At 35.3% G+C, this 57,671-nt stretch carries 52 protein-coding genes, 1 tRNA gene and 1 pseudogene (1 of these 54 cut by a window edge); 8 read left to right on the top strand and 46 right to left on the bottom strand.

Annotation, left to right across the window (positions count from 1 at the left end; genetic code table 11):
• Nucleotides 1-299 precede the first annotated feature (299 nt).
• The 20 genes from HMPREF1208_RS02835 to bshC all read right to left on the bottom strand — a co-directional run bounded on the left by HMPREF1208_RS02835 (nucleotide 300) and on the right by bshC (nucleotide 22,702).
• The gene (locus HMPREF1208_RS02835; protein WP_016424838.1) at nucleotides 300-1,412 is read right to left on the bottom strand and encodes a Gfo/Idh/MocA family protein; all 1,113 of its coding nucleotides are present in this window, start codon (nucleotides 1,410-1,412) and stop codon (nucleotides 300-302) included.
• Nucleotides 1,412-3,517, bottom strand: a complete 2,106-nt coding sequence (locus tag HMPREF1208_RS02830) for a sialidase family protein (RefSeq protein WP_016424837.1) — start codon at nucleotides 3,515-3,517, stop codon at nucleotides 1,412-1,414. Before HMPREF1208_RS02830 ends, HMPREF1208_RS02835 begins: the two co-directional genes overlap by 1 nt.
• 10 nt (nucleotides 3,518-3,527) lie before the next feature.
• Nucleotides 3,528-3,977, bottom strand: a complete 450-nt coding sequence (locus tag HMPREF1208_RS02825) for a YhcH/YjgK/YiaL family protein (protein ID WP_016424836.1) — start codon at nucleotides 3,975-3,977, stop codon at nucleotides 3,528-3,530.
• 20 nt (nucleotides 3,978-3,997) lie between these two features.
• The gene (locus HMPREF1208_RS02820; RefSeq protein ID WP_016424835.1) at nucleotides 3,998-5,539 is read right to left on the bottom strand and encodes a sodium:solute symporter; all 1,542 of its coding nucleotides are present in this window, start codon (nucleotides 5,537-5,539) and stop codon (nucleotides 3,998-4,000) included.
• Between the two features lie 41 nt (nucleotides 5,540-5,580).
• Nucleotides 5,581-6,498, bottom strand: coding sequence for a dihydrodipicolinate synthase family protein (locus HMPREF1208_RS02815; protein ID WP_016424834.1), 918 nt, complete (start codon nucleotides 6,496-6,498; stop codon nucleotides 5,581-5,583).
• 132 nt (nucleotides 6,499-6,630) lie between these two features.
• On the bottom strand, nucleotides 6,631-7,464 hold the full coding sequence (locus tag HMPREF1208_RS02810) for a MurR/RpiR family transcriptional regulator (RefSeq protein ID WP_016424833.1): 834 nt from the start codon (nucleotides 7,462-7,464) through the stop codon (nucleotides 6,631-6,633).
• Nucleotides 7,465-8,104: 640 nt separating this feature from the next.
• Nucleotides 8,105-8,395: a YggT family protein gene (locus HMPREF1208_RS02805; protein WP_016424832.1), complete on the bottom strand. Its 291-nt coding sequence runs from the start codon at nucleotides 8,393-8,395 to the stop codon at nucleotides 8,105-8,107.
• 11 nt (nucleotides 8,396-8,406) lie between these two features.
• Nucleotides 8,407-8,973, bottom strand: a complete 567-nt coding sequence (locus HMPREF1208_RS02800; protein WP_016424831.1) for a cell division protein SepF — start codon at nucleotides 8,971-8,973, stop codon at nucleotides 8,407-8,409.
• Nucleotides 8,974-8,978: 5 nt separating this feature from the next.
• Nucleotides 8,979-9,653 (bottom strand): YggS family pyridoxal phosphate-dependent enzyme, encoded by a 675-nt coding sequence (locus HMPREF1208_RS02795; RefSeq protein ID WP_016424830.1) that lies wholly within the window; start codon nucleotides 9,651-9,653, stop codon nucleotides 8,979-8,981.
• Nucleotides 9,654-10,466, bottom strand: a complete 813-nt coding sequence (pgeF, locus tag HMPREF1208_RS02790) for a peptidoglycan editing factor PgeF (RefSeq protein ID WP_016424829.1) — start codon at nucleotides 10,464-10,466, stop codon at nucleotides 9,654-9,656.
• A gap of 140 nt (nucleotides 10,467-10,606) precedes the next feature.
• Nucleotides 10,607-11,776, bottom strand: coding sequence for a cell division protein FtsZ (ftsZ, locus tag HMPREF1208_RS02785; RefSeq protein ID WP_016424828.1), 1,170 nt, complete (start codon nucleotides 11,774-11,776; stop codon nucleotides 10,607-10,609).
• Nucleotides 11,777-11,805: 29 nt separating this feature from the next.
• Nucleotides 11,806-13,206, bottom strand: coding sequence for a cell division protein FtsA (ftsA, locus tag HMPREF1208_RS02780; protein WP_016424827.1), 1,401 nt, complete (start codon nucleotides 13,204-13,206; stop codon nucleotides 11,806-11,808).
• A gap of 338 nt (nucleotides 13,207-13,544) precedes the next feature.
• Nucleotides 13,545-14,492, bottom strand: a complete 948-nt coding sequence (locus tag HMPREF1208_RS02775) for a cell division protein FtsQ/DivIB (RefSeq protein ID WP_016424826.1) — start codon at nucleotides 14,490-14,492, stop codon at nucleotides 13,545-13,547.
• Between the two features lie 15 nt (nucleotides 14,493-14,507).
• Complete coding sequence (murD, locus tag HMPREF1208_RS02770) at nucleotides 14,508-15,857, bottom strand: UDP-N-acetylmuramoyl-L-alanine--D-glutamate ligase (RefSeq protein ID WP_016424825.1); 1,350 nt, start codon at nucleotides 15,855-15,857, stop codon at nucleotides 14,508-14,510.
• Nucleotides 15,858-16,823, bottom strand: coding sequence for a phospho-N-acetylmuramoyl-pentapeptide-transferase (gene mraY, locus HMPREF1208_RS02765; RefSeq protein WP_016424824.1), 966 nt, complete (start codon nucleotides 16,821-16,823; stop codon nucleotides 15,858-15,860).
• Nucleotides 16,824-17,009: 186 nt separating this feature from the next.
• Nucleotides 17,010-19,160 carry a penicillin-binding protein gene (locus HMPREF1208_RS02760; protein ID WP_037559101.1) on the bottom strand — a complete coding sequence of 717 codons (2,151 nt, stop codon included), beginning with the start codon at nucleotides 19,158-19,160 and terminating at the stop codon, nucleotides 17,010-17,012.
• The gene (gene ftsL, locus HMPREF1208_RS02755) at nucleotides 19,141-19,545 is read right to left on the bottom strand and encodes a cell division protein FtsL (RefSeq protein WP_016424822.1); all 405 of its coding nucleotides are present in this window, start codon (nucleotides 19,543-19,545) and stop codon (nucleotides 19,141-19,143) included. The genes HMPREF1208_RS02760 and ftsL overlap by 20 nt, the downstream gene beginning before the upstream one ends.
• A gap of 15 nt (nucleotides 19,546-19,560) precedes the next feature.
• Nucleotides 19,561-20,496: a 16S rRNA (cytosine(1402)-N(4))-methyltransferase RsmH gene (gene rsmH / locus HMPREF1208_RS02750; protein WP_016424821.1), complete on the bottom strand. Its 936-nt coding sequence runs from the start codon at nucleotides 20,494-20,496 to the stop codon at nucleotides 19,561-19,563.
• Between the two features lie 15 nt (nucleotides 20,497-20,511).
• Nucleotides 20,512-20,943, bottom strand: coding sequence for a division/cell wall cluster transcriptional repressor MraZ (gene mraZ / locus HMPREF1208_RS02745; protein ID WP_016424820.1), 432 nt, complete (start codon nucleotides 20,941-20,943; stop codon nucleotides 20,512-20,514).
• 145 nt (nucleotides 20,944-21,088) lie between these two features.
• Nucleotides 21,089-22,702, bottom strand: a complete 1,614-nt coding sequence (gene bshC / locus HMPREF1208_RS02740) for a bacillithiol biosynthesis cysteine-adding enzyme BshC (RefSeq protein WP_016424819.1) — start codon at nucleotides 22,700-22,702, stop codon at nucleotides 21,089-21,091.
• A 133-nt stretch (nucleotides 22,703-22,835) separates the two neighbouring features.
• Here bshC and HMPREF1208_RS02735 point away from each other — a divergent pair, with 133 nt between their 5' ends.
• Nucleotides 22,836-23,291 carry an N-acetyltransferase gene (locus HMPREF1208_RS02735; protein ID WP_016424818.1) on the top strand — a complete coding sequence of 152 codons (456 nt, stop codon included), beginning with the start codon at nucleotides 22,836-22,838 and terminating at the stop codon, nucleotides 23,289-23,291.
• A gap of 255 nt (nucleotides 23,292-23,546) precedes the next feature.
• Here the strand turns inward: HMPREF1208_RS02735 and HMPREF1208_RS02730 are convergent, their stop codons facing one another.
• Nucleotides 23,547-24,233, bottom strand: coding sequence for a YjjG family noncanonical pyrimidine nucleotidase (locus HMPREF1208_RS02730; protein ID WP_016424817.1), 687 nt, complete (start codon nucleotides 24,231-24,233; stop codon nucleotides 23,547-23,549).
• 633 nt (nucleotides 24,234-24,866) lie between these two features.
• Between HMPREF1208_RS02730 and HMPREF1208_RS02725 the strand changes: the two genes are divergently transcribed.
• Together HMPREF1208_RS02725 and HMPREF1208_RS02720 are read left to right on the top strand one after the other, a co-directional pair.
• Nucleotides 24,867-26,171, top strand: coding sequence for a TrkH family potassium uptake protein (locus tag HMPREF1208_RS02725; RefSeq protein ID WP_016424816.1), 1,305 nt, complete (start codon nucleotides 24,867-24,869; stop codon nucleotides 26,169-26,171).
• Between the two features lie 297 nt (nucleotides 26,172-26,468).
• Nucleotides 26,469-26,542: transfer RNA gene (locus HMPREF1208_RS02720), tRNA-Arg, on the top strand.
• Nucleotides 26,543-26,781: 239 nt separating this feature from the next.
• Here the strand turns inward: HMPREF1208_RS02720 and HMPREF1208_RS02715 are convergent.
• The 5 genes from HMPREF1208_RS02715 to HMPREF1208_RS02695 form a co-directional block, all read right to left on the bottom strand.
• The gene (locus tag HMPREF1208_RS02715) at nucleotides 26,782-27,177 is read right to left on the bottom strand and encodes a type II toxin-antitoxin system HicB family antitoxin (RefSeq protein WP_016424815.1); all 396 of its coding nucleotides are present in this window, start codon (nucleotides 27,175-27,177) and stop codon (nucleotides 26,782-26,784) included.
• A 33-nt stretch (nucleotides 27,178-27,210) separates the two neighbouring features.
• The gene (locus HMPREF1208_RS02710) at nucleotides 27,211-27,396 is read right to left on the bottom strand and encodes a type II toxin-antitoxin system HicA family toxin (RefSeq protein ID WP_016424814.1); all 186 of its coding nucleotides are present in this window, start codon (nucleotides 27,394-27,396) and stop codon (nucleotides 27,211-27,213) included.
• A 424-nt stretch (nucleotides 27,397-27,820) separates the two neighbouring features.
• A complete protein-coding gene (locus HMPREF1208_RS02705) occupies nucleotides 27,821-28,318 on the bottom strand; it encodes a fibrinogen-binding protein (RefSeq protein WP_016424813.1) in 498 nt (165 codons plus the stop codon).
• Nucleotides 28,319-28,631: 313 nt separating this feature from the next.
• The gene (locus HMPREF1208_RS02700; protein ID WP_016424812.1) at nucleotides 28,632-29,951 is read right to left on the bottom strand and encodes an ISL3 family transposase; all 1,320 of its coding nucleotides are present in this window, start codon (nucleotides 29,949-29,951) and stop codon (nucleotides 28,632-28,634) included.
• A gap of 263 nt (nucleotides 29,952-30,214) precedes the next feature.
• Nucleotides 30,215-33,118, bottom strand: coding sequence for a YSIRK signal domain/LPXTG anchor domain surface protein (locus HMPREF1208_RS02695; protein ID WP_016424811.1), 2,904 nt, complete (start codon nucleotides 33,116-33,118; stop codon nucleotides 30,215-30,217).
• A 468-nt stretch (nucleotides 33,119-33,586) separates the two neighbouring features.
• On the opposite strand from HMPREF1208_RS02695, the gene HMPREF1208_RS12635 reads away from it, so the two are divergent.
• Nucleotides 33,587-33,658, top strand: a complete 72-nt coding sequence (locus HMPREF1208_RS12635) for an epsilon family phenol-soluble modulin (protein ID WP_095658923.1) — start codon at nucleotides 33,587-33,589, stop codon at nucleotides 33,656-33,658.
• A gap of 223 nt (nucleotides 33,659-33,881) precedes the next feature.
• On the opposite strand, the gene HMPREF1208_RS02690 is transcribed toward HMPREF1208_RS12635, so the two are convergent.
• The 12 genes and pseudogenes from HMPREF1208_RS02690 to zapA all read right to left on the bottom strand — a co-directional run bounded on the left by HMPREF1208_RS02690 (nucleotide 33,882) and on the right by zapA (nucleotide 46,660).
• The gene (locus HMPREF1208_RS02690) at nucleotides 33,882-34,385 is read right to left on the bottom strand and encodes a YfcE family phosphodiesterase (protein ID WP_016424810.1); all 504 of its coding nucleotides are present in this window, start codon (nucleotides 34,383-34,385) and stop codon (nucleotides 33,882-33,884) included.
• Nucleotides 34,382-34,966, bottom strand: a complete 585-nt coding sequence (locus HMPREF1208_RS02685; protein ID WP_016424809.1) for an XTP/dITP diphosphatase — start codon at nucleotides 34,964-34,966, stop codon at nucleotides 34,382-34,384. Before HMPREF1208_RS02685 ends, HMPREF1208_RS02690 begins: the two co-directional genes overlap by 4 nt.
• Before the next feature lie 2 nt (nucleotides 34,967-34,968).
• Nucleotides 34,969-35,775, bottom strand: a complete 807-nt coding sequence (gene racE, locus HMPREF1208_RS02680) for a glutamate racemase (protein WP_016424808.1) — start codon at nucleotides 35,773-35,775, stop codon at nucleotides 34,969-34,971.
• Between the two features lie 174 nt (nucleotides 35,776-35,949).
• Nucleotides 35,950-36,753, bottom strand: coding sequence for a succinate dehydrogenase iron-sulfur subunit (gene sdhB / locus HMPREF1208_RS02675; protein WP_016424807.1), 804 nt, complete (start codon nucleotides 36,751-36,753; stop codon nucleotides 35,950-35,952).
• Nucleotides 36,753-38,519, bottom strand: coding sequence for a succinate dehydrogenase flavoprotein subunit (gene sdhA / locus HMPREF1208_RS02670; protein WP_016424806.1), 1,767 nt, complete (start codon nucleotides 38,517-38,519; stop codon nucleotides 36,753-36,755). The genes sdhB and sdhA overlap by 1 nt, the downstream gene beginning before the upstream one ends.
• A gap of 31 nt (nucleotides 38,520-38,550) precedes the next feature.
• Nucleotides 38,551-39,162, bottom strand: coding sequence for a succinate dehydrogenase cytochrome b558 subunit (locus tag HMPREF1208_RS02665; protein WP_016424805.1), 612 nt, complete (start codon nucleotides 39,160-39,162; stop codon nucleotides 38,551-38,553).
• A 159-nt stretch (nucleotides 39,163-39,321) separates the two neighbouring features.
• Entirely contained in the window at nucleotides 39,322-41,112 is a 1,791-nt protein-coding gene (uvrC, locus tag HMPREF1208_RS02660) for an excinuclease ABC subunit UvrC (protein ID WP_016424804.1), read from the bottom strand.
• Nucleotides 41,113-41,333: 221 nt separating this feature from the next.
• Entirely contained in the window at nucleotides 41,334-41,648 is a 315-nt protein-coding gene (gene trxA / locus HMPREF1208_RS02655) for a thioredoxin (RefSeq protein ID WP_016424803.1), read from the bottom strand.
• A 77-nt stretch (nucleotides 41,649-41,725) separates the two neighbouring features.
• Nucleotides 41,726-44,074 (bottom strand): endonuclease MutS2, encoded by a 2,349-nt coding sequence (locus HMPREF1208_RS02650; RefSeq protein WP_016424802.1) that lies wholly within the window; start codon nucleotides 44,072-44,074, stop codon nucleotides 41,726-41,728.
• A gap of 15 nt (nucleotides 44,075-44,089) precedes the next feature.
• Nucleotides 44,090-45,752, bottom strand: a pseudogene (polX, locus tag HMPREF1208_RS02645) (DNA polymerase/3'-5' exonuclease PolX).
• Between the two features lie 118 nt (nucleotides 45,753-45,870).
• A complete protein-coding gene (locus HMPREF1208_RS02640) occupies nucleotides 45,871-46,392 on the bottom strand; it encodes a CvpA family protein (protein WP_016424800.1) in 522 nt (173 codons plus the stop codon).
• 1 nt (nucleotide 46,393) lies between these two features.
• The gene (gene zapA / locus HMPREF1208_RS02635) at nucleotides 46,394-46,660 is read right to left on the bottom strand and encodes a cell division protein ZapA (protein WP_016424799.1); all 267 of its coding nucleotides are present in this window, start codon (nucleotides 46,658-46,660) and stop codon (nucleotides 46,394-46,396) included.
• 335 nt (nucleotides 46,661-46,995) lie between these two features.
• Between zapA and rnhC the strand changes: the two genes are divergently transcribed.
• Nucleotides 46,996-47,931, top strand: coding sequence for a ribonuclease HIII (gene rnhC, locus HMPREF1208_RS02630; protein WP_016424798.1), 936 nt, complete (start codon nucleotides 46,996-46,998; stop codon nucleotides 47,929-47,931).
• A 164-nt stretch (nucleotides 47,932-48,095) separates the two neighbouring features.
• Here rnhC and pheT read toward each other — a convergent pair whose 3' ends face one another.
• The 5 genes from pheT to HMPREF1208_RS02605 all read right to left on the bottom strand — a co-directional run bounded on the left by pheT (nucleotide 48,096) and on the right by HMPREF1208_RS02605 (nucleotide 53,678).
• Complete coding sequence (gene pheT / locus HMPREF1208_RS02625; protein ID WP_016424797.1) at nucleotides 48,096-50,501, bottom strand: phenylalanine--tRNA ligase subunit beta; 2,406 nt, start codon at nucleotides 50,499-50,501, stop codon at nucleotides 48,096-48,098.
• Nucleotides 50,488-51,558 (bottom strand): phenylalanine--tRNA ligase subunit alpha, encoded by a 1,071-nt coding sequence (pheS, locus tag HMPREF1208_RS02620; RefSeq protein WP_016424796.1) that lies wholly within the window; start codon nucleotides 51,556-51,558, stop codon nucleotides 50,488-50,490. Before pheS ends, pheT begins: the two co-directional genes overlap by 14 nt.
• Before the next feature lie 461 nt (nucleotides 51,559-52,019).
• Entirely contained in the window at nucleotides 52,020-52,766 is a 747-nt protein-coding gene (locus HMPREF1208_RS02615) for a TrmH family RNA methyltransferase (RefSeq protein WP_016424795.1), read from the bottom strand.
• A gap of 151 nt (nucleotides 52,767-52,917) precedes the next feature.
• Nucleotides 52,918-53,091, bottom strand: coding sequence for a 50S ribosomal protein L32 (gene rpmF, locus HMPREF1208_RS02610; protein WP_016424794.1), 174 nt, complete (start codon nucleotides 53,089-53,091; stop codon nucleotides 52,918-52,920).
• A gap of 47 nt (nucleotides 53,092-53,138) precedes the next feature.
• The gene (locus HMPREF1208_RS02605) at nucleotides 53,139-53,678 is read right to left on the bottom strand and encodes a YceD family protein (protein WP_016424793.1); all 540 of its coding nucleotides are present in this window, start codon (nucleotides 53,676-53,678) and stop codon (nucleotides 53,139-53,141) included.
• A 126-nt stretch (nucleotides 53,679-53,804) separates the two neighbouring features.
• On the opposite strand from HMPREF1208_RS02605, the gene HMPREF1208_RS02600 reads away from it, so the two are divergent.
• Nucleotides 53,805-54,938, top strand: a complete 1,134-nt coding sequence (locus tag HMPREF1208_RS02600) for a nucleotidyltransferase (protein ID WP_016424792.1) — start codon at nucleotides 53,805-53,807, stop codon at nucleotides 54,936-54,938.
• A gap of 304 nt (nucleotides 54,939-55,242) precedes the next feature.
• On the opposite strand, the gene coaD is transcribed toward HMPREF1208_RS02600, so the two are convergent.
• Nucleotides 55,243-55,728, bottom strand: coding sequence for a pantetheine-phosphate adenylyltransferase (coaD, locus tag HMPREF1208_RS02595; protein WP_016424791.1), 486 nt, complete (start codon nucleotides 55,726-55,728; stop codon nucleotides 55,243-55,245).
• Nucleotides 55,721-56,275 carry a 16S rRNA (guanine(966)-N(2))-methyltransferase RsmD gene (gene rsmD / locus HMPREF1208_RS02590; RefSeq protein WP_016424790.1) on the bottom strand — a complete coding sequence of 185 codons (555 nt, stop codon included), beginning with the start codon at nucleotides 56,273-56,275 and terminating at the stop codon, nucleotides 55,721-55,723. The genes coaD and rsmD overlap by 8 nt, the downstream gene beginning before the upstream one ends.
• Before the next feature lie 63 nt (nucleotides 56,276-56,338).
• Between rsmD and HMPREF1208_RS02585 the strand changes: the two genes are divergently transcribed.
• Nucleotides 56,339-56,728, top strand: a complete 390-nt coding sequence (locus tag HMPREF1208_RS02585) for a DUF7147 family protein (protein ID WP_016424789.1) — start codon at nucleotides 56,339-56,341, stop codon at nucleotides 56,726-56,728.
• Between the two features lie 2 nt (nucleotides 56,729-56,730).
• On the opposite strand, the gene HMPREF1208_RS02580 is transcribed toward HMPREF1208_RS02585, so the two are convergent.
• A complete protein-coding gene (locus HMPREF1208_RS02580) occupies nucleotides 56,731-56,976 on the bottom strand; it encodes a YlbG family protein (protein WP_016424788.1) in 246 nt (81 codons plus the stop codon).
• Between the two features lie 96 nt (nucleotides 56,977-57,072).
• On the opposite strand from HMPREF1208_RS02580, the gene HMPREF1208_RS02575 reads away from it, so the two are divergent.
• Nucleotides 57,073-57,671, top strand: partial view of a glycerophosphodiester phosphodiesterase gene (locus HMPREF1208_RS02575; protein WP_016424787.1) — the 5' portion only. Its footprint extends 331 nt past the window's final position; 599 of the gene's 930 nt are visible here — the first part of the coding sequence; it begins with the start codon at nucleotides 57,073-57,075; its stop codon lies beyond the right edge, outside the window.

Below are 57,671 nucleotides of genomic sequence, written 5' to 3'. Positions count from 1 at the left end.
GCATTATCAGTAAAGCAAAGCTGATATAACGGATTGTCTTAGGTTATAAAAACTTTGATCATTTAGGCAGTCCTTTCATTTTATGTACAGATTTTTGTAAGCCACCCAAAAAAGAGATTAAGCAACGCTATGCTACTTAATCTCTAAATTTTACTTATTAGTCATACATAATAAAGAGTCGGGTTTTTAAGATGCTCACTTAGGAAAATGTACCCCTTTTGTCTTATCCCCCTCTAAAAGACCAACAATTATTTCTGACAATTTATAATAAGAAGTCTATTTCTTGATTCAATGTTTTACTACTTAGTATTTATAATTTCATTTAATGACACTTTTCGATCTTCATTTAAAGATATAGTACAAGCATCTGCGGTAGCAATAGATTCAAGTGCAGCAACACCATTTAAAAGCTTGATGAATTCATCGGAAACTGGCTCACCTTTTAAAACTTGATGAAGGTAGTTTACTTCTTTGTCTATACATGTTTGTAACCATAGGGGTGTTCTTATGCCTGGTTTACCATATGCAATTGCACCATCCATGCCACGGCCAGTATATATTTCGGTTCTCTCCTCATCTTCCTCTTGCGTTTCGTGTATTAGAAAATGCGATTCGCCTTCACCTTTGACACGTAATGTTCCACCTGTTTGATACAAGTCAAGTTTGATTGCACCCTCTGTTCCTTCAATCAAAACATAATGCTCTCCCCAACGAAAAGCATTTCCATACTCTAATAGCGCATATCGTTCATCGCTATATTCTAAATTGATAATAAGCATATCATCTTCATCACCAAACTGCTCGCCTTTATGATAAACATTACCTCCTACCATTGTGGCTTTTTCAGGAAGTCCACCCATTATAAATTGTATACAATCTAATTCATGAATATGATGATACAAATGTCCACCTGATTGCGAACGCAGTTTTTTCCAAGAAACAGTCGGTTGTGGTTCTTCCCATCCGGTTCTTGTAGCATGACAATATAATACTTTTCCAATTCTGCCTTCATTCACCAAAGACTTCGCATAATGGACACCATTAAAAAAGTTCATAATATGACCCGCCATAAAAATGACTCCATTTGCTTTACATGCATCTACCATTGCTTTACAATCTTGATAATTCAATGCGATAGGTTTTTCACAGAACACATGCTTCCCTTGTTCTGCTGCTTTAATCACCGGTTCACGATGAAGATGGCTAGGTGATGCTACAATCACACAATCAATATCCTGTCTTCTAACCAATGCGTCTAAACTATCGCATATCTCTGCATTTAGTTCAGCTGCAATAGCTTCAGCATGATGAGGATCAAAAACTGCAGTCACACTGGCATCCTCAATTTTATGAATTGCCCTAGCTAAATCAGCACCAAAATAACCCGTACCAACAATGCCATATTTAATCATTATTTTTCACTTTCTTTCTCAGTATTTTTTAGTTCTTCAATCTGATAAGAAACGAAAGGAACTACATTTTTAATATGTAATTCTTTCCTAGACCATGAATCATATTTTTCAAACATTAATCCAATATCATTGTTAGGTAATTCTGTTAATGAAGAATATGAGTAGCCATATTGACTATAATCAACATTATGATGGTAACGCCAATCAATATGATTATTTTCATCCACTAAACCAATCCAAATTTGACCATTTCTTCTGCCATATTTTGAATTTGGAGTACTTAAGATAACAGCATTTTTACCATCAATCTTTTGACTGTAATTGATTATAGAAAGTTCTGTTCCATAGTTTGGATTAGAAATGAAATCTAAATATTCTGGCTCACTCCATGTTTCACCAGCATCTTTACTTGTTATAAAAGCTATTTTTCCATTATTAGTTCTCATATAAGCTTGTAAAATTCCTGGTTTCAATTCAACTAATTGCGCCTCAGCAGACCAGTTTGATGGCAAAGATATAACTTTTGTCCCCCAGGATTTGCCATTATCGTCACTATAAATAAATACAGATTCCTTCCCAGTATATGATGGAATGAGTATTCTACCCTTACTATGTTCCACAATTCCTCTGCCTGGAGCTAAATATGGAGAATTATGATTTTCTCCAAGTAATCCAGGGATTAGTATTGGTTTTGACCAAGAACTTCTGAAATCATTACTTACACAATATGAAATATAATTAGTCTGTACAACCTTAAATAATGAATCTTTGTAAAATATATTCATATCTACTAGTTTTCCGTTTTTATACTCTTTTTTCTTACCGTTAATTATTTGTGCAGAATATTGCTCAACTTTTAACTTTTCACCATTTTTGCTAATTGAATAATTGTCATCCACAGTGTATTCGGTAGATTGATTATTTCGATCATCATAGATTATTCCATTATCTCTAATTGAATATTGATATTCACTATCTCCACTTTTTTTCAATTTTAAATAATACTTCTTACCAATTTTTTTAAAACCTGAATCGTTTCGAACGGAATCACGAAAACTAACACCAGCAGGCATTATATCTGCAAAAAGCATAGTTTGGTGATTGTTTTTCTCTAATATTACCGAATCTATAAATGTTGCTCCCCCACTTATTTGCATGTCACGTTTACTAGCATCTCTAGGCCACTCTAATGGCACCGATGCAAAATCATTAAACGACAAAGCAATATTAGGTTTTGACCAGGAACTACCATTATTATCTGTATAACTCGTTGCTATATTAATTTTATTTAAAAAATCATGTGTGCCACCATAGCGAGCATCAATACTTGATAATACTCTACCATTGCTCAAAGTATACAAAACAGGAATTCTAAAATAATTTGAACCTGTAGCATCATTAGCCTTATAGACCAAATGATTTGAAATATTATTTTGAGTTTTATTTTCCAAGTTTTTTTCATTCAATGGATAATTATAAATTTTAATATTTTCAATTGTTCCGTTAAACCCAAATTTATTTGTTCCTTCTCTGTTAACTCCACCAATAACAATGGAATCTAATCCTTTTATATCATTAAGTTTTAAGAATTTATCCAGCTTTTTTTCTTCTATTTTATATCCATTTGAATAAAGAGCGTATGTGTTAGAATTATTATTTGACACTAAAGCAACAGTATTAGATACTGGTTTATTTTTGTATTTTCCCCAAACAGAAGCCGGTCTACTTACTACATTATTTGTTTGAGATCCTGAATCACGGGCCTCCATTCCCAATTCACCTTTTTCATTAATATATAAATCTAAATAACTATTTGCATTTCCTTTTTTAGAATTTGATATTCCAAATAAGGCTTGAACACCATCGGGCTTGGATTGACTATATTTAATAATTACTGTAAAACCAGGACCATTAAGTTTATCTAGAATATCTTCAGTTACATTAATACCACCACCCTTTAACTCAATATTATTTTTTTCAAATAATAAAGAATTATCTTCATTCTTATCAGTTTGAGCATTTACTTGAACATTAGTGTTTAATTCATAACAACCCATCACTAAAAATATAATCACGGCACAAATTAGAATCTTTAATTTTTTCATTTTAGCCTCCTTATATTTTTACTTTAATTACTAACTTTTTAACAAGTTGATTATTCTTATTCAATTTAGGTTGGTGCAAGTCTTCTTCAAAAGTGACAAGAAGATTAGATGATGTTAATTCAATCGTCTGATAAGTATCGCTAACAAATAGTTCAAAGTCATTTTCTTCATCATATTTTGAAATCGATTTCGCATGTTTCGGTTCTGTTACTGCCATTTTTTCAAGGTTGTTAATAACAAGATGAATATCGATATATTTTCTATGATTTTCAAATTGTTTGCCGGGTATACCGTCCGCGATATACGTCATACAATTAGCAAATACACGATCACCATCAATTTCGATTCGTCCTTCTTCTAACTGTGTTAAATCTGTTTGATTTATAAATTCATCTACTTTTTGAAAATGTGTATTTAGACTTACATATCTTTTAAAATCATCTCTTTCAGCAATAATCATTTTATATCCTCCTTATCCTTTTAGTGACGCTTCGCCCATGACTCATCCGATAAGATTTCTGGGATATCGTGAATCGTTGTATATTGAGGCGCACTTACTTTATTTCCAGTTAAAATAGAAACCGTATAACCAGAAACAAAAGAAACGCTAATAGAAATAAGTGAATATGCCCAATAATTAACCACTTCTGGCGGGATAACATATTTAATACAAACCATTACAATAGTTGATACAATTAAAGCGGCATAAGCTCCGTATTTGTTAGCTTTTTTACTTATGAATCCAAGTACAAAGACACCACCTAACAATCCAAGTACAAGTCCCATAAAACCATTAAACCATTCATAAGCAGATTTGATATCTGAATGTGCCATTATAATAGAAACAACAATAGAAAAAATACCTACTAATAATGAAACAATTTGTGCTATACGTGTTCGACGTTTATCGGACATTCCTTTTGAAATCACATCTTGAATATCAAGTGTCCAAGAGGTTGCAACTGAATTTAACCCGGTCGAAATTGTTGATTGAGCCGCCGCATAGATTGCAGCTAAAATAATACCTGTTACACCTACAGGAAGTTGATAAGCAATAAAGTACATAAAGATTTGATCTTGCGGTATTTGATTTGTTGCCTCACTCACATTTTGCACTTTATAAAAGACATACAATCCTGTACCAATTAGATAAAAAACTGTTGCAATACCGAGAGATAGTGCGCCATTCGTAAAAAGCATCTTATTTAACTTGCTTATACTTTGAGTTGTTGTAAAACGTTGAACTAAGTCTTGTGAAGATGCGTAAGAAGAAAAAATTGTTAATCCCGATCCAACGACAATTAAGAAAATCGAGCTTGATAAAATGTTAGGATCAAATATCTTTTCTGTTGGTGCTATGAATTTCCCATGTGCCAGTTGTTGTGTGATTGCACCAATCCCTCCATCTACATCGTAAATCAACACAAATAATGCAATCAAAGCACCGCCTGATAAAATAACGCCTTGAATAAAATCAGTCCAAAGAACGGATTTTAAGCCACCTGTATATGAGTAAATAATTGCTATAACACCCATAAGAATTATTAAAATATTGATATCTATTCCAGTCAGTGTTGCTAAACCAACAGATGGAAGGTACATGATAATAGAGATACGACCTAATTGGTAAATAATGAAAAGAATTGCAGAGATAACACGTAATGATTTTGCTTCATAGCGTCTTTCTAAATAATCGTAAGCTGTATCAATATCCATCCTCGCAAAAATAGGGAGCACGTATTTTATCGCTAAAGGTATTGCAATAAGCATACCAAGCTGTGCAAACCATAATATCCAACTTCCTGCATATGAGTTTCCAGCTAATCCTAAAAAGGAAATCGGACTTAACATTGTGGCAAATATAGATACTGATGTAACATACCAAGGTACAGAACCATCACCTTTAAAAAATTCTTTACCTTTCATTTCTTTTTTTGAAAAATAAAGTCCAGCGACAAGCACGGCAAGTAAATAAACAATTAAAACGAATAAGTCAATAATTGTAAAACCTGTAGTATTCACTGTAAACACTCCCTTAACAAGCCTTTCTTTATTTTTCTATTTTATATAAAGGCATTTCTTGTATGATTAATTTTTTGAACTGCATCAGCTGCTAAGCTTTTATCACTATCATTTAATGGTGTTAAAGGCTCACGAACTGAACCAAGATCAAGCTTTTCATTCAGTCTAAGTACTTCTTTAGCAATGGCATACATGTTGCCGTGACCTGAAACAAGTACTGCAATAATTTCATTTATTGCAAATTGTAATTTTTGGGCTTGCTCGAATTGATGTGCTTTAATTAAAGCATCCAATTTCAAAAATAATTCCGGCATTACACCATATGTACCTCCAATGCCCCCTTCTGCTCCCATCATTCGCCCACCTAAGAACTGTTCATCCGGGCCATTAAATACAATATAATTATCACCGCCAGATGCTATGAAATTTTGAATATCTTGAACAGGTATCGATGAATTTTTCACGCCAATGACTTTTGGATTTTGACGCATTTCATCATACAATTGAGTAGAAAGTGCTACACCAGCGAGTTGAGGAATGTTATAAATAATAAAATCTGTATTCGACGCTGCATCACTTATAGTATTCCAATAATTTTTAATTGAATATTCTGGTAATTTAAAATAAATAGGTGGAATGGCAGCAATTGCATCTACGCCTAACTTTTCAGAGTGCTTTGCTAAATCAACGCTATCTCTCGTGTTATTACATGCAACATGATTGATTACAGTAAGTTGGCCCTTAGCTACTTCCATAACTGCTTCGATAATTGACTTACGCTCTTCTACATTAAGGTAGATACATTCTCCTGAAGACCCATTGACATAGATTCCTTTAACACCTTTATCAATAAAGTATTGCACTTGCCTTTTTACCTTATCTAAACTTACTTCTCCATTTGAGTCATAACACGCATAAAAAGCTGGTATGATCCCTTTGTATTTATCTATGCTTTTCATTTTTAATTCCCCCTTCTTTTTAGAACCCCTTTTCACTTAAGCAAACAAGCGGCTAACAATTAGAAAATTATATTTTTCACAACATTAAAATGATGTATAAAGATTTAAGCGGCCAACCTTAACATGACATTATTAAACATCCTTTTTGAATTTAAATTCGGTATCTTTATTAATAATCGTTTGTTCGAAGTAGTATTTGCGATCTGGATTTTCCAAATAATATGAAAATAAGCAATCAGTCATCAATAAAATTGGAAGTTGTGGTGAAATACGATTTCCATATGCTAGATGGTCGGCTGCAGCTAAAAGTAAAATTTCGTCACAACAAAAATCACTTTTATTCATATTTCTTGTTGTCATTAAAACCGTATGGGCACCATAGACTTTTGCTGTTTGTAAAGCGTCAAGAACGGTCTTGGTTTTTCCTGAAATAGATGCACCGATTACTAGACACTTTTCATTAACAAGCAGGTTATTCCATATAAACATATCTTCATCTTCAATCATTTCACAAATGATTCCAAGACGCATAAACCTCATTTTCATCTCCTTTAAAGCTAGTGCCGAGCTCCCTTTACCGTATAAATAAACTCGCTCAGCAGATTCAATCATTGTGGTAATTCTTTCAAGCTTCCTTTCATCTATGACAGAATAATTCTTGCGTAGCATTTCCTCATAATCAAATAAGACCTTTTGTGTTAAATCTTTATATGCAAGCAATCCTCTTTTTTCACGTAGCATTTCTTTATAATGAAAAATGAATTCTCTAAATCCTTTAAATCCACATTTTTTAGAAAAACGGGTTAATGTTGCTTTAGATACATGAAGTTTGTGACAAAAAGCATCCGTCGATAAATCTTCAACAGAGGTTTGATTTAAAAAATATTTGGCTACTGTTTTTTCACTGTGAGTCATATTATCTAAATTGGATTCGATCATTGGAACGAGCTCTTTGTATAATCTCATGTTAAGACCTCACTTAATGTAAACGTTTACAATTATTATTTTAGTAAAGCTTGTTCTGTTTTTCAATGCTACATTCAATTTAGAAACATGTTTCAGAAATAAGCGTAAAAGACGATAACATGTCATTCTATTTTTAATATTTGTTTTCTTTCACAAATAATTGAACCCATTAGCATTCTAACGCAATAACAAATTGAAGTGCGATAATGGTGCCAAATATCATTGATAGCAAAAGTGTCGTTCCCACCCTTCAATTCATGATCAAACGCACAAACTAAATAAGACGTTGAACTACGAAATCAGCTGGATTTCTGTTCAACGTCTTATATATCACTTGAGTTAAGCTTATCTGTCCGATAGCGTAATACTGATTAATGGTAAATGGCTAATGATAATCTAAAATGTCTTGATTATCTCATTACGAGAAAATTATGCTCTTCATTTTTTCTTAAAATGTCAAAAACGTTTCTCAATACGCCATTGAGAAACGCCTAAACAATATATTGAATTAATGATATGTGATTTATACAACGCACTTCTGACACATGTCGAAAGAAACGAGATCATCGACAATCTCAGTAAATTGAAACACTGTACATTTATTCTTCATGAGACATACGACCTTGTCGGTACACTCATATTAATAAAAATGATTAATGATTAAATTAAAAATGGATTGAAGTCCACGTTGAAATAAATTCAGTACGATAAATGCGACAATCGGTGATATATCGATAAAACCGAGTGGCGGTATAATTCTTCTAAATGGTTCTAAAAAAGGCTCATATATTTTAGCCATGAAGCGACCTACGACACTTTCACGTGCGCCTGGAAGCCAAGACATGAAAATATAAATAATCATACCAAACGTATAAGCTTCGACCAAAAATAAAAGAAAATTAAAGATTGTCGTGATTAACTGTATACTCATAGAATTCTCCCTTATTCATAATGATTTCCCATGGATTCGATATGATCTGTAATACTACCTGCAACTTCGACATTGTCAGGTGTACATAGAAAAATATCTGCACCCACACGTTGTATATCTCCTCCGATAGCATAAACTGTACCACTTAAGAAGTCTATAATACGTTTTGCCGATACTGGGTCAATGCGTTGAAGATTAACAAGTGTTGCACGACGGTTTTTCAACTCGTCTGCAATATCCTGTGTATCTGAAAATACGCGTGGTTCAAATAAACACATTTTTGAATTACCGCTTTGATAATTCTCTTGGGCTTGATTCATACTCACCACATTCCCTTGCTCTTGTTTTTGTGCAACTTGGTATTGCTTATCATTTTGAGAAGACTTCATACGCGTAGTTTGTCGTTTATTAGGCACAGATTGAATTGCACGAGGTCTCTCACTTTGCTGTTTTGCCGGTTGCTGTGCATTTTGTGATTGCTGCTCACGTTCTTGACGACGCTCTTCTTCTTCAATGAATTCATCATCATCTTCTTCTTCAATTGAGAAAAAACCGTTAAACAGATCTTTAATAGCCAATGGATTCACTCCTCTTTTCCTACTAGACGCGTTCCAATTCTCACAAATGTCGCACCTGCTTCCGTAGCAATATGAAAATCATTGCTCATACCCATTGATAACTCGGTACATGGCGCATGTGTTAGATTCATTGCTTGGACTTCATCGCGTTTAATTTTAAGTTTTTCAAAAATTGATTTTAAGTATGCTGTATCGTCAGTATAAGGTGCCATTGTCATTAGTCCGACAACATGAATATAACGATAGTCTTTTAACATTTCAATAAATGGAATGACTTCATCAAGCGAAATACCATGTTTCGACGTTTCGCCAGAGACATTCACTTGGACAAAGCATTTAATTTCATGATGTGCACGTTTGCTAATCTCTTTGGCTAAACTTTGGCGATCTAATGCATGTAAATAGTCTATTTCATCGATGACATCTTTCACTTTACGTGATTGTAACGAACCGATAAAATGCATTTTTACATCATCAGGTAATGCTGCTTTCTTTTCCAAAAAGCCTTCAATACGATTTTCACCAAAGTGCCGAAGACCAGCTTCATATGCTTCTATAGCTCGCTCTATTGTAACATATTTCGTCACTGCAATCACGTTTGGTAATGTTTCATCGTCTCTCTGATGTGCGTGCTCTCGTATCTCTTGTTGAATTTCCTCTAAATTCGATTTTACTGACATTTATTCATACCTTCTTTCATTCGATGATTGGCCAATAAATGCTAACATTCTTCCCGTATTCCCTTTTTCTACGCGATACGAAAAGAAACGCTCTAAGTCTTCGGATGTCGAATAATCGGTGCGATATATATTTTCTTTAGGAACGCCATAATACTCACATAACAATTGATTGGCATATTTCAAATCGATACCGTGTCTGTCTGTATCTCTCGTCTCAACATATGCCTCAATTGGGATAGGCAAATTTTGAAATTTTTTCAATATATCATCGTTAATCTCATAACTATTCGATGTCGCAGGGCCAATCACCACATAAATATCTTTATAATCAAAAGGAAACTGATCTAGTACACGGTGCACGATTGTTGCTACTGTCCCACGCCATCCAGCGTGTGCTAGCGCAATATAATGATGTTTTGGACTGTAAAAATAAATAGGCACACAGTCTGCAAAGCACATGGTTAAAACCGTATCTGTATCATACGTATATAACCCATCCACACCGAATAATACATCATTCGATAATGTTTCTATATTTTTACCTCGATCCTCTTTTGATACTTCAACTACTTTAGCTTCATGCGTTTGAATTGGAAAAACCCAATTTTCTGGGGAATACCCTATTTCTTGACCTAATATTTCTTGATGCTTTGTAATATTTTCATCTTTGTCTTCAACATATCTTGCCATGTTAAAGGCATCAGAAGGATAAGCACTTAAACCACCTTGTCGTGTTGTTATACCAATATGAACACCATGTCCTAAACTAGGCTGATAACTGAGATGATGCGGTTTTTCAACGAATAAATCCATAAAAATCACTCCTTTATGAATAAATGTAAAGCGCTTTAAATTAAGATGCCATTAAAAAAGCTAGGACAATGAAGAAATGACAATTGTCCTAGCAGTTCACTACACATTTAAGTGTATTTCATATATCAACGTATACACAATTAACGACGTGTTCTTCTTGAACGTCTTTCTTCTCTGTTACGAATGAAGCTTGGAATATCATCGTCCGCTGTTGTATGACTACGTCCGCTTTCAACTTCTTTTTCTTGAGAAGTTGCTGGTGCATTGTGGCCACCGAAACTTGATTCTTTTGGCGCAGTTTGTGATGCACTTGCACCAAAACCAGAATGACCTTGTTTACGTGCATGAGATGATGGTTTATCTTCAAAACCAGTCGCAATCACTGTTACTACAATTTCATCTTGAAGCTCAGGGTTAATCACTGTACCGAAGATCATGTTAACATCTTCATCTGCTGCATCTTGAACAATATCAGCAGCTTCTTGTGCTTCAAATAATGATAATGATTCGCCACCAGTGATATTCATTAACACACCTTGCGCACCTACGATTGAAGTCTCAAGTAATGGAGAAGAAATCGCTTTTTTAGCAGCTTCTACTGCTCTGTTTTCACCTGATGACACACCGATACCCATCAATGCTGAACCTTGGTTAGACATAATTGTTTTAACGTCTGCAAAGTCAAGGTTAACTTCACCAGATACAGCGATTAAGTCAGAAATACCTTGAACACCTTGACGTAATACGTTATCTGCTTCTTTGAATGCTTCCATCATTGGTGTAGACTTATCAACGATATCTAATAAACGATCGTTTGGAATAACGATTAATGTATCAACTGCTGCTTTCATTGCTTCAACACCAGCAGCTGCTTGTGTTTGACGCTTACGGCCTTCAAAGCCAAATGGACGCGTTACAACACCGACTGTTAATGCACCCATTTCTTTAGCGATTTTGGCTACAACTGGCGCAGCACCTGTTCCAGTACCACCACCCATACCGGCAGTAACAAACACCATATCTGCACCTTGAATGGCATCTTCAATTTGTTCTCTTGACTCTTCGGCAGCTTTTTTACCGATTTCAGGGTTTGCACCTGCACCTAAGCCACGTGTAAGTTTTTCACCAATTTGGATTTTAGATTCTGCTTTAGATAAGTTTAAAGCTTGTCCATCCGTGTTAATTGCAATAAATTCAACGTTGTTCATACCGTGGTCAATCATTCGATTCACAGCGTTGTTACCGCCACCGCCGACACCGATGACTTTAAGTGTCGCTAAATGATTAAATCCTTGTTCAAATTCTAACATTTAAATTTCCTCCTAATCTTTGTAGCCAATCAATCAAACAGTGATTTCATTATCTTTTTAAACTTGCTCTCTTCTTGTTTTGGTTGCGCTTGTTCATTTCGGTCTACATCGTCTTCAAATACCTCTACCGAAGTATCTTCTTCAACATGTTCTGATTTTGAAGTTTCTTGTGGTTGTTTTTTCGATTTTTTCTTGAAAAATGATTCAAATCCACCTACTTTAGGTTCTTGTCGTTTTGAATCGCTTTCAATAATCTCTTCTTCAATTTCTTCATTATCATGATTACTTATTGTAACATAATCTAATAACTCATCGAAAGCAATACTACTAGAAATTGTCGAAATTGCTGAAGAAAATTCTGGTTTTCTTACTCCCATTTGTGACGGTGTATGAATACGCACTTTTTCGCTGACCATATCTTGTAGTAATTCTTTTACACCTAGTAAATTGGCAGAGCCACCTGTTACGACAAAACCACCATTTACTTTGTTTAACCCTAATTCTGCTAAAATATCAAAAACATCAAAGAATATTTCTTCTACACGTGCTTCAATCGCATCACTCAATTCTTTTTGAGTGAATTGTGCAGGTTCATCAGAATCAAGCTGTTCAACACTGAATACATCTTGATCTGAAGCTGAATCATAAAATGCATGTCCATATTGTTGCTTAATCTTCTCAGCTGTTTCATATGTAGTGTTTAAAAATTTTGCGATGTCTTCTGTAATGCGACGTCCCGCCTTAAAGACGACATCTGCATCGACTAATTCACCGCGTTCATAAAATGCAATTTGTGTAAGATCTTCACCGATATCGATGACGCATGCACCAAGTTCACGCTCAGTAGGTGTTAAAACCGAACGATAGTTGAGTGAATCTGAATAGACATCTAAAACATCTACGCCACAAGATTCAACACATTTAATCGTATTAATTAAAATGGATCTATTGATCGCGATGACACCAGCATCCACTTGAAGTGAATGACGTGCGACAAGTTCTTTTGGATCAGAAACTTCATTGTCATCATCAACAATAAATCGAATTGGGAACGTATTAATGACATCCGTTCCAGGCTCGGCATTTTTCTCACGAATACCGTCGAGTACTTCTTCAATATGTGTCCCATTAATTTCTGTATCTTTGTGAAACTCAATTTTGTTTGTTTCATCAAAAACTTCTGTACTTACAATGGGTAACTTTAAAAAAACTTCTTTAATATCAACGCTTGATGCTATTGATGCTTTCTTAATTGTGTCTTTAATCGCTTGTTTTGCAATATCAAAATCATCAATCAAACCATTTTTAATACCACTCGTATAGGTCTGCCCTGTACCTATCACATTAATTCCGTTATGAAATTTTTCACCAACAATCGCTTTCACGCTTGATGAGCCGATATCTACACTAACATAATAATGCTCTTCCATAGATAGGCACCTCCTGACATTTCTTTACATAATTACACTATTATAAGTGTACAATAACAAACTATCAATGTGAACTATAAACACATTGGATTTTCAACTTTTTCCTAAGACTTTAGTAGTAGGTTTCAAAAAAATAATTCAAATATTGCACTTCATTTTTTTAAGAAAATGAAGTCGCAAGCATACTTTGAATTAAATTCATCCAAATCCTCGTATCAAATCGTACAAATGACTACAAGTTGATTCTCATTTTTGAGTCAATGACGACATCAAATGATTGAATTGAAAAAGGCTGATTCAACAATTCCAATTCAAATCATCGCTCTATTTAATCTTGCTTAGGAATCCTTTTGGTTGTCTTTTGTTTCCTTATTATCATTGTTATCTTTGTTGTCTTTGTCGTCTTTATCATCTTTAATTTTATTCAACGCTTTTTGTAAATCGTCTTTTGCTTCGTCTTCAATTGCTGTGCCACTTTGAACTTCTTTCGCACTCGCCGAACTGCCTTTTTCATTTTTAACATTTTCATAAGGAATAAATGTAGCACCAACCGATAAATCTATAAATCCAGATTTTTTCAAATGACCCGATTCATCTTTTTCTAACGCTTGGGACATACTTGGATAATATTTGAGTTTATCGGCTATGGTTTTAATCTTACCAACCACTTCAATGCCATCTCTCATATAAAGTTTAATCAAATCTGGCTGATTTTTTTGCGGTGTACTTACAATTTCTGAAATTTGTCCCCGTGTTGTGCGATCCATTTTGTGAAGCGCTGTAATGATATCTGTTTTGTCATCGCCTTTGAATCCTTCCAAGTATGGGGCTTCGTTCGGTATTTCTCCTTTAAAATCTTTTAACACTTTGCCACTTTCAATAATAGGCACCGTTTTAGATTTCTCAGAAGTTACACCAATAATTTCATGTTCTTTAACATCAACTGTTAAATGATTAAACAAACCTTTATGAATAGAAACGCTATCGACTAAATCTTCTTTTTCAATTCTTTGTTCTGCGTCACTCGCAGCATAAGCATAAATTCTTGGGTGATTATCAATTTTTAGTGCTTTTATGATTTCTTGATCAGAAATATAATGATTTCCATGTATTTCAGCATCTTTAATTTTACTTATCGGTGTAAACATATATAAGAGAATCAGTATGACTACAATGAGTAAAACAATAACGATGTACCGTTGCCTACGTCGTCGTTTTACCAATTGTTTCTTACGCTTTTCTTTTAAATATTCATTATCGATTCTTGGTACCTTATTTTCCGTCATACAACGTCACATCCTTTAATGTGATGGCAAATGTTCACGAAACGCCTTAATAAAGTTCTCACCGCGCTGTTCGAAAGTATCATATTGATCCCAACTTGCACATGCTGGTGATAATAATACAACATCGTTTGGCTCAATAATATCTTGCACTTTAGCAACTGCATCTGTGACATCTACTGCTCGGATTACGTATTTACCTTGACTCTCTCCTAGTTTAACAAACTTTTCTTGCGTTTCACCAAAGGTTACCATAACTCTAACATTCGTCATATAAGGAATTAAATCATCAAAGTCATTGCCTCGGTCTAAACCACCACACAACCAAATAATAGGTTGCTTAAATGAATTTAACGCAAATTGAGTCGCTAACGTATTTGTTGCTTTAGAGTCATTGTAATATTTATTCGTTTTATTATTACCAATATACTGCAAGCGGTGTTCGATGCCTGAAAATGTAGTTAATGACTGAATAATCGCACTTACTGAAACACCTGCTAATATCGCAGCCATAACAGCCGCTAAAATATTTTCAAGGTTGTGTTCACCTGGCAATACGATGTCATCCAAATGAATAATACGAACGCCATAATAGACAATATATTGATCTTTTACATAAATGCCTTCGACTTCATGTTGTGTAGAAAAATATAAAATTTTTGCTTTAACTTGTGAGACATCGATTAAATGGCGTTGATGATAATTGAAAATCAAATAGTCACTTTCAGTTTGGTTCTGAAAAATACGCTTTTTAGCATTTTGATAATTTTCAAGATTTTCATGAAAATCGAGATGTGCTGAGTAAATATTTGTAATAATCGCAATATGCGGGCGGTAATGCTCAATACCTAACAATTGAAATGAGGACAGCTCTGTAACGAGATATTCATCTGCACGTACTTCTTGAGCGACTTTTGAGGCAACATAGCCAATATTTCCTGCTAGTCTGCCATTTTCTCTACTTTTACTAAACATGTCACCAATCAACGAAGTGACCGTTGTTTTTCCGTTTGTTCCCGTAATCCCAATAATCGGCGCTTCAGAAATTAAATAACTTAATTCAACTTCTGTTAAGACCTTCAATCCTTGTTTTTGTGCTTCTTGTATAATTGGGACTGTGTACGGTATTCCCGGGTTTTTAAAAATAATTGGGGCTTCATCTAATAAGGCCAGTGGATGCGAACCACTCACGACATTAATCCCCATATTTTCTAAATCTCTAGCATGCGCATCTTGCGAAACGTCATTTCCGTCATTAACCGTGACCTCTGCACCAAGACGATGTAATAACTTAGCAGCTTCGTAGCCACTTTTTGCTAACCCAATAACAAGTACTTTTTTACCCTTTAGCCCTGTATAGTTAATCAATTAACTCACTCCAATCCACAAGCCAATTAAGCCTGTAATTAAACCTACTGACCAAAATACAGTAACGACTTTCCATTCGCTCCAACCAACTAGTTCAAAGTGATGATGAAGTGGACTCATTTTAAATATACGTTTACCTGTTAATTTAAAAGATGTCACTTGTATCATTACTGATAAAGTTTCAATGACAAAAACAAATCCGACTAATAAAAGTGATAATTCTTGATTCAACATAATTGAAATCGTCGCGAAAATACCACCTAATGCCAAGCTTCCTGTATCTCCCATAAACACTTTTGCAGGGTTAATATTATAAGGTAAAAAGCCTGCAAGCGCGGCTACCATAATCATACAAAATACACCAATTGAAGGTTGCTCTAATACGAAACTCATAATTGCGTAAATTGTAAATCCAATAATAGAAAGACCTGTCGCTAATCCATCTAAGCCGTCAGTTAGATTTACTGCATTAGAAAAACCAACTTGCCAAAAAATGATAAATATAACATAGGCATACGATAAAGGAATACTGATATCAGTGAAAGGTAAATTCAGATTAGTTGAGAAGTCAAATGCATTAAACACTTTTGCCACGACAAAAAATATAACTGCGATAGCAATTTGCGCTAAAAACTTCTGTTTACTTGTTAAACCTTGATTGTTTTTCTTCACTACAATGATATAGTCGTCAATAAAGCCAATTAAGCCAAAACCAATTGTGACAAAGAGCAGTAACAGCAACGGACTTGCTGGTTCTACAAATACACTTGCAATAATCGTTGTAACAATTGCACCAATTAAAAATGTTAATCCACCCATCGTTGGTGTACCTGTTTTCTTCATGTGACTTTGAGGACCTTCTTCACGAATACTTTGTCCAAATTTCATCCTCTTTAAAGTTGGTATGAGTATTGGAACTAAAACTGCAGTAATGATAAATGCGATGATTGCGCTGAAAATTCCCATATTATTCTCCTCTATCTTTCATTCATTTTTTACATTCATTTGTTTAAAAGATGTTGTTCTTCCTTCATTTAACTAATCGATACAAACTTATTTTATAAGGCGGACATGAAGGAGAGGATATCAAGCCTTTGTCCTCTCCTCACCCCAATGCACGCCTTGTTCAAGAATGATAGTCCTTCCATTCAGCTATTCTGTATTTTCAGACTCAAGCGTAACTTCAATTTTGCTTTTCTTATCAATTGCAGATTGCGGAGACTGAGATTGTGTTTTTACAAATCCGCTACCTTTAACTTTGACTTCAATACCTGTTAATGACTCAAATGCAACAATATCATCACGTGTCCAACCTGTCATATCTGGCATTGTCATATCGCCATCTGTCATCAGTAATACATGACTGTTAGGTAATAGTTTTGTGCTTGATGAAGGACTTTGGTTAACCACCTTCTCTCCATTACCGATAACGACTGGATTCAATTTTTTACCTTTAATTTCGTCTTCGGCACGTTGCACGGTACTATTTTTAACTTTTGGCACACTATTAATTGTTGATTTATCATTCACTTCGTTGTTATCAACATTTAAATATTGTAACGTGTGTTTCATGATTGGATTAAAAGCCTTGCTGACACCCATTTCGTACGCTTCTTGGTCATTTTTTTGAGCGAGACTCATACCGGCATAAACAACGACGCGTGGATTGTTGCTTGGTGCGTGTCCCATAAAGCTTACAAAGTATGGGTTAGGCCCTTTGACATAACCGCCATTATCCGGATCGGCAACTTGGGCAGTCCCTGTTTTACCGCCGATACGATAACCATCGATACGATAGTTTTTAGCGTGACTATCTTCGCTGTTCACAACTTCATCCAATTGTTTATCCACTTTTTTCGCAGTTTCAGGCGTAATCGGTTTACCCGCTACCTCACGTTTACCTTCAAAAAATGTTTGATTAGAAACTGGGTTCATAATGGACTGAATAAAATAAGGGCGCAACATTTCACCTTTGTTAAAAAATGCGGATTGGGCTTGCAACATTTGCGCAGGTGTCACTGTTGTTGATTGACCGAACGCAGATGTTTTTTGCATCAATTTATTTTCCCAAGCAATATTCCCTTTTTGTTCACCATCAAATAAACTACCTGTGGATTTTCCAAAACCAAATTTTTCGTACCAAGACTGCATTTTATCAGCACCAACAAGATCTTGAAGTGTCATCATGAGTGTGTTAGATGAGTATGTAAAACCTAAACTCATATTAATTTTGCCCCACCCTTTTTTGTTCCAGTCATAAATACGAGAGCCTTCAATATCTCTGTATCCTGATTCATACTTATCATTTGGTTTAAACTTTCCTTCTTGAATTGCTGCTGCTAAACCAAAACTTTTAAATGTAGAACCCGGTTCATACGTATTTTGATATAAATCATTTGCCCATTTCTTTCCAAAATCTTCACCTGTATCTGGATTAAAGGTAGGTCTTTGACTATAAGCTAAAATTTCTCCTGTTTTAGCATCCATAACGACAGCAAACACATCTTTCGGGGCATAATGTTTGACCATATCATCAAGTGCTTCTTCGACAAACACTTGAATATTTGAATCAATTGTCAAATGCACATCATCACCACGTTTAGGTGCAACTTCATTTTTTGAGTTTGGAATAATATAACCCCAAATATCTTTTGTAAAAGAAGAGTGGCCTTTTTTACCTGATAAATAGCTATCAAAAATTTTCTCTACACCAAGTGCACCTTTTAACTCACCTGTATCTGGGTCCTTCTGGGCCATCCCTACTAAATGTGAGGCAAAGTTACCATTCGGATAAAATCGTTGAACTTCAGGATATAACGTAATGCCCGGCAAATTGGCTTTCTCAATGATTTCTTTATCATGATACGTTAAGTTTTGCCCTGCGCGTCCAAATTCAACTTGGAATGCTTTTTTAGTATTAAGTCGTTTTTCAATTTCTTTTTCAGGCATATCAATGACTTTAGCGAGAACTTTTGCTGTTTTCTTCTTATCAACTACATGTCTTGGCTTTTTAGAGTCTTTACTCGCTCTTTTATCCAAAACAGCCGCTAATCTAAATCTATCGACATCTTCTGCAAGCACTTTGTTATTTCGGTCATAAATCTTGCCTCGTTCGGCATCCTGATCTAAATGGGCTAAATATTTTTCATTGGCGCGTACAATTAAATCTTCACCAGACGAATGGCCGGTTAACATAATAAAACTATATCTTAAAATCAATAGAAAAAAGAGCAGCCCGAAAAAACTCATCAGGAGGACTGCTCCTAGCTTATTTTTTTTAATCTTAATTTTTCGTTTCGCCATCTTTACGCACTACCTTTATATTGTCGTTCTTTAAACTCATACCTTGTTTTTCGGCTTTTTCATAGATGCGTTGATACGAAGCATTTTTCATAGTTTCTGACTTTAATGCGCTATTTTGACTGGATTGTTTCTCAATTTTTTGATCTAAATCTGCAATTTTGCCTCTTGTATCGTAAGCATCCATTTTTAAAGATAGCATATAGATACTAATAGCGGCAATGATTGTAATAAGTGCTATGTATAACATTTTTTCAAAGCGTGTTAATTTAACGGTAACTTTCTTTGTAACTGTTTGTTTATGTGTCACTTGCTTTTTTTGCGGTCTTAATTTGGGTTGTTCTTCAACTTGTGGTTGATAAGCATCATAAATTCTTTCTACAGCCATATCTCTCTCGCCTCTCTATTTTAAAATTTCTGCCACTCGAAGTTTGGCACTTCTCGCTCGATTGTTATCCTCTAAATCTACGTCACTTGCTACTATAGGTTTTCTATTGACTCGTTTGAGCTTAGGCGTATAGGCGTCTGGGATTACCGGAAGCCCACGCGGTACTTCTGGCCCTTTTTCATATTCTTGAAATATTTGTTTACATAATCGATCTTCTAATGAATGGAATGTAATGACTGAAATGCGACCGTTCACTTTAACATGCTCAATTGCTTGTTCTAACGAGTCTTCAAATGCTGACAGTTCATCATTTACTACAATACGAATCGCTTGAAAAACACGTTTCGCTGGGTGCCCCCCTTTTCGCCTTGCTTTTGCAGGAATACCTTCTTTAATGCAATCAACAAGGTCAAAAGTTGTTTCAATCGGCCTTTGTTCACGTTTGCTTTCAATTTTTCTTGCGATTTGCTTTGAAAATTTTTCTTCCCCATAACGAAAAAAGATCTTCACTAACGCTTCGTAAGACCATGTGTTGACAACTTCGTAGGCGGAAAGAGATTGCGATTGATCCATTCTCATATCAAGTTTTGCATTATGTTGGTAGCTAAACCCACGTTCGGGTATATCGAGTTGAGGACTTGAAACGCCAAGATCATAAAGAATCCCATCTACTTTTTCAATATTCAAATCCGCTAAAATTTGTGCTAAATTTCTAAAATTATTATGTACAAAAGTTACTTTGTGAATGTCTTGCTGTAATTTTTCTTTTGCATGTTGAATTGCCGTGATATCTTGATCAATCGCAATTAAACGACCTTCATCTGATAACTGGCTCAAGAGATATTGCGAGTGCCCTGCGCCACCTAACGTGCAATCAACATAGATGCCATTTTCTTTAATATTTAGTTGATCTACTGTTTCTTTTAATAACACGCTGATGTGGTGAAACACTGCAAACCCTCCAATTTAAAAATCAAAATCGATTAAGTCTTCTGCAATTTCTTCAAAACTTTCTTCAGATTCATCATAGAAAGCATTCCAAGTATCTCGGTCCCATATTTCAATACGATTTGAAACACCGATGACCGTACACTCTTTATCAAGATTTGCATACTCTCTTAATTTTGCTGGGATATTAATTCTCCCTTGTTTATCAATTTCCACTTCAATCGCACCAGAGAAGAACATACGCATAAATTTACGTGCGTCTCGTTTAGTCATAGGTAAGGCTTTCATTTTTTCTTCAATGGTTTGCCATTCTTCAAGTGTGTAACCGAATAAACACTTATCAAGGCCTCTAGTGATAATAAAACGTTCATTTAAGTCATAACGAAATTTAGATGGAACAATCATACGGCCTTTAGTGTCCAATTTATTTTCATATTCGCCCATGAACATTTTATCTCACCTCACCTTAAATATAATTTACCACATCTCCCCACTATCCTCCACTAATTCTGTAAAAATCTCCAAAATTTATCAAATTCGACATAAAAAAACAGTGGTTCGACTCAATCGAACCACTGTCAAAAGCTTGATACTATCATGTTTTTATAACGATTTGCTCAAATGTGTAGTGAAGTGGAGGGAAGGTGGAGGATGTGAACATATCTATCCCAAATTGATTCAATAATTGGAGGGGATTCCAAACACGTTCTTGTAACCCCCCCATTGGATGGAGTGTTTGAGACAAAATTTGAAAATGACGCATGCTAATCTCATTTTCTCGCTCAATATTTTTTAAATAACGTGTTTTCAAATAGTCATATTGATGTGTATGAATTTGATGGTTTTTCTTTAACAACTTATGATTGTCTTCTGATTCCCCAACTATGGCGTCTAATTTCTCATAGAATTCGATTTGCTGTTCACGCATACGTGCAATTTCGTTTAAAACTTCATCTGAAGCTTGTGCGCGTATAAAGCGTGCTTTCGCTGATGCTGTACCTTCTGTAATGACCTCGCCTAAATCCAATCTATATGTTTCCAATAATTTTTCAACTTTTGGTGAAAGATAAGTCATGCGCATTCGAGGTAATACAATCGGCATTTCAATGTCCATTTCATGAAAAACTTTTTGCAGTTCAGCCCAATATTTAATTTCACTCGGGCCACCAATAAACGCAACCGTGTTGAAAAGCCATTCTTCCGTCAAAGGACGTGTCACAACATTATTTGAAAACAAGCTTGGATTTTTATCAATTTCAGCTAATAATGTCGCTTCATCAAATGTCACATCAGACTTACTCAAACGAAACGCCCCATTTTCATACTTTATCATTTGACGTTGATCCTCATAATGGATAAACATATGAACATTCGTATCTGTTTGAATCATCGGTGATAAACCATTGGCCACAGTTTCTTTTTGTTGTGATCTAAAAGCATCATCCAATTTTTGATGATTTTTAATAATTGACTGGAGAAGTGGTTTTTCTAACTCTCTTAACGGCTCAAATTGTGCATCGATTAAAAGCAAGCCTGTAGACTTAAAACACGCATGAATCATCTTTTTAAATAACGTCGTCCAGTTTGTCGCTTCATCAATCCACTGCAAGAGATTTTGATAAAGTGATTTGGAATGCTTTGTTTCAGGCAAAACTTCAAAATAAACACGTAATGCGTCTTTCAAAGCATCTTTGTCAGGTACATATCTAGATACATTCGATTCTGGTGGTGCCATTGTATGATATTTCACTTTCTGTAAGTGACCTGTACGTTCCTGCATGACATAAGTATGATTCACTTCATCAAAATCGTGATCTTCACCGGCAATCCAAAACACTGGAACAACAGCTTCTCCATACATATTTTCGAGTTCATTTGCTTTTACTACAATAGAAATGATTTTATGGAAAGTATATAATGGGCCAGTAAATAATCCCGCCTGTTGACCACCAATCACCACTTTCGCACCCGCTTCTAGTGCTTTTAATGTACGTGCTTGAGCATCGGATAAAACCAAATCAGACATATAGTTGCGAATTACTTTAGCAATTGCCTTTTCCCTTCCATTATTAGGGGCTTGCATTCGCCGCTCAAAACTCTCCCCTTCAGTTGGATCATAATCATAAAATTTCAGCACATCGTTATCTTGCTTCATGATGCGCTGTATAAATTGATCCCTCTCATTAACTGAAATACTTAAACAATCCATGCTCATTTCTCCTTAAACAGTATTCCATAACAGTATAAAGGTTCAATCAATATCTGACAATCTTACGGCTTGCTTCAAAAATTAAAATAAATAAGTTATAATTAAATTAATATAAACAAAGGGGGGTTATCACATGACTAAAGTTGAACACCTCGATATTAACTATAAAACTGAGGAACTTTTTGAGGACTTTCGTCAGAATTTTGGTAACAAAGATTTGTATATGGTGAATGAACTACATGGGGAAATGATTGATGCAAGTTCAAAATCACCATTTTACGGCATTTATGTTGGTGAGAAAATAGGCGCAAGGATGGCTTTATATCGTAAAGGTGAAGTTGAAGAAACGTATTTCCCTGATTATGAAGATTATCTTGTCGTTTGGAAGCTTGAAGTTTTAAAAAAATATCAAGATAAAGGTTATGGTTCTGCATTAATTGATTATGCAAAATCATTTCAATTACCTATTAAAGCAATTGCGAGATTTGAATCAAAAGACTTCTTTGTCAAAAATGGTTTTAAAGATTTAAATGCTAAAAATGATGATGGCCATGATATTTTAGTTTGGGAACCTCAAACTAAATCATAATTCATGTAGCGACAAAAATATAAATCAAATCATAAAAAACGACGTGCTATTATCTTCACACGTCGCATATTGGAGTAGGACGACGAAATGACATTGATTTCCGCCCTACTCTTTTTTTATTTAACATCAAATCTAAATGTACTGGTGATCTTCACCCGGAGTTTCGAATCGAATCCTCTTTACCTATGTATAGACTCAAAATCATAAAGGACAGTATCTGATAAGACAGTCCGTCCACTCTTTATGATTTATCCGCTATTTCAGAATTCGGGTTAAATCACAGATGTGTTCGATTGTATATGTCGGTTCAATTGCTGTATTGTTGTCTAACTGGCGATGATTGTACCAACATGTATCAATCCCTGCGTTGATACCGCCTTGAATATCTGAAGTTAAAGAATCACCGATAATTAAAAAATCACTTTTTTGATAATCCTTATAAACGTTGAAAACCGAGTCAAAAAATTCAACACGCGGCTTTTGTGCACCAATTTCATCCGATATAAAAATATTTGCTATAAAGGATTTTAAATCCGTTTTCGCAATACGACGTTTTTGAGTATCCGTCACACCGTTTGTGACAATTGCGATTTCGTATCTATGTTTTAATTGATCTAACAGGTGCTCTATACCATCTAACCATTTGATAGGTGCTAAAGCGAGGCCATCACGAAAAGTAACGTCCGCTTCGTGGCCATCCACCTCCATTTGGTATGTTGAAAAAGTTTCTACAAAACGATGACTTAACACTTCTTGTCTCGTTAACTCGCCGCGTTGAAAAGCTTCCCAATGGGCTTGGTTGATTTTTTTAAAGCCTTCATAATCTTGCATCGCTTTGGGTACTCTATAGGTTGACATTAAATGCGCATAAGCTTTGACTTCGGCATCATGAAAATCCACCAATGTATCATCAAAGTCGAATAAAATCACTTTATAGCTCATTTTTTCCACTCCATTTATTCTTAATATGCACACAAGTTTACCAAAAATAGCAATCTATTGAAACACAAATATAATGTACAATCGAAGCAGCCGTTGTCAATGATGCACTTATGAATAATTACAATACATTACCGAAATGCTTATTTGTATTATATTGATGGTTCTACTGAGAGGCTGAATTAAGTTGAAGAGTGAAACAAAAGTGATTGACCCCATCGAATGCTTCATTAACCACTTTTTGCGTATCTGTATGAAATAGCGCCCTAACTGTCAACATTTCGACACATTTAATGACGTTTAAGTCTAAAAAACAATAAAGTAGGAAATAATGCACTTTTTCTAAGATTCAGACATTATAATAAATGTACAAATACATCAAAGGAGGTCATTCCTATGACTTGGGCAAATGTTATTTTAGGTATTATCAATTTAATCAAAGGTTTAGTTGACACGTTTGGAAAAAAATAATTTTTCTATTATCTCAATATTAACTTTTTATGATAAAGTAGGAGGATAGACGCACTTTTCTCGAGTGCATTAGCTTCCTACTTTATTTTGTTGTTCAAAAAAGTAGAAATTTGTTTTTTCAAGATAACGTGTTATTATAACCAAAAAAGAACTGAGGCTTTATTGATGTATAGTAAAAAACAACCAATTCAAATATATCTCACATTATTTTTAACTACCACACTCATAGGAAGCATCCTTCTCTATTTACCGTGGACGGGTAAAAAGCCCATTTCTTTTATTGACGCATTGTACGTAGCAACGAGTGCTTTTACAGTTACGGGTTTATCAACAGTCGATATTACATCCCAGTTTAACGTTTTGGGAGAAACAATCATCATGCTCCTTATTCAAATTGGTGGTATGGGGATTGTCGCAGTTTCAATATTGGCATTAATTATATCTCAAAAACGCATTAGTTATCGAAATAATCAGCTTTTCAAATTGGAGTTAAATATTGATGAATCATTAAATGTCACAGATTTTTCTAAATTTATTTTCATATTCACAATCAGTTTCGAAACAATAGGTGCACTCGTACTTTCAACTGTATTTGTGCCTGAATATGGTTGGTCTTATGGCCTTTTTATTAGCGTTTTTACCTCTGTCTCTGCGCTGAATAATGCAGGATTTTCACTTTTTAGTGATAACTTAATTGCTTACGCTCATGATCCCGTCGTTAATTTGATGGTAGCGATGTTAATTATTTTAGGCGGTATCGGCTATATCGTTTTATTCGATATTGTTACAACGCATCAACTTAAAAGATTGCAGCTTCATACAAAAGTCACTCTTTTTGTCACATTTATATTAATTGTTGTTGGTACATTAGGTTACTTTGTCTTAGAATACGCACACGCTTTTAAAGGGATGTCGTTTTCACAACAACTTCTAGCATCGTTCTTTCAATCTGTAAGTACGAGAACAGCAGGCTTTAATACCATTGATTTTTCACATCTCGCGCCAGGTACATTAATGTTGACGATGATTTTAATGTTTATTGGTGCTGGACCTATCAGTGCAGCCGGTGGGATAAAAGTCACGACATTCGCACTTGTGATTTTATATGTCATCACATCGTTGAACGGTCACCGCCACACACATTTATTCCGCCGTTCTATTGATCAAAAACAAATTCAAAAAGCGGTTGCGATTACGTTAACAGCTATGATGTTCGTGATTATGATTATCTTTTGCTTTTCAGTCGCACAACCTAACTTACAATTTGAAGCGATTGCCTTTGAAGTCATCTCTGCATTCGGTACAGTCGGTTTGTCTACAGGTATTTCGACGGAATATGGCACAGTCGCTAAGTTGCTTATTATAATGACAATGATTGTAGGTAAAGTAGGTGTGCTTACACTATTAGGACTCTTGCAACATAGAACAAGAGAAACATTCCATTACGCAAAAAGTCACTTATACTTGTGATACTTCTTTCTAATTTGGCAGTTACTGACAAAGATTACGCTAGATTTTAAAACTAACGTATATTTCCGTCAGCAACTGTCTTTTTATTTTAAAGTTGGTTTACAAATTAAAATTAATATGAAAACTCAAATTTTATTGTTTAAAATCGCCTCGTATTGTTCTTGTTTAGGATTCTAATATATACCGACAAATTTATATTGTAATATTTTGTATATCGTGTTAATTGTATATAAAAGATTTGAAGACAATATTGATTTATCACAAATTGTTCGTTATAATTAATCTTGTGTTAAAAATGTCCTGGTAGCTCAGCTGGATAGAGCAATGGCCTTCTAAGCCATCGGTCGGGGGTTCGAATCCCTCCCAGGACGCTAATTAAACCCTCTAACTATTGTTGTTAGAGGGTTTTTGTTTTGCGCGTGTCAAAATTGTATTATTGCTTAATTACCCCGTCTGTCGCCGGTATAGTTTTTATTATTATCCGATCACAAAAAATCATCCGGTAATATTTATTGTTTAATTGTTAACCCCACCTTATCTATACCAACGTTCGCGCTAATTACTATTTTAGTCATCATAAAAAGACACCACGCAATGTGATGTCTCAATCTTATATATTTAATTCTTCTTTCAATGCTCTCTGTAATGTCTGACTAAAGTTAACACCTTTCTCTTTACCTAACACAACCAGATACTGTGGCAATGTAACCATCTTATTCACTGTCTTATTCTCTTCTTTAATCCTAACAAGTTTAGTATCGACAGTCACTAATTGTAATTGCTCATTATCCTCTAGATTATTGACAAGCTCCTTAAACTCAGATGGTTTAGGTATCTCGTCACCATCATCTTCCTTCACCAGTAAATGCCCCTCTAATGCATCCTGTGCCATAAATACAGCATCTTCAATGTCATTACCAAACGTTATCGCACCTGGTAAATCCGGAAAGTATACGTTATAGTCGTTATTTTCTTGTTGTAATACTGCATAGAAATGATACTTCATATTCATCCCTCCTATAAAAGAAGATATAAGAGGCTATAAAAGTCCTCCTTGCTTTAACATTGAGCGTTCTGTTCCACGTGGTAAATCTTTCTTCGGATGTGGAACAGTGACTTTACCTTTACGCGTTGGATGTTTAAAGTGATGGTGACTACCAACCACTCTTACAAGATACCACTCACCTTGCTCAATCTTCTCAATAACTTCTCTTGATGAGCTCATCAATTTTCAACTAATACATATATTATAACATATGTTAAGAGGCTAATAATTAAAAAGACAGACCAATTAAGACGTCCTAATTTGATAAGGTAATAAAGTTACTTTTTATATTTGACTATCATTTTACTCTTATATTCAGTAGAAAAAAGTATAAAATGATAACCGCTTGCATTACTTCATTTTTATGTATTTTTTATAATAAAAAGCGTCATGTTTTCTAACAATTATTAGAAATCATGGCGCTTTTTATTGGATTAAATTAACTTTTAAACTTCCCTATCGCATAGACATATCAGTTATTGGTTGGTATAGGTTTATTGAATTCATTCTGACAAACTCCCAATATGTCAGATTAACCAATACGTTAGCTTTAAAGAGTGTAATGTCATGAATTAAAATCTAAAACCAGTATTTAAATACTTGATTATTTTACATATCCTTGTTTTAAAACATTTTCGATTCTTTGTTGTAGTGCATCCTTTTGAGCTTTATATTCAAAAGAAACAATGTTTACGGCTCTTTGTGCTTTTCTATGCGCTTGAACTGTATGTGTTTTTTCAAATTCTGTTACTAATTGTTTAGCATTCGCAAGTTGTTGCTCTCTTTTTATCGTTAAGTCACTTTTCTTTTCAGCTTTGTTGATTTGTGGACGGGCACCATAGCTAAATGTACCATCATTATATTCAACAATATTGTTTGCGTGGATAAATTTAATGTATTTTGGTGTTTTATTGAAATGTGGTCTTGATTGATATTTGTATGTTCCATCACTATATGTCACGATGTTATTTTTAATACTTACTGGTGTTTTTTCTCTTGGACCATATCCTTGACTTGCATCAGCAGTTCCAATAAATGTTGTTGCTGTAATTCCAATTGTAGCAATAGCTAATAATGATTTTGTTATCAATTTATTTTTCATAATTTTTTCCTCCAATTTTTATAACTAACAGATATATACAATACATGATTTTCTACCATTTAGTAATTAACTATTAATTAACTATTCATAACTATTTATCATCATTATTAAATGAATTTAATGATTTTGAGATGTATTCAGCATTTCTCTTAGCTTATGAATTCGCTTTAGCAGTAGGCAACAATAAAATAATAATGAACTCTCTTTACTTCCTATACATTAATTTCGAATTAAGAATTCAATATTTATATCACTTTCCATAATTAAACAATAAAGGTTCTTTGTCAACGTCGGTTGGCGAGACGATAACGCATTAAGCAACGTTATTTTGTTGTTTAATGCGTTTTTTATATTCACTTACAAATACCTTGGAAATGATTAAGATTCGATTCCTAAAATTCCAGAAATTTCTATAACCATAAGAAACCCGTTTAATCAGTTTTATTTTATTATTAATGCCCTCAATTGGCCCATTCGTTAAATGTGGATAACGCATCGTATTTGAGATATAGGGCAAATATTTGATGAATGTTTGAATGACGCGCTTGAGTCCTTGTGAAATATCTTTTGTTTTTGAATCCTGTAAGATGAAGCGTAATTGCTGGATATCGTTTACTTTCAGAGCACTTAAAAGACGATGCCCCGTTTCATATGTCTCTTTGAGCCTCTCATCAAGCTCCAATAAATACTGAACTAAACTGTATTGACTCTGCCAAGACTTAAAAAGTCCGTATGACTGATATATCATTCGATCTAAATCTAAGGGCGCTTTTAATAGTAACTTCCAATAACGCTTTAATTTATTATATTGAGGTCTATCTTTTGCCCTAAAACCATTCATAACTTGAACTCGGCATCGATTGATTTCACGATTGATAGCCTGCACGATATGAAAGCGATCCATAATTATCTCCGCATGAGGAAATAAGTCTTGAATGAGTGCGATATAAGGTGGAAACATATCTATAGAGATGGTTTTCACTCTTTCACGTTGCTTTCTAGAGAACTTTAAAAAATAGGCTTCTAATTTATGTTTGCGACGATCAGGTAAAATATCGATGATATCATGGGTTACACTATCACAGTAAATAAAGCTCATCGCACCTTCGACATCTTTCGTTGATTTGAATTCGTCAAAAGCTAAGTGCTCCGGTAAAACATGATGTGCCTGCGTCTTCACCGAATCACTTACCTCTTTTAAATGGCGATGGACAGTTGAAGGTGATACACATAGACTTTCAGCGACATCCTTTTCAGAGATGACTTTAGATAGTTTCCGGGTCATCATGCGTTTGACCTCATTTGAGATGGTACATCGGGGTTGAATATAGGGTGTTTGAGCTGTAAAGGTTTGTTGACAAGCTTTACAGTAAAAGCGCTGTTTCTTCAATTTTAAATAGGCAGGTCTTTCAAAAATTAATCCCATATAAACTTTCGTTTTACGAAAGCCATGTTTAATAATTAAATGGGCATCATTTTTAATTCCACAACACGCACAAGCACTGGGATGATATGTCAATTGGCCTTCGTATAATAATGCCTTTACGTTTTTATGTACATCTAATCCTAGATTTTGAGTGATTTTTAAATTTTTGACTTTAATTCCAAGCATTTCTGATATATCATTACACATAGGCACAATATCTCCTTAATCGTTGGTTTGGTCACTTACAATTATAGAGATATTTGTGCTTTTTTAATATCAAAAATTAAAATAACGGTCAGTGAATATTTCACCAACCGTTAAAAATATACAACCACAATAAAAAAGAGCCCGTTTAAATGGAGTGACCTCCAAATGTTAGATTTTAGGTCTAACTTTTGGGGTGCACATCAAAAACGAGCTCTTCTTGCTTAAAACCTTATTCAAAAGATTTATTTCATAGGAATACAATACTATTTTGTATGTTGATTATTTTTTCTGCGACGTAGAAGTAACAGACCAAATACGCCAAATATAGTACCTAAAACAGCAGGAGTTTGATTTGCTTTTCCTTGACCAGTATTCGGTAAGGCTTTTTCATCAGCATTACTATGTTGATCTTCTTTTGCATCTTCTGCTTGATTCATCTGTAATTTTTGATTTTCTGTTTGGACCATAGCTTCAGCCTGATTAGTTTTCTTCACTTGGCCACTAGTCATTGTAGTCTGTTTTGAAACAGCTGGCATTGTCTCTGAATCTTTAGGAGCCATTGGTGTTTTTGAATCATTAGAAGTAGTATTTTCCATTGGTGGTGAAGAAGGTTGCGGTTGATTTGGATTCATTTCTTTATCCTCTTGTGGTGTCGGTGATTCTGGTTGATTTGGTTGATTTGGCTGAGTTTCTTCATTCACTGGTGGTTTTGGCATTTCTTGATCTTTCGGTGCTGTTTCCTTATCTGTAGGTGGTACAGGCGGTACATTTTCTTGAGGTGTGAACTCATGATCAACAGGTGGCTGCGGTTGATCTGGTTTTACAGTATCCTCTTCAAGCGTTTGTTCACCTTGATGCTGACCACCGATTTGTGGTTGGGTGTCTTCAGTAATATCTACCGGACTGTGACCACCTTGTTGAATAACATCTTTATCTTCTTCTGTGTCTTCTTCAAACGTTTGATTTCCTGAATTCATTCCACTTTCACTTGGTAATGTTGAATCTTCGACTATTTCTTGACTTGAGCCGATTTCGTATACAGGCTTATCTTCTTCTGTATCCTCTTCAAATGTTTGATCATCTGAATTTGTTCCATTTTCAGTTCCTAATTGACTATTTGTATCAATAAAATGATTTTCGTCAATTTCTTCAGTTTCTGTGTAACCACTATCTCCACTTTCTAAGCCCAAACCACTCATTTCATTGTAGTTGTCATTTTCAGTAATTTCTTCAATAGGCCCTTCAGCTTGACCACTCACATTAGGATTTAACGTATCTTCTAATTCAACTAAATTGTTTTCAGTTGTATATTCTTTTGTATCTTCAACTGTAGTATGGTCAGTCACAGCTCCTGTCACAATACCTTTAGCCGTATCTTCATCATATTCAACAACATTTGACTCATGTTGACTTTCACTACCACCCGGATTTGTTTCTTCTTCAAATTCTACAACATCTGAATGATGCTCTGAGTTCTCATGTGTTGATTCTGAAATCTCTATTGGATTAGAGTCTTCTACAGTTTCGGTATAGTCATAACCACCATCTCCGAAATCTTGACCAGATTGACTTTCAAAAACAATTGGTTTACTGTCTTCACTTTCTTCTAAAACACCCGTTGCTTCATATCTTTCAGGTTCAGGTGCTGTGTTCATATCAAGATCTATTGGTGTACTTGATTGAATAATTGGTTCTAATGGTCGGTTTTTTCCTGCGCCATTTGCTTTATTAGAATAAAAAGCCACACCGTTATCCCATGTTAATCTAGTATGCGGGTAATAGTAATAACGTGTATTTCCGTTATATCCATCCAATACAGTTCTTAAATTTAAGTCACTATTTGAAACTTCAAATTTTGATTCGTAATCAACTAAATAAGCACCATTTGTTAAATCTGGAAATTCAAGCGTATATGATCCTCCACCGCTTGTTTTTAAATTGACGTTAGACGTAACATCTTCAAATTTAGTCACATCTTTTAAGTCTGCATAAACACTTTCAGCGAGCTTCCCTTGCCCTTTAAATTTATATACTTTCACATTAGGTGTATATTGATTCGATGGTTTTCCTTGAGTTAGATTACCATAAATTGTCACTGATTTAACCGACGCTTTATCTGGATTTATATAAGCAAGATGTTTAAAAGTTTTATTTTCTTTATCGAGCTCATAAATTCTTCCATTTACATTTACCCCATAATAATCAGTGACACCTGGTAGATAAACTACATTAAATGATTGACTTGTTTCTTTATCACCTAATTTAGAAATAATCGTTTGACTACCCGCATTTGTCACTTTATCAGGTCTAATAAATAAGTTAAGTGACAATTGCGCATTTAATTCTTGCTTATTTTCAACATAATTAGAAAACGTATATCTAATTGTAGTTTCATTTAAAATTTGTCCAGTCGCAATAATTGCTTCACTATCTTTTATCATTGGAACTTTACCAATTTTTGAAACGCCTTTAGTGTCTACATTGTCACTAATAGTAAAGTCAAAATAGTCATTTGGTTTTATACCATTTTTAAATTTCCATTCATAGTTTAATGTTACACGCTCAGCATTATGTGGATTTACAGTTTTATTTTGATCTTTCCCTGTAATAGAACTGTTTACTACTTCTACTTTATTCGTAACGTCTTGACCTTGTTGGGGGTTGTTATAAGTTGTAGCCCTTACATGTGGTGTGGATGTTTGTGTTTCTGCGCTCTTTGGTGTAGTAGGTGCTGTTAATGATTGAGGTGCAGTTTGATTCTGAGTTGCAGGTTTCCCATCACCTGTTTCTTCAGATTTTGGTTCAGATGCTTCAACTGTTGTATTCGAAGGCACTTGCTCTTGTGCTTCTGCTTTAACAGGTTGTGCTGAAACAGCATTCGCTTCTGTTTGATTTTCACTTTGGCTTTGTTGATTTTCTGCCTGTAGTTTTAAATCTTGATTTTGTTCTTGGCTTGGTTCTTGCTCTACATTTATTTGTTCTGTAGTATTTTCATCTATTTCACTGTTATCTTCATTTCTATTCCCTACTGTACTTTGCTTTTTAACATCTTCTGCGGCTTCAGCTTCATGATGCTGACCGATTCCTATAAATACCATAATCCCTAATAAAACTGAGGCAGCACCAAATTTATGCTTTCTAATACTAAATTTTTGAGTTTTTTTCACTAATTATTTTCTCCCTTTTCATTAAATATATATCTGGCTTCAAGTACATTAAGCCGTATTATATAGAGATTAATTCAATCAAGCAACCCTTTTGCTTGATAAAGTAAAAAATTAAAAGATGAATAAATAAATAGTTTCACACTATAAAAGTAATATGAATTTAACTCTGCCCCTCAGTCTTAGTGACAATAGTAGTGTGAAATAATAAAAATTGAGAAAAACATTTTTTAATGCCTCATGAGTTATTAGAGAAAATCGTTTGATTTTTATTGTTATAAAACATTATTATAATACTATCTATTTTGAGTTTATTATTTAATAAAATAAGACACTTACGCAATCGTGACTGTCTGTGATTAATTTATTAACTACATTTAAGAAACTAAAGTAACCAAGTACGTAAAAATACGCTAAACAAGGAGATTAGCCGTTATACTACAGTTAAGAAATACAAAGGAGGTGAAGACAATGTTTATCATCAACTTAATCAAAAAAGCCATCGAATTCATCAAAGGTTTATTTGGTGGCGACAACAAATAATCTTGCTTTTAACACGAACCGCTCGTATGTATGATGTATGTACCTAAAAAGCCGCTCATCCATAAAATATTATGGAAAAGCGGCTTTTTTATATGATAATTCACTTTGATTCAGTCAAAACATGATTTTCTTTAAATAAATAATAATACAGATGACACTGAAATTAATACTATCCTTTCGATACATCCTTGCTTTTTGTCATAAGTGATTTAAAAATACTTCTTTATAGTTCGAAAGGGATCGTATCGATTATCTTGTGATTACGATTTCTAAATCGAACTTCACTGTCTTTTCCATCGATTATCACTTCTGCATATGTTTCTTCAATGTCACTTCTAGATTGTGATATGCTTCCTGGGTTAATCACGTGTACATCATTGATTTTTTCGTAACGTGCGACATGGGTATGTCCGTATAATGCAATCGCTGCTTGATGTTGTGCTGCAACATGTGCCAATTCGACACGTGAACGATTGACCCCAAATAAATGGCCATGTGTGTAAAAAACATTTGCTTCTTCAAAATTGTCTACTTGTGATTCTGGAAATTCTGGATAAAAGTCCATGTTGCCTTTTACGCGATGATATAAACTTAACTCTGTATCTTGATAGGCAAATTCGGAATCGCCCAAATGATAAAATGCGTCTGCATCTTGATGTTCTTCATAAATTTGATACAAGATCCCTGATTCTGAGTGATTATCGCTAGCGACGATCAGTTTTTTCATTTTGCCTCACCTTCAATATAGGCTTGTAGTTGATCTATTGCTTTTCGTCGATGACTAATATCTGATTTCTCTTCAGCTGTTAATTGCGCCATAGTTTTTTGTTGATCGGGTACTAAGAAAATAGGATCATAGCCAAATCCATTTTCACCAATTTTGTTCAAGGTAATTTCCCCTTCAACCGTACCTCTAAATGTTTTCGTCACGCCTTCTGCAGTGGTCATACTGATGACACAAACAAAACGAGCTGTGCGATCGTTTTTATCTTCTAAACCTTCAAGTACTTTTTGAATGTTAGCTTCATCATTTTTCTCTGGTCCTGCATATCGTGCTGAATAAACGCCAGGTTCGCCATTTAAAGCGGTTACTTCTAAACCACTATCATCAGCAATCACAGTCTTATTTAAAGCTTTAGCTGCCGCTTCAGATTTCAAACGTGCATTTTCTTCAAATGTAGTGCCTGTTTCTTCTACATCAAAGTCTTCAATGATTTCATTGATTCCAATCACATTATAATCTGAAAAAATAACTTTAAAATCGTTTATTTTACCTTTATTTGACGATGCAATAACAATATCCGTCATTTTTATTCCTCCTCACCTAAATGTATTCGTTCTACTTGTGTGTCTATATTGAGCCATTCTTTAATAATATAAGTCATGTATCTCACTTCCCCATTTGCGAAAAAACGATGTTTCGGATGTGGATCATAGTTGGCATGTTCTTGACTAAATGTTAAAAGTGCACTCACTTCTCTCGCTGTTTCTAAACCAGATGAAATGACTGTTTTCGTTTTACCAAAGTAGTCAAATATCGGTTGATAAAGCAGTGGATAATGGGTACAACCTAAAATCACTGTATCCGCATCCGTTTGTCTCCAACTCTTAAGCGTCTGGTGAATAATAATATTCGTAATCGTTGGATCTTTATACTTCATTTCTTCTACCAATGGGACAAAGCCTGGACATGCCACACCGTACACGTCTACCTTAGGATTAATACGCTTAATATGCTCTCTGTAAGCTTCAGATTTAATTGTTCCTTCTGTCCCTAAGACAAGTACGTTTTGATTTTTAGTTGTCATAATCGCTGTACGTGCCCCAGGTTCAATCACTCCGATAACCGGAATTCTTAATTGCTTTTGTAAAGGTTCTAAAGCAACGGCTGTCGCCGTATTACAAGCAATTACAAGCATTTTTATATCAAACTGTGTTAAATACATCGCCATTTCAATCGTAAACTGTTTAACTTCTTCTTGGTTTCTCGGACCATATGGACAACGTCCAACATCCCCTAAGTAATAAATTGTTTCATTAGGAAGCTGTCTCATAATCTCTTTCGCAACAGTTAAGCCACCAACGCCCGAATCCATAACACCAATCGGTTTATCCATCACATTCATCCTGTTCATTTTCATTATGTATTTTATTTTATCATATCTGTTATATTATTGGACACTGAAAGCGTACCTGTCATCTAATCATCAATACGCGTTTTTCTTTTATATGGAAATAGAAAAAGCGGTGAATAGACTCACATTTAAGTCCATTCACCGCTTATATTTCAATTATTCAATTTCATGGTCTGAACCAAAGAACGATTTGAACATGTGGAATGATGTTTCACGATTAAGTGCAGCAATTGATGTTGTTAATGGAATACCTTTAGGACAAGCTTGCACACAGTTTTGTGAGTTACCACATGCTTGTAAGCCACCTTGATCCATGAGCGCATTTAAACGTTCATCTTTAGTCATAGCGCCTGTTGGATGCAAGTTGAATAAACGTACTTGGGAAATAGCTTGTGCGCCTACAAAATTGTTTGTACTTGTCACGTTTGGACATACTTCTAAGCATACCCCACAAGTCATACATTTTGATAATTCATATGCTGTTTGACGTTTTTTCTCTGGCATACGAGGTCCTGGGCCTAAGTCATATGTTCCATCAATAGGTACCCATGCTTTCATACGTTTAAGATTATCAAACATCCGTGTACGGTCTACTTGTAAATCACGGATAACAGGGAAAGTATTCATAGGCTCAAGTCGAATCGGTTGTTCTAGTTGATCAACAATAGCAGAACATGATTGACGTGCACGCCCGTTAATCACCATTGAACACGCACCACAAACCTCTTCTAAACAACTCATATCCCATGTGACAGGTGTTGTTTTTTCCCCTTTGTCATTAATCGGATTACGACGAATTTCCATTAACGCAGCAATCACATTCATGTTATCTCGATAAGGAATAACAAATGTTTCTTCATAAGGTTTTGAGTTTTGATCTTTTTGACGTTTAATAATTAACGTAACTGTTTTCTTAGAAGTTTTTGTTTCAGTTGGTTGTTTTTCTACCGTTTCTGCCATTATTTTTTACCCCCTTTTGACTTACTTGTGTAGTCACGTTTACGAGGTGGAATTAAGCTCACATCAACTGGTTTATATGTGAATGCTGGTTTTTCTTCTGGTCCTTTATACTCAGCTAATGTATGTTTCAACCACTCATCGTCATTTCTGTTCGGGAATTCAGGTTTATAATGTGCACCACGTGATTCATTACGATTGTAAGCACCAATTGTAATCACACGTGCGAGTACAAGCATATTCCACAATTGACGTGTAAAGAAGACCGCTTGGTTACTCCATTGTGATGTATCTTCCATGTCAATATCGTGATAACGTTTCATTAATTCAACAATCTTTTTATCCGTCTCTAAAAGATTATCGTTATGACGTACTACCGTAACATTCGCTGTCATAATTTCACCAAGTTCACGGTGCAATTTATATGCGTTTTCTGTTCCTTTCATATTCAACAACTTATCAAAACGTGCTTGCTCTTCTTCTACACGACGTTGATACATACTTTCATCCATGTCGACATATGATTTTTCAACATTTTCAACATATTTAACTGCGTTCGGTCCAGCTACTGTTCCGCCATATATTGCGGATAAGAGTGAGTTAGCACCTAGGCGGTTACCCCCATGTTGTGAAAAGTCACACTCTCCTGCTGCAAATAACCCATCTATATTTGTCATTTGATCATAATCTACATAAAGGCCACCCATCGAATAGTGAACCGCTGGGAAAATTTTCATTGGTACTTTACGTGGATCATCACCAGTAAATTTTTCATAAATTTCAATGATACCACCGAGCTTAACATCTAATTCGTGTGGATCTTTATGCGATAAATCGAGGTATACCATGTTTTCACCATTGATACCGAGCTTTTGGTTGACACAGACATCAAAAATTTCACGTGTCGCAATATCACGCGGTACGAGGTTACCATAGTCAGGATATTTTTCTTCCAAGAAATACCACGGCTTACCATCTTTGTATGTCCAAATACGTCCACCTTCACCACGAGCGGATTCACTCATAAGACGAAGTTTATCATCGCCTGGAATTGCAGTTGGATGGATTTGGATAAACTCACCATTAGCATATTTAACCCCTTGTTGATAAACAATCGAAGCTGCAGAACCTGTATTGATCATAGAGTTCGTTGTTTTACCGAAGATAATACCCGGGCCACCTGTTGCCATAATTACAGCATCTGAACCGAAAGATTGGATTTCTGAAGTTGTGATATTTTGAGCAACAATACCACGTGCAGCATTGTCCTCATCTTTAACAATACCTAAAAATTCCCAACCTTCATATTTAGTCACATAGCCATCAACTTCGAAGCTACGCACTTGTTCATCTAATGCATATAGCAACTGTTGACCTGTTGTTGCTCCCGCGAAAGCAGTTCTGTGATGTAATGTTCCACCAAAACGTCGGAAGTCTAATAAACCTTCATTTGTTCTGTTAAACATGACACCCATACGGTCTAATAAGTGGATTATCTTCGGCGCTGCTTCAGTCATGGCTTTAACTGGAGGCTGATCCGCTAAAAAGTCGCCCCCATAAACTGTATCGTCGAAGTGTATCCATGGAGAATCACCTTCACCTTTAGTGTTGACTGCTCCATTAATACCACCCTGCGCACAAACAGAGTGAGAGCGTTTTACTGGAACAATTGAGAATAAATCTACATGCGCTCCCTGTTCCGCTGCTTTAATTGTTGACATGAGACCGGCTAGTCCGCCTCCGACAACAATAATTTTCTTCTCTGCCATAGAATTGTCACTCCCCTGAAATGATTAAACGTTATACGAAAGCTAAAATTGCGCTAACACCGATATAAGAAACAATCACGAACACGATCAGTGAAATCCAAGTAAATACGCGTTGTGATTTTGGTGATTGTAAGAAACCCCATGTTACTAAGAATGACCAAAGACCATTCGAAAAATGGAATACTACCGCAATAATACATACGATATAGAAAATGAGCCAAGCTGGATTAGAAACAATTTGATGAACCATATCAAAATTGACTTCTTGCCCGAAGAATTTTTGAATACGTGTTTGCCATAAGTGAATCATAATAAACACAAATGTTAATAATCCAGATGCACGTTGAAGTAAGAATAACCAGTTTCGCATATACGAGTAATGCCCGATATTTTGACTCGCTGTAAACGCTATATGTACCCCATAGACCGCATGATATAAAATTGGAATATAAATCATGATAATCTCTAAGGCATATAGAAATGGTAACGACTCCATAAAATGTGCCGCTTTGTTAAATGCTTCTACCCCTTGTGTTGCTTGATGGTTTACCATTAAATGAACAAGTAAAAACGCCCCTAATGGAATCACACCAAGTAAAGAATGTAAACGTCGAAGGTAGAATTGATTCTTCGATTGTGCCAAAGGAAGTCCCCCCTGCAATACTTTTTAATTTTTGATTTCTTTTTAAGTGTCGGATTATAGAAAACGTTTGCATATGAATGTAAAAAAAGAAATCAACTCTCTTTTATTGTAACACTAAATGTGACAAATTTGGGTATGAGAATGATTCTCATACCAAATTCATTCATTTTGTTCATTTAGTGTTTCATAGAGTAAAGTTGCAGTATTTTTAGGCAGTCCTGCTTCTTGAAGTTGATCCACACTTGCTTCACGCATTTTTTTAATCGAACCAAATGTTCTTAATAATTTTGTTTTGCGTTTTGGACCAATACCTTCCACTTGATCTAACACTGATTGCATTCCTGTTTTTTGTCTCGTTTGACGATGGAAAGTAATCGCAAAACGATGCACTTCATCTTGAATACGTTGTAATAAATAGAAAGCTTGGCTATTTTTCTTCAACGGAATAACCTGCGCAGTCTCTCCATACAATAATTCTGAAGTTTGGTGCTTGTCATTTTTAGCGAGCCCCGCAATTGGAATGTCTAAGCCCAACTCATTTTCTAATACACTTGCGACACTTGACATGTGACCTTTCCCACCATCAACAATAATCAAGTCTGGAAGAGGCAAACCTTCATTTAACACACGTGTATAGCGACGACGCACTGCTTCTTGCATAGATTTGTAGTCGTCAGGACCTTCGACAGATTTTATTTTGTATTTACGATATCCTTTTTTATCTGGCTTTCCATCGATAAAACTGACCATTGCAGAAACAGGATCCACCCCTTGTATGTTCGAATTATCAAAAGCCTCAATACGAATAGGTGTTTGAATTCCCATCGCATCACCCAATTGTTCGATTGCTTTGACTGTTCGAGATTCATCTCTAGCAATGAGTTCAAATTTATTGTCTAATGCAATATGTGCATTTTTATTTGCCATATCAACAAGTTGCTTTTTTTGACCACGCTGAGGTGAAAGGATTTTCGTATCTACCACTGAGCCAATCATAGTCGTATCAAGATTTGAAGGAACATGAACTTCTCTAGGTAAGAAATGTTGATTTAATTGATAGAACTGACCAATAAACGTATAGAATTCTTCTTCAGGGGTTTGTTGCAAAGGAAACATCGTTGCTTCTCTTTCAATCAGATTACCTTGTCTAATGAAAAAGACTTGGATACACATCCATCCTTTATTCACACTATAACCGAAGACGTCTCTAACTGTTTGATCAGCTGACATAATTTTTTGCTTTTTCGTTAAATTATGAATGTGTTGAATTAAATCACGATATTCTTTCGCTTGTTCAAACTCTAGATTTTCACTCGCTTTTTGCATTTTTTCTTCTAGATTTCTTAAAATCGTTTTATCTTCCCCGTTTAAAAATTCGGTAATTTCCCTTGTCATTCTTTCATATTCTGATTGGTCTACTGGATACACACAAGGTCCTAAACATTGCCCAATGTGATAATAGAGGCATAAACGATCTGGCATTTTATCACATTTACGAAATGGATAGATACGATCTAATAATTTTTTCGTTTCATGTGCAGAATAAGCATTAGGATAAGGTCCAAAATATTTTCCGCTTCCTTTACGAACTGTTCGCGTTACGATCAGTTTAGGGTGCCGCTCTTTTGTTATTTTAATAAACGGATAACTTTTATCATCTTTTAATAATACGTTATAACGAGGTTGATACTTTTTAATTAAATTTAGTTCCAACAACAACGACTCTGTCTCGCTCGATGTGACAATATATTCGAAATCAACTATTTCTCTCACAAGTCGCGTTGTTTTCGTATCGTGTGCACCTGTAAAGTAAGAACGGACACGATTTCTTAATTTCTTCGCTTTCCCTACATAAATCACTTGGTCTTGCCGATCTTTCATCAAGTAACAACCCGGCTCCATAGGCAACACAGATAATTTTTGCCTAATATGCTGCTTTGTATCCTCCATCATTCATTCACCTTCTTTATTTCCCCAGCTCTAACAATGAAAAGGGAGTGAAACAGAATTATAATCAATTACAATTATAATCTATCTCACCCCCGCAATGGCGATTTTATAGATATTAGCTTCTTTTAAGCGCATCAATCATGTCATCACCTATTGCGCTTTTAATTTTTCATAATAATGCGATAACGTCTTTCGTTTAAATTAAAAAAGAGGCACTCACATTAAATGTGTTTATCTAGAACTTGAGCTAAATTTTCTTTTGGTTGGAAACCAACAACTTTATCAACTGGCTCACCATCTTTAAATACGATAAGTGTTGGAATACTCATTACTTCGTATTTTGCAGCTGTTGCTTGGTTTTGGTCAACATCTAATTTTAAGATATCAGCTTTACCATCATAATCTTGCGCTAAGTCTTCTAAAACAGGCGCAATCATTTTACATGGACCACACCAAGTTGCCCAAAAGTCTACTAATTTAACACCTTCATTAATTTGTTCTTCAAAATTTGAATCTTTTACTTCTATTAATGCCATAGGAAGTTGCCTCCTTAATTATCATGTGATGGTCAAATTATAACAAATTGTATTTTGCATTTCACTACAATTGCTCATTATTTAATTGTAGCAACCGTCACACCAAACCCACCTTCACTTGGCATCCCCGTTCTAAAAGTGGAGACGCTTTTGTGTTTTTTCAAATGTTGTTGTACACCTTTTTGAAGTGCACCCGTTCCTTTTCCGTGAATAATATATACGTCTTCGTAATTACTCAATACCGCTTGATCAAGATATTGGTCTAACGCGCTCATGGCTTCATCATAGCGATACCCTCTTAAATCTAACTCCATTTTGACAGGTGAACGGTTTGTTCTTGTGACCATTTTTGTCGTTTTTTCTTTAGTCTTTTCTTTTTTCTCTAAATCTTTTAACGGGATTTTCATTTTAATGATCCCCATTTGTACAACTGCTTCTTCATTGTCCAACAGCTCTAAAACTTCACCTTTTTGACCATACGATAACACTTTAACTTCATCGCCAGCCACAATATCATCCCATTTTTGCTTTTTAACATTTTGTTTGATTGAGGATGCTTCATACTGGTCTTCAAGTCGTTTCTTTTGTTCGATAAGTTCATGTTCTTTAACTTCTGCACCTTTTTGATCGCGCATCTCTCGCAACGATTTCAAAATATCATCTGCTTCTTCCATTGCGGATTTCACACGCTGATTCGCTTTCTCTTTAGCATCTTCCATTAATCGTGCTTCATAGTTTTGATATTTCTCATATGCTTCTGATAATGCTTTATGTGTTTGAGAAGCTTCACGAACAAGACGATCTAATTCAATGCGTTGATTATCTACACGTTTCGCATTATTTTCTAATGCTGCAATCATTTCATTAATTTCTTGTTCATCTTGACCAATCATTGACTTTGCGTGATGAATAATTTTAGATTTTAATCCTAGACGCTTAGAAATATCAAACGCATTTGAACGTCCCGGTACACCCATTAATAATTTGTAAGTCGGGCTTAACGTATTGACGTCAAATTCAACACTTGCATTCATCACACCTGCACGATTATAACTATAAGCTTTTAATTCAGGATAATGCGTTGTTGCCATCACAAGCGCGCCTAACTCATGAACATCATCAAGAATGCTCATAGCTAATGCCGCACCTTCACTTGGATCAGTTCCAGCACCCAATTCGTCAAAAAGTATCAAACTTTGTGCATTCGCTTCGTCTAAAATAGAAACGATGGTTTTCATATGTGAAGAAAACGTTGACAGCGACTGCTCAATGGATTGTTCGTCACCAATATCACAAAACACATGATCAAATACACTCAATTGACTGCCATCTAAAGTTGGAATCAGTAAGCCAGATTGTGCCATGATAATGATTAACCCCAATGTTTTAAGCGTCACGGTCTTACCACCCGTATTCGGACCGGTAATAATCACTGTTTGAATAGAAGAAGCAAATTCTATTGTATTCGCCACAACCGTTTCACGATCCAAGAGTGGATGAAATGCTTTCGGCAAATAGACTTGTCGCTCTTTAAAAAATTCTGGTTTAGTTCCTTTGATTTTAGAGGCATATCTCGCTTTACCAACCAAAAAGTCTAAATGTCCCATGACCTTTTCAGAAAGCAAGCAAGCGTCAGCTTCTTCTGCAACTTCCTGTGTCAATTGAGCTAAAATGCGTTGGCGCTCTGTTGCTTCCTCACTGCGCAAACGGCTCACTTGGTTGTTTAATTCTACAACTGATGCAGGTTCAATATAAAGTGTTTGACCCGACGCCGATTGGTCATGAACAATACCATTAAAGTCTTGTCGATATTCAGCTTTAACAGGAATTACATTACGTTCATTTCTCACTGTCACAATGGCATCAGAAAGCTTTTTTTGATTTCCAGTAGATTTTACAATGCGATCAAGCTGTGTTTTAATATTTTGATTTGTTTTAGAGATACGACTTCGAATCGACTGTAACTGCACACTTGCAGAATCATACAAATCATCACTATCACATTTTTGATGAATTGATTGATATAAGTCAGTTAAAACCGGTAATTGCTGCATCTGTGTATCCAAACTTTCATAGTTAATCGTCTCTTCATCTTCAACGATTTGATTATAAAATGTCTTAAACTGATTTTGAACTTGAATCAGCATCTTTATCGCATTTAATTCCTGTACATTTAAAGTACCGCCAATTGTTGCACGTTTAATGAAGGGTTCTACACGTGATAATCCGCTCATACTCGGGATGCGATATTGATTATAAATTTTAGCAATTTCATCCATTTCATTCATTTGATGAACGACCGTATCATAGTCAGAAGAGGGAGTCAGCTGCTTAACCTTTTCAACTGCTAAATCACTCATCACTTCTTGTTCTATCAATGATTTAATTTTATCAAACTCTAATATTTCTAAAGTTTTTTGTTTCATCCAATCCCTCAATTTCTATTTAGGTTGCTTTGGGTTTCTAATAAATGATTTAAATGCTTCACGAGACATAGCATTCACTACATTTTCTTTTTTTTACAAAACCTTTTTGCGCTGTTGCGATACCAAATTTCATAAAATCTAAATGTCTTGTATGATGCGCATCTGTATTAATTGTTACCATTAAGTCTGGATTTTGACGTAACACATCGGCACTTAAATCTAACCGTTTTGGGTTAGCATTGATTTCTAAAACTGTGCCAGTTTCTCGACATAATTTTACCAACTGATTAATATCTGGTTTATAGCCGTCTCTTCGTCCAATAAGGCGTCCAGTCGGGTGAGCAATGTGGCGAACGTAAGGATTTCGACACGCACTTTCTAAACGCTTCATAATTTCTTTTTCAGATTGATTAAAACTTTGATGAATTGATGCAATGACGTAGTCCAATTGTGATAATATGTCATCATCATAATCTAATCGTCCATCTGAAAGAATATCCATTTCTGTCCCTGAATAAATATCTATCTCTGAATATTCTTCATTTAATGCTTTAATCTCTTCGTTTTGTTTTAATAAACGTTCGACTGACAAGCCATTAGCTACTCGTAAACTTTGAGAATGGTCAGTGATACACATAAAACCATAGCCTTTTTCAATATTCGCTTCAATCATCTCACGCAATTGATGTGCACCATCACTTGCAGTTGTATGCATATGAATGTCACCATTTATATCTTCTAATCTGATAATTTTTGACAAGTCTCTATCAAATTCTGAACCATCTTCTCGCATACTTGGTTCTATCCATTGCACACCGAAATGTTCATAAATCGCCGCTTCACTATCCAATTGTAGTAAATGACCATCTGGTTGCTCAATCCCATACTCACTCACTTTTTCTTGTGTTTCTTTAGCAATTTGTCGAATTCTAATATTATGCGCTTTAGAACCTGTGAAGTGTTGTAGTGTATGATAGAAGGCATTAGGCTCGATTAAACGGAAATCCACACCAATCGTCTCGTCATCATAACTCAACTCCAATGAGACTTTCGTTTCACCTACCGCGACATCTTCTACTTTATTGGGCATCTCTAACAGTTGCTTTTGCACTTTTAAAGGCGCATTCGTACTAATGATATAGTCTAAATCTTTACTCATTTCTTTCATACGACGAAAACTACCTGCAACTTCAAAACGCTCAATCTCGTCAATTGTTTGTAAATAGTCATCAATTGTACGACTTAAACCCATCATCGTATCAATAGGATAACGCTCTTTTTTGGCACCTAATGCTTTTACTTCTTCTAAATATTTCTCTTCAGTTTTTTTACCAAAACCACTGAGTGCGCTGATCTCATGATTTTCACATGCCTTTTGAAAAGATGCCTGATCTGTAATATTTAATTCGTGATAAAGTTTAGCAATTCTTTTACTGCCTAATCCTTTTATTTTAAGCAAAGGGATGAGGCCGCTCGGAACTTCAGCTTTCAGTGATTCTAACGTAGGAGATTTTCCGGTTTGTACAAACATGTTGATTACTTCTCCTACACCTTTCCCAATATTTTTTAACTCTGTCACATCTTTAATTTGGTCCATTGTACGTTCATCAGCTTCTAGACTCTGCACTGCTTTGCGGTATGCAGATACTTTAAACGCATTTTCACCTTTTAATTCCATATATGTCGCAATATCTTCTAATAAACGAATTACATCTTTTTTGTCATCATATCACCTCATTAAAAAAGAGGGTGAAACAGTATGAGATTCATTTACGTTTCAGCCTCGTTGATTTGGTCTATTTTAAATTCAATGTAAACTCTGATAAAAGTGGAACCTCTGTTACGAACCACTGACCTGTCATAGAATGCGCCAATGCATTTTGAAGGGTTGCATCTGGAAATAACGCAAATAAAAAGCAGATATAATGCAGACAAATGAATGCAGAACAGCATGCTACAAATGCACCCGTTAAACGATTAAACATTGCCATCCGTTGCGTCTCAAACAGCTGGTCAAAACTGTTAATCACAAGATACATCATTGTTTTGATGACAATCACAATGAGGAGAAATACCACAATGTGATTGAATCGTGCCTCGTGATGATCTAATGCTACTACAAAATCCGTTTCATATGCACGCGTTCTCGGATAAGGTATAAATAATTTAGAGTAATGACTAAGTGGCTGATAAAAGCGACTTGCCACCCATAACGAAAAAAACGTACTTCCTAAATGTAGTGCACTCGCAACCCCGCCTCTATGAAATCCTGTCATCGCAAACAAAAATATGACAATTAAAATTAATAATAATAACACATTAGTTGCCTCTTTGTTTTAAACGCTGTATCTCTTCTCGCAAACGTGCATTTTCTTCTTCTAAGAGTACGAGTTCATGCATAACATTAACTGCAGTTAATACAGATTTTCTAACAGAATCCAAACCTGCATTTTTGCGTCCTAACTCTTTTATTTTACCATCTACTAAGTCAGCGACATAACGAATATGTTCAGGATCGTCTTCTCCTAAAATCGTATAATTCTGATCATTAATCGTTACATTGATTCGATTTTTGAACTCACCCATCTTCACTCACCTAGCCCTATTTTCATTTTTATTCATCATGGTTCATTATACACGAGATAGGTGCTTTTGTGTATCATTCAGAGTACAATGCTTCGTTAGAAATACAAACGAAGAGAACCCTCTTTTTTCATTTATACCTATATATCAAGTTGACGTCACATTGCTTATTATCTACAATGAATATTCTTCAAATAATATAACATTCCGTATAGAGAGTTGAGTTCAAATGGCGAACTGCAAGTTATAGACGAAACCGTTGAATTCTACTTTATCGTTTATATCCTCTCTTTGCTATGTTACGATTTGAGAGGAAAAATAAGAAGCGAGGTTAAAACATGTCAAATATTGTTGTAAAACTGAGTTCAGCTGACATCGAGCAACTTTTAGCTCAACTGAAACCAGAAATGCAAAACCTTCCTACAGGGATGCAAGCACGCGCGAAGTATAAAGGTGTTACGATTAGTATTTATCATTCAAAAAAAGTAATGTTTCAAGGGCAAAACGCTGAAGCAATCGCTAAGCAACTTCTTGGGTCGAAAGCAAATCCTTCCTCAACTCCATCACAAAAGCAATCAAAGTCAACGACCTCGATTTCATATAACAATATGAGCTGTATAGGGAGCGACGAAGCTGGGAGTGGCGACTATTTTGGTCCACTTACGGTATGTGCGTGTTTCGTTTCAAAACAAAATATCCCCATTCTTAAAGAATTAGGGGTGGACGATTCAAAAAAATTAACGGATGCTAAAATTACGGAATTAGCAGAGCAACTTGTCACTTTTTTACCTCACTCACTCCTTGTACTCGATAACCCTAAGTACAATGAACGCCAAAGTTTGGGCTGGTCACAAGTTAAAATGAAAGCCGTCTTACATAACGAATGCATTAAAAATGTATTAGAGAAAATCGATAACACAACGCTCGATTATATTGTGATTGACCAATTCGCTCAACCTGCTGTTTATCAAAGATATGCATCAGGCAACGTCCCTGAATTGGACAAAACACAATTTGAAACGAAAGGTGAATCAAAATCACTAGCCATTGCGGCAGCAAGTATCATTTCACGCTACGCTTTTGTTAAACATATGGACTTATTATCAGATAAGTATCGTATGCCTATATTAAAAGGTGCGAGCCATAAAGTAGATCTCACCGCAGCAAAAATAATAGAGAAGCACGGTATTCAAACGTTAGATCAAATAAGTAAAAAACATTTTAGCAACCGTAATAAAGCACTTAAACTCGTGGATGCAAAATACAACGCTTGATTATGTCATTAAACCCAATAAATTAAAATGTAGGAAAACAGCAATTTAAAATGGCTAGTTTCCCTACATTTTTTAGTATATTGTGATATAGCTTTTTATGATTCTATAATTTTAATTCTATACTGAGACCCTGCTAGATGTTTCTTTACCATATACTTTTGCTATTAAGCTCTTAAAGTCGCGCCTTTAGCTTCTAAAGCAGAAAGAATCAGTTCGTGAACTTTTGAGACTTGTTCTTCAGTTAGCGTATTTGTTTCATCTAAATATTCAAGTCGTATCGCAACGGATTTTTGACCTTCTTCCATGTGTTCTCCTTCATAGACATCAAACACAGAAGCATCTTTCAAGATTTCTCCGCCATTTTCACGAATCGTTTGTATTAAGTTTGCAGCTCTTACTTCTGACTTCACAACTAATGCAATATCTCTTGTTACACCTGGGAATTTAGGAATAGGTTGGTAATTGATATATCCCACAGATTGTTGCATGATTTTTTCATAATTCAATTCAAAAACGTAAGTACGTGACAGGTCATAAGATTTTGCTACTGTTGGATGAAGCTCACCAATAAAACCAATCGCTTCTCCATTTAAAATTACAGCTGCCGTACGGCCAGGATGTAGCCCGTCGATTTGTGCTGTTTCATACTCAAAGTGCAATGCTAATTTATCAGCTACACGATCAACAACACCTTTTAACAGATAGAAATCCACTATTTCTTTTTTACCTTGCCAAGGATTAGAGACATATTCTCCAGTCATGATACCACTTAAATATTCCACTTGGTCTGGTAATGCGCCTTCCCCGTTACCAAAAAAGACATTACCCAATTCATATAAAGCAATATTATGATTTTTACGAGCTACATTATATTGCGTTGCATCTATTAAATGTGGAATAAGGCTTTGGCGTAATGTTGAATGTGCTTCACTCATTGGCATTAATAATGAAATCGTTTCTCGGTCTACTGTTGTAAATGCAGTTGCACGTTCTTGATCAACTAAAGAATAAGTAATCGCTTGAGATAAACCCGCACCTTCTAATGCATTTTTAACCACACGTGTTTTACGTTGACGATCAGTGAGTGCGCCACTTGTTACATGTTCAAATATTGGCAGACTCGATGGAATGTTGTCATAACCATATATTCTTGCAATTTCTTCAATTAAATCAGCTTGTATTGTAATATCACGACGGCGTGATGGCACTTTAACAGTGATTTCTGAACCATCGACTTCAGTTTCAAAACCAAGTTGATTAAAGACACGGATAATGTCTGCCTCTGTAAGATTAAAACCGACAGTTCGATTTACTTTATCAGTAGTAATCTTAATTTCTGTAGTCAACGCGCCCAAATCTCCATCTGAAACGCGACCACTTAAAACTTGTCCACTCGCAAGTGTTTCTAGTAAATAACACGCACGATCGACCGCTTCATCTAAGAATTCTGTTGCCAGTCCTTTTTCAAAACGGCTAGAAGATTCGCTTCTTAAATTTAAACGGCGTGAAGTATGACGAATCGATACTGAATCGAAAATGGCACCTTCGACGACTACGTTTTGTGTTTGGGGTGTAACTTCAGAAAAATCTCCACCCATTACACCACCAAGTGCAATCGGCTGCTTGCCATTTGTGATAACAATGTCTGTATCCAGTAATTTTCTTTCTTGATCATCTAAAGTCGTCATCAACTCATTTTCATGTGCTCGTCTAACTACAATTTCGTTTGAACCGATTTGATCTTTATCAAACATATGTAGTGGTTGACCGTACTCCAACATGACATAGTTAGAAATATCTACAACATTGTTAATTGGGCGAATACCTGCTTTCATTAAACGTGCTTGCATCCATTCTGGTGAAGGTTCAATTTTCACGTTTTTTACAACGCGTGCACTATAATAAGGTACTTTTGAGGCATTTTCTACTTTGACTGATATTGCATTAGTTGCGCTTTCTTCTAATTCAGTCGCTGTTGTTTCAGGTTTTGTTACTTTTTTACCATAAAGCGCCGCTGTTTCATATGCTGTTCCAATCATACTTAATGCATCTGCTCGGTTTGGTGTTAAATCGAATTCCATAGACTGATCATTGAGATAGAGTGCCTCAAGTGCCTCTGTTCCTGGTGTAATTTTTGATGAAAATTGATAAATCCCGTTTTCAAATGCTTTTGGCACAACACTACTTGATAAGCCTATTTCTTGTAATGAACAGATCATACCATGAGAGACTTCTCCACGTAATTTTGCCTTTTTAATTTTGATGCCACCCGGTAATCTAGCTCCAACTTTTGCGACAATGACAGTTTGCCCTTCTCCAATATTCGGAGCACCACAGACGATTTGTACAGGTGCTTCTTCGCCAATATCAACTTGGCAAATATTTAATTTAGCCGCATCTGGATGTGCTGCCACTGATTCAACATAACCTACAACTAAATTTTTAATATCTTTTGTAAAATCATGAATATCATCTACTTCAATACCTGTACGTGTAATTCGTTCTGCTAAATCTTTGACAGAAACATCAATTTCAACGTATTCTTCTAGCCATTCTTTAGATATTAACATCTTGGTCACCTCTATCTTCTACTGCTTTAAATTGATTTAAGAAACGCACATCATTTGTATAGAAATGACGAATGTCTTCTATACCGTATTTGAGCATTGCGATTCGGTCTGGCCCCATACCAAAAGCAAATCCAGAGTATTTAGTTGAATCAAAGCCTGCCATCTCTAGCACGTTGGGATGCACCATGCCTGCACCTAAAATTTCTATCCAGCCTGTGTGTTTACATACATTACAGCCTTTTCCTTTACACTTAAAACAAGACACGTCAACTTCTACTGATGGTTCAGTGAACGGGAAATAACTTGGGCGTAAGCGAATTTCACGATCAGCACCGAACAATGATTTCGCTAATAACTCCAACGTTCCTTTTAAGTCACTCATTTTAATGTTTTCGTCTACAACGAGACCTTCAATTTGTGTGAATTGATGACTATGCGTTGCATCGTCTGAATCACGTCGATAAACTTTACCTGGACAAATAATTTTAACAGGACCTTGTCCTTGTCTTTTTTCCATAGTTCGCGCTTGTACAGGTGATGTGTGTGTACGAAGCAATATTTCTTCTGTGATATAAAAGCTATCTTGCATATCTCTAGCTGGGTGTGACTTCGGTAAGTTTAATGCTTCAAAATTATAGTAATCTTGTTCTACTTCATAACCTGTAACAATTTCATAACCTAAGCCTAAAAATAAATCTTCAATTTCTTCTATAGTACGTGTTAACGGATGTTGTGCACCGTTTGCAACTTTTCTACCTGGAAGTGTCACATCAATTGACTCTTCTGCAAGCTGTTGATTTAATTTAGCTTCAGCTAAAACAGTTTGTCGTGCTTCAATGTCACTTTCAATCGCTTGTCTAACGACATTCACTTGTTGACCGTAAGCCGGTTTTTCTTCTTTAGGCAAGTCTTTCATATGTTTCATAAGTCCAGTGACTAGCCCCTTTTTACCTAGATATTTAACCTTAACATCTTGCAATGATTTTTCATCTTCTGCTTGTTGAATGTCTTCAATCGCTTGATGTTTGATTTTCGTCATTTCATCATTTTGCACCATTATTGTTCCTCCTTTTATTTAAACCAACACTTGCCTCGTCATCAAAAAAGTAAAACTTAATTTTTACTTTTTCCCCACTTTATCATTTTAGATTTTTCGTTGACTAAGCGGCAATTTTGTCGTAGCCTATACTTCTTTTCCATTCATTTAATGAAAATAAAAAAGATTCCACCCCAATAGAAATGGGACGAAATCTTTCCGTGGTACCACCCAGTTTTATGTAAAATAAATACATACACTCTGATTTGATGTTGATAACGGATATCACTCCGACTTAAATCTCTTTAAGTAGCTAAAAAGGTGAAAAAAACTATGTAAGTTGAGTATCACTTTCAGTTAATGTCATACTTCCCTAAGCAACTTCTTTAATAGTTTACGTCTTTTTGTTCGCAATTGTTGAATTGTTAATACGTTTATTATATACATGCAGTTAGAAAGGGTCAACCCAGATTCGTTCTCTTTTATCCTTTCAAATAAAACATTAAAATCCCTGCAGCGACTGCGACATTTAGACTTTCAGCTTGTCCATAGATTGGGATGGTTAAATTTTGAGTCGCATGTTGCAATAATTCAGGTGCAACCCCTTGTCCTTCGTTTCCAACGATTAATCCAAAATGAGATTGGCGTGTAGCCACTTGATGATAAACTGTTGCCTCTTCAAGTGCTGTTCCATAAATCGGGCCATCGAAGTGAGCGATAAAATCTATAACGTTATCGACAACTTGGATAGGAATATGAAAAACACTTCCTTGACTCGCACGCAAAACCTTATCTTGATAGACATCTGCAGTCCCTTTAGTAAGTATCACTAAATCTAAGCCTGCAGCATCCGCTGTTCGAATAAGCGTACCTAAATTCCCTGGATCTTGGATACGATCTAAAATAAGTACTTGTTGGGCTTGCTTCATATTCACTTCAGACTTTTCTATTACCGCGAAAACGCCCTGTGGGGTCATCGTCCCTGACAAACTCTCAGCAACTTTTTGATTGATTTCATACACTTCTTCAGCATGTTGAATCAACCCTTGGTCGACACGTTGTGGTTCAATCATAAATAATTGCTTGATGATAATACCACTTTGAAAAGCGGCCTCAATCAAATGTGGTCCTTCTATAATCGCTAAACCTTGTTTATCTCGTTCCCTTTTCTTTTTTAACTTATTAAAATTTTTGATTTTTGCATTTTGTATAGATGTGATTTGTTCCATAATAACCTCTTTTCACTTCCACCTATCCTGTAAGTGTGGCAACTGTCTCAATTTTGGTTAATGTATTTTATAATATCCAGAAAAATAAGGCTGGAACAGCAATAGTTCCAGCCTTATTTTAACTTAATATTATTAAACTGTAAAAAGTCTATTATTTAGAAACGACTTCTTCACCTTTGTATGAACCACAGCTTGGGCATACACGGTGAGCTAATTTAAATTCACCACAGTTTCCGCACTCTTGAAAACCAGGTACTGCTAATTTAATGTGAGTACGACGTTTGTTTTTTCTTGTTTTAGAAGTTCTTCTTTTTGGTACTGCCATGATTAATCCTCCCTTTTATTCGATTAGACGCATGTATTTCAAAAAGCTTAGCGTGCATGGTTACGATCATCGTATAATTGTTGTAATTTCTGAAGCCTTGGATCGACATTTACTTTTGATTCATCATGAGATGGGTCATTATGCAAATCATCTTCGTCAATAACTTCCCAACCTTGACCACCTGTCAGCATGTCTTCGCTATCATCGGCAACAACGCGCATTGGCTTTTCAAGCATTACGATTTCCTCGGCGATATCTCGGAGGTTAATCATGCCATCCGTTGCAAGATGATAATGCTCATCGTCCTCATCTTCATACAAACCATCTAAGTCAAACACTTCTGTTGTTGATGCATCTAATGGAACATCCACGGGGACTAATGTTCGCGCGCATGCCATAGTATAATTCCCAGTTAAATGCATTTGAGCAACTACTTCGTTGGATTTAACGGTAAGCTCCCCTTCTATTTGAATAGGAGATAAGTCCAAAATATCTAATTTTTGAACAAGATCGTTAAATGTAACGGTTTGACTAAATTTAAAAGGTTGTCCTTGGTATTTTCTTAATTGTGTTATTGACCATTTCATATGGCTTCACCTCTAACAAGCACAAAATTTATTTTAACTTTTGAATCTTAAGTTGTCAAGATTTTTTCTTAACATCTTATGTTCTGATACAATATTTATAATGAAACACGAAAGGATAGAATGCAAATGAAAAGTGTTGCCATGATTACAGAATATAATCCATTCCACAACGGGCATCTCTACCATGCAACTCAAAGCCAACGAGAAGCTAAGGCTGATGTCACTATCGCTGTTATGAGCGGTCAATTTATGATGCGTGGCATGCCTGCTATATTTAATAAATTTAAACGTGCACAAATGGCTACAGTGGCTTGTGATATTGTTGTAGAATTACCTTTACTCGGATCACTTTCATCTAGCGATATCTTTGCTGAAATGGGGATCAAAGTGGCTACGTATATGCAAGCAGATGTGCTCAGCTTTGGTAGTGAAAGTGGCGATATGGTTCAGTTGAAACAAACTGCAGAACAATTGCTTGAACTAGAAGAGACAGACGCTTTTAAACGTGAAATTAAATCTGGTAAAAGCTTTGCACGCATTGCAGGTGAAACTTTAAATACCGACCTTTTAGCAGAACCTAATAATGTACTTGCAATTGCCTACATTAAAAACATCTTGCGCCATAATCCAAAACTTCAGCCGATGACTATAAGTCGCGCGCACACGCACCATCACGATGACCAATTTCAACATGACTACCTAGCAAGTGGTACCGCTATTCGCAAAAGTTTATGCGGTAAAGATGATGTTTGGAAAACGATGGTTCCTAAACAAAATGTTCAACTCATGACGCAACCTTATTGCGACTCAGAACGGTTATTTCAATTGATTAAATTGTCGATATTACAACAATCTCCTGAAAGTTTAAAAAGCATCTATACGATGAGCGAAGGCTTTGAAAATAGATTACATAAAGTCATTACTCAAGTTTCAAACTATGATGAATTGATGACAGCACTAAAAACAAAGCGCTATACTTATACACACATTCAACGTATTTTGATGAATATTTTACTTAACTTTCAATATAGCGATGTCAATCAACAACTCCCCGGCGTAAGAATACTAGCAATGTCTCAAAAGGGGCAACAATATTTAAAGTATTTAAAATCGATTGCCCCTGAAAAACAATTCATTACCAATGTCAATCGTGAAAATGCTTCCCTTTTCAAACATGAAATTAAAGCAACAGAGATATACAATTTATTAACAGACGAAACAATGAATGATTTCAACACACCTGTTTCTATTGCACGATAAAGTTATACGGATGCAAAGCGCAATAGAATCGCTCTTTTACAATTAACTATCATAAACAAAAAGAAAACGTTTTGAATAGCACTATAGGTTCACTTCAACTCAAAACGTTTTCCAGTTTGTTATTAAATTCGTTTTTCAAGGTTGTACTAAGAAAATCATCTTTTCATCATAAACATTGTAAGAACGGATGCTTACGTTGAACAATACACCATTGAACGCAATTGACGTCATATCGTTTTACCGCTTCATTTCCAATTGATTGTATGTTTTTTAATAAATGCTTATGGTTCGACGTGGGTTTTGTTTATTTTCCAAACTTTTTTAATAAAGCTTCTTCAACGTGTTTTGGCACAAACTCCGAAATATCCGCATCGTATTGCGCCACTTCTTTCACGACACTCGAACTTATAAAAGAGTAATCCATAGAACTCATCATATACAGTGTTTCGACTTTATCATTAAGTTTCTTATTCATTGAGGTGATTCTGAGTTCATATTCAAAATCACTGACCGCACGTAATCCTCTAATAATTGTCGTCGCACCAATTTCATCACAAAAATCAACAAGCAAGCCACTAAATGAATGCACGTATACATTTGAAAGATGTTCTACAGACTTTTCAATAAGAGAAACACGTTCCTCATTTGTAAATGTCCCTTTTTTACTACTATTTCGCAACACACAGACGTGTAATTCATCAAAACGGCCAGCACTTCTTTCTATGATGTCTAAATGGCCTTTCGTAATGGGGTCAAAACTTCCAGGAATGACTGCTTTTGTATTAACCATGGTTATTTTCTCCTCTTTTCAAAACACAAGTATCTGTCAAACCATAATGATAACGTTTAACTTCTTCAAATAGTGACGTATCAATTGATTCACGGTGACTATATTCACAAACAATCATACCATTTTGCTTTAATAAATTAAATTCATGAATTTTTTGAAGTGCTTGATCAATAAGTCCCTTTTCATAAGGAGGATCTAAAAAAATCACATCAAATTGAATTTCTCTTTTAGACAAAGCTTTCAAAGCACGATCTGCACTATTTTTGTAAACTTCTGCCTGTTGTGTTAAACCTAATTTGTTCAAATTTTGATGTATAATTTTTACCGCTCGGATGTTTTGATCAACAAAAATAACTTGATCCATACCACGAGAAAGTGCTTCTATCCCTAAACTCCCACTCCCCGCAAACAAATCTAAACCTAAGCCGGAGACTGAGTGAAGACTATTAAATATTCCTTCTTTCACTTTATCCATCGTAGGTCGTGTATGACGCCCTTCCAATGTTTCTAAAGGCTTACTTTTATGTTTTCCTGCGATGACCCGCATTGATTCACACTTCCAATCTGATTTCATTTTTAATATACTTTGATTTATAAGGAGGATATCATCATGCAACAATCTTTTATCGTATTAGGACATGGTCTTACCGACCTTTATGAGTTTAAAACATTAATTCAATACAACTATGAACGTATCGATCGTATTGTTTTCTTTCATACGCCTAAGTCAGAAAAACAATTAACATCTGTCGCTATGATTATGCAGCCTACTGAAGGGCGTAAATTTCAAGCGATATATATGATGTTGGATGCAGTACGTTATCCATATCCAGAGAGCAATAAAAAATATGAGCTGATACAATCATTTGCCAAACCCTACAATATTGAAATGGTAGGTATTGACGTGCATGCACCTGATGATTATCCTGAATTAGCATTATATTTTAATTATTTAAAAAGTGTATTACGATTACAAAATTGGATCCCTCATTTAGAATGACATTATTCGTTCACTTCTTTTGAGTATTCTCTTTTTAAATACTTATAAGGTGAGCCAACAACTCGAGTCACATATTTTAGTTTCATTAATTTTGTCACAACTTCATCTACACGATCTTGGCTGACATACATAGAAACGTATTGTTCTTGCGGATTACTATAAACGATATGGCCATATTTTCTAATATGACGTTCATGTTTCATATTTTTTAAATAAATAATAATCTTTTCACGTTGTATGATATTCATATTTTCACCTCAATCTTTACAATAGTATCGTACCATGAGACGGGTCATCCGAAAAGTAGCTTTAAAGAATCTATCATCCGATGGGAGGAAAGTGGAATGACGCAATCACGACGTTTGATTACTCGAACTCTATTAAGCATCACCTCACTCATAGGCGGTGCCGCTTTTATTAAACATTATAAAAAAGGATCGGTGCATCGACAAATCCCTGAATTTTTCCAGCATCCTGCACCCTATATATTTAGCCATCGTGGCGGTATGGCTGAGCGCCCTGAATCGACTATCCTTGCTTTCGATCATTCGGTTGAAATGAATCTTACAGGATTTGAAACAGATATTCGCATATCTAAAGATGAAAAAGTGATTGTATTTCATGATGCTGATGTCAACCGCACAACAAACGGTTCAGGTTACGTTCGTGACCATACTTTAGCTGAATTAAAAGCGCTTGATGCAGGTTATCGTTTTAAAGATTTGAATGGTAAAAAACCTTACCAAAACCATCCAGAAGCCAAAATTATGACGATGGATGAACTCTTATCTCGCTATCCTAATCAATTGGTCAATATTGATATTAAAGATCATCCTCAGAGTTACGAAGGACAAATTGCTGCCCAACGCTTATATGAGACAATCAAGCGAAACCACGCAGAAAAACGTGTCTTAGTAACCAGCTTTTATAAAGTGCAAATCGA

The organism is Staphylococcus sp. HGB0015 (genome assembly GCF_000411275.1).
Taxonomy (GTDB): Bacteria; Bacillota; Bacilli; order Staphylococcales; family Staphylococcaceae; genus Staphylococcus; species Staphylococcus schleiferi.
The sequence above is the reverse complement of the archived record's forward strand: the minus strand, read 5'-3'. Positions and strand labels throughout refer to the sequence as shown.

Coding starts and splice junctions, on each gene's coding strand:
- racE (WP_016424808.1), bottom strand. CDS start 35,775: ATGGATAAACCGATTGGTGTTATGGATTCGGGCGTTGGTGGCTTAACT.
- HMPREF1208_RS02760 (WP_037559101.1), bottom strand. CDS start 19,160: ATGGCGAAACGAAAAATTAAGATTAAAAAAAATAAGCTAGGAGCAGTC.
- bshC (WP_016424819.1), bottom strand. CDS start 22,702: ATGGATTGTTTAAGTATTTCAGTTAATGAGAGGGATCAATTTATACAG.
- mraY (WP_016424824.1), bottom strand. CDS start 16,823: ATGGGAATTTTCAGCGCAATCATCGCATTTATCATTACTGCAGTTTTA.
- HMPREF1208_RS02600 (WP_016424792.1), top strand. CDS start 53,805: ATGAAAAGTGTTGCCATGATTACAGAATATAATCCATTCCACAACGGG.
- ftsL (WP_016424822.1), bottom strand. CDS start 19,545: ATGGCTGTAGAAAGAATTTATGATGCTTATCAACCACAAGTTGAAGAA.
- rnhC (WP_016424798.1), top strand. CDS start 46,996: ATGTCAAATATTGTTGTAAAACTGAGTTCAGCTGACATCGAGCAACTT.
- HMPREF1208_RS02835 (WP_016424838.1), bottom strand. CDS start 1,412: ATGATTAAATATGGCATTGTTGGTACGGGTTATTTTGGTGCTGATTTA.
- uvrC (WP_016424804.1), bottom strand. CDS start 41,112: ATGGAGGATACAAAGCAGCATATTAGGCAAAAATTATCTGTGTTGCCT.
- HMPREF1208_RS02615 (WP_016424795.1), bottom strand. CDS start 52,766: ATGGAACAAATCACATCTATACAAAATGCAAAAATCAAAAATTTTAAT.
- HMPREF1208_RS02810 (WP_016424833.1), bottom strand. CDS start 7,464: ATGAGATTATACAAAGAGCTCGTTCCAATGATCGAATCCAATTTAGAT.
- HMPREF1208_RS02690 (WP_016424810.1), bottom strand. CDS start 34,385: ATGAAAAAACTGATCGTCGCTAGCGATAATCACTCAGAATCAGGGATC.
- HMPREF1208_RS02585 (WP_016424789.1), top strand. CDS start 56,339: ATGCAACAATCTTTTATCGTATTAGGACATGGTCTTACCGACCTTTAT.
- HMPREF1208_RS02815 (WP_016424834.1), bottom strand. CDS start 6,498: ATGAAAAGCATAGATAAATACAAAGGGATCATACCAGCTTTTTATGCG.
- HMPREF1208_RS02650 (WP_016424802.1), bottom strand. CDS start 44,074: ATGAAACAAAAAACTTTAGAAATATTAGAGTTTGATAAAATTAAATCA.
- mraZ (WP_016424820.1), bottom strand. CDS start 20,943: ATGTTCATGGGCGAATATGAAAATAAATTGGACACTAAAGGCCGTATG.
- HMPREF1208_RS02685 (WP_016424809.1), bottom strand. CDS start 34,966: ATGACGGATATTGTTATTGCATCGTCAAATAAAGGTAAAATAAACGAT.
- HMPREF1208_RS02775 (WP_016424826.1), bottom strand. CDS start 14,492: ATGACGGAAAATAAGGTACCAAGAATCGATAATGAATATTTAAAAGAA.
- ftsZ (WP_016424828.1), bottom strand. CDS start 11,776: ATGTTAGAATTTGAACAAGGATTTAATCATTTAGCGACACTTAAAGTC.
- rsmD (WP_016424790.1), bottom strand. CDS start 56,275: ATGCGGGTCATCGCAGGAAAACATAAAAGTAAGCCTTTAGAAACATTG.
- HMPREF1208_RS02580 (WP_016424788.1), bottom strand. CDS start 56,976: ATGAATATCATACAACGTGAAAAGATTATTATTTATTTAAAAAATATG.
- HMPREF1208_RS02605 (WP_016424793.1), bottom strand. CDS start 53,678: ATGAAATGGTCAATAACACAATTAAGAAAATACCAAGGACAACCTTTT.
- HMPREF1208_RS02825 (WP_016424836.1), bottom strand. CDS start 3,977: ATGATTATTGCTGAAAGAGATGATTTTAAAAGATATGTAAGTCTAAAT.
- trxA (WP_016424803.1), bottom strand. CDS start 41,648: ATGGCATTAATAGAAGTAAAAGATTCAAATTTTGAAGAACAAATTAAT.
- HMPREF1208_RS02805 (WP_016424832.1), bottom strand. CDS start 8,395: ATGAGTATACAGTTAATCACGACAATCTTTAATTTTCTTTTATTTTTG.
- zapA (WP_016424799.1), bottom strand. CDS start 46,660: ATGGGTGAGTTCAAAAATCGAATCAATGTAACGATTAATGATCAGAAT.
- HMPREF1208_RS02725 (WP_016424816.1), top strand. CDS start 24,867: ATGTATAGTAAAAAACAACCAATTCAAATATATCTCACATTATTTTTA.
- sdhB (WP_016424807.1), bottom strand. CDS start 36,753: ATGGCAGAAACGGTAGAAAAACAACCAACTGAAACAAAAACTTCTAAG.
- HMPREF1208_RS02705 (WP_016424813.1), bottom strand. CDS start 28,318: ATGAAAAATAAATTGATAACAAAATCATTATTAGCTATTGCTACAATT.
- HMPREF1208_RS02715 (WP_016424815.1), bottom strand. CDS start 27,177: ATGAAGTATCATTTCTATGCAGTATTACAACAAGAAAATAACGACTAT.
- HMPREF1208_RS02700 (WP_016424812.1), bottom strand. CDS start 29,951: ATGTGTAATGATATATCAGAAATGCTTGGAATTAAAGTCAAAAATTTA.
- HMPREF1208_RS02710 (WP_016424814.1), bottom strand. CDS start 27,396: ATGAGCTCATCAAGAGAAGTTATTGAGAAGATTGAGCAAGGTGAGTGG.
- ftsA (WP_016424827.1), bottom strand. CDS start 13,206: ATGGAAGAGCATTATTATGTTAGTGTAGATATCGGCTCATCAAGCGTG.
- coaD (WP_016424791.1), bottom strand. CDS start 55,728: ATGGTTAATACAAAAGCAGTCATTCCTGGAAGTTTTGACCCCATTACG.
- HMPREF1208_RS02795 (WP_016424830.1), bottom strand. CDS start 9,653: ATGTCAGTAAAATCGAATTTAGAGGAAATTCAACAAGAGATACGAGAG.
- pgeF (WP_016424829.1), bottom strand. CDS start 10,466: ATGGATTTATTCGTTGAAAAACCGCATCATCTCAGTTATCAGCCTAGT.
- HMPREF1208_RS02730 (WP_016424817.1), bottom strand. CDS start 24,233: ATGAGCTATAAAGTGATTTTATTCGACTTTGATGATACATTGGTGGAT.
- pheT (WP_016424797.1), bottom strand. CDS start 50,501: ATGTTAATATCTAAAGAATGGCTAGAAGAATACGTTGAAATTGATGTT.
- HMPREF1208_RS02830 (WP_016424837.1), bottom strand. CDS start 3,517: ATGAAAAAATTAAAGATTCTAATTTGTGCCGTGATTATATTTTTAGTG.
- rpmF (WP_016424794.1), bottom strand. CDS start 53,091: ATGGCAGTACCAAAAAGAAGAACTTCTAAAACAAGAAAAAACAAACGT.
- sdhA (WP_016424806.1), bottom strand. CDS start 38,519: ATGGCAGAGAAGAAAATTATTGTTGTCGGAGGCGGACTAGCCGGTCTC.
- pheS (WP_016424796.1), bottom strand. CDS start 51,558: ATGGTGCAAAATGATGAAATGACGAAAATCAAACATCAAGCGATTGAA.
- HMPREF1208_RS02735 (WP_016424818.1), top strand. CDS start 22,836: ATGACTAAAGTTGAACACCTCGATATTAACTATAAAACTGAGGAACTT.